This is a genomic window from Candidatus Moraniibacteriota bacterium, from assembly GCA_028688415.1.
Taxonomy (GTDB): domain Bacteria; phylum Patescibacteriota; class Minisyncoccia; order Moranbacterales; family UBA1568; genus UBA1568.
Window position 1 is genome coordinate 1 of record JAQTYF010000001.1, and the last position, 57,671, is coordinate 57,671.

Annotated in this window: 38 protein-coding genes, 6 tRNA genes and 2 rRNA genes (1 of these 46 running past the window's edge); 39 read left to right on the forward strand and 7 right to left on the reverse strand. The window is 42.3% G+C overall.

Annotation, left to right across the window (positions count from 1 at the left end):
* The 13 genes from PHH40_00005 to PHH40_00065 all read left to right on the forward strand — a co-directional run.
* A partial coding sequence (locus PHH40_00005) for an FG-GAP-like repeat-containing protein (GenBank protein MDD2766136.1) occupies positions 1-5,033 on the forward strand: 5,033 nt, incomplete at its 5' end.
* Between the two features lie 133 nt (positions 5,034-5,166).
* Positions 5,167-7,752 (forward strand): hypothetical protein, encoded by a 2,586-nt coding sequence (locus PHH40_00010; GenBank protein MDD2766137.1) that lies wholly within the window; start codon positions 5,167-5,169, stop codon positions 7,750-7,752.
* A 618-nt stretch (positions 7,753-8,370) separates the two neighbouring features.
* Positions 8,371-12,469: ribosomal RNA gene (locus tag PHH40_00015) — 23S ribosomal RNA — on the forward strand.
* Positions 12,470-12,647: 178 nt separating this feature from the next.
* A 5S ribosomal RNA gene (gene rrf, locus PHH40_00020) occupies positions 12,648-12,756 on the forward strand.
* Positions 12,757-13,015: 259 nt separating this feature from the next.
* Entirely contained in the window at positions 13,016-13,549 is a 534-nt protein-coding gene (locus tag PHH40_00025; protein ID MDD2766138.1) for a hypothetical protein, read from the forward strand.
* 250 nt (positions 13,550-13,799) lie between these two features.
* The gene (locus PHH40_00030; GenBank protein MDD2766139.1) at positions 13,800-14,639 is read left to right on the forward strand and encodes a hypothetical protein; all 840 of its coding nucleotides are present in this window, start codon (positions 13,800-13,802) and stop codon (positions 14,637-14,639) included.
* 12 nt (positions 14,640-14,651) lie between these two features.
* Positions 14,652-15,797, forward strand: coding sequence for a rod shape-determining protein RodA (rodA, locus tag PHH40_00035; protein MDD2766140.1), 1,146 nt, complete (start codon positions 14,652-14,654; stop codon positions 15,795-15,797).
* Positions 15,798-15,965: 168 nt separating this feature from the next.
* Complete coding sequence (gene secG / locus PHH40_00040; protein ID MDD2766141.1) at positions 15,966-16,190, forward strand: preprotein translocase subunit SecG; 225 nt, start codon at positions 15,966-15,968, stop codon at positions 16,188-16,190.
* Positions 16,191-16,268: 78 nt separating this feature from the next.
* On the forward strand, positions 16,269-17,906 hold the full coding sequence (locus tag PHH40_00045; GenBank protein MDD2766142.1) for an ABC transporter substrate-binding protein: 1,638 nt from the start codon (positions 16,269-16,271) through the stop codon (positions 17,904-17,906).
* Positions 17,907-18,012: 106 nt separating this feature from the next.
* On the forward strand, positions 18,013-19,050 hold the full coding sequence (locus tag PHH40_00050) for a bifunctional phosphoglucose/phosphomannose isomerase (protein MDD2766143.1): 1,038 nt from the start codon (positions 18,013-18,015) through the stop codon (positions 19,048-19,050).
* Positions 19,051-19,068: 18 nt separating this feature from the next.
* A complete protein-coding gene (locus PHH40_00055; GenBank protein MDD2766144.1) occupies positions 19,069-20,097 on the forward strand; it encodes a mannose-1-phosphate guanylyltransferase in 1,029 nt (342 codons plus the stop codon).
* Positions 20,098-20,509: 412 nt separating this feature from the next.
* Positions 20,510-20,593: transfer RNA gene (locus PHH40_00060), tRNA-Leu, on the forward strand.
* A gap of 172 nt (positions 20,594-20,765) precedes the next feature.
* Positions 20,766-22,877 (forward strand): ribonuclease J, encoded by a 2,112-nt coding sequence (locus tag PHH40_00065; protein ID MDD2766145.1) that lies wholly within the window; start codon positions 20,766-20,768, stop codon positions 22,875-22,877.
* Between the two features lie 76 nt (positions 22,878-22,953).
* Here the strand turns inward: PHH40_00065 and PHH40_00070 are convergent, their stop codons facing one another.
* Positions 22,954-24,537, reverse strand: a complete 1,584-nt coding sequence (locus tag PHH40_00070) for a class I adenylate-forming enzyme family protein (protein ID MDD2766146.1) — start codon at positions 24,535-24,537, stop codon at positions 22,954-22,956.
* A 131-nt stretch (positions 24,538-24,668) separates the two neighbouring features.
* Between PHH40_00070 and PHH40_00075 the strand changes: the two genes are divergently transcribed.
* From PHH40_00075 to PHH40_00120, 10 genes are all read left to right on the forward strand, one after another.
* Complete coding sequence (locus PHH40_00075) at positions 24,669-25,046, forward strand: hypothetical protein (protein ID MDD2766147.1); 378 nt, start codon at positions 24,669-24,671, stop codon at positions 25,044-25,046.
* Positions 25,047-25,133: 87 nt separating this feature from the next.
* Positions 25,134-27,203, forward strand: a complete 2,070-nt coding sequence (locus tag PHH40_00080; GenBank protein MDD2766148.1) for a beta-ketoacyl synthase N-terminal-like domain-containing protein — start codon at positions 25,134-25,136, stop codon at positions 27,201-27,203.
* Positions 27,193-30,636, forward strand: coding sequence for an SDR family NAD(P)-dependent oxidoreductase (locus PHH40_00085; protein MDD2766149.1), 3,444 nt, complete (start codon positions 27,193-27,195; stop codon positions 30,634-30,636). The genes PHH40_00080 and PHH40_00085 overlap by 11 nt, the downstream gene beginning before the upstream one ends.
* A gap of 38 nt (positions 30,637-30,674) precedes the next feature.
* Complete coding sequence (locus tag PHH40_00090; GenBank protein ID MDD2766150.1) at positions 30,675-31,268, forward strand: 4'-phosphopantetheinyl transferase superfamily protein; 594 nt, start codon at positions 30,675-30,677, stop codon at positions 31,266-31,268.
* Complete coding sequence (locus tag PHH40_00095) at positions 31,261-32,289, forward strand: hypothetical protein (protein MDD2766151.1); 1,029 nt, start codon at positions 31,261-31,263, stop codon at positions 32,287-32,289. The genes PHH40_00090 and PHH40_00095 overlap by 8 nt, the downstream gene beginning before the upstream one ends.
* A 55-nt stretch (positions 32,290-32,344) precedes the next feature.
* A complete protein-coding gene (locus PHH40_00100; GenBank protein MDD2766152.1) occupies positions 32,345-33,397 on the forward strand; it encodes a hypothetical protein in 1,053 nt (350 codons plus the stop codon).
* Between the two features lie 46 nt (positions 33,398-33,443).
* Positions 33,444-33,743, forward strand: a complete 300-nt coding sequence (locus PHH40_00105) for a hypothetical protein (GenBank protein ID MDD2766153.1) — start codon at positions 33,444-33,446, stop codon at positions 33,741-33,743.
* 29 nt (positions 33,744-33,772) lie between these two features.
* Positions 33,773-34,414, forward strand: coding sequence for a hypothetical protein (locus PHH40_00110; protein ID MDD2766154.1), 642 nt, complete (start codon positions 33,773-33,775; stop codon positions 34,412-34,414).
* A 112-nt stretch (positions 34,415-34,526) separates the two neighbouring features.
* Entirely contained in the window at positions 34,527-35,513 is a 987-nt protein-coding gene (trpS, locus tag PHH40_00115) for a tryptophan--tRNA ligase (protein ID MDD2766155.1), read from the forward strand.
* Positions 35,514-35,543: 30 nt separating this feature from the next.
* The gene (locus tag PHH40_00120; protein ID MDD2766156.1) at positions 35,544-36,014 is read left to right on the forward strand and encodes a hypothetical protein; all 471 of its coding nucleotides are present in this window, start codon (positions 35,544-35,546) and stop codon (positions 36,012-36,014) included.
* A 70-nt stretch (positions 36,015-36,084) separates the two neighbouring features.
* On the opposite strand, the gene PHH40_00125 is transcribed toward PHH40_00120, so the two are convergent.
* Entirely contained in the window at positions 36,085-36,423 is a 339-nt protein-coding gene (locus PHH40_00125; GenBank protein MDD2766157.1) for a hypothetical protein, read from the reverse strand.
* Positions 36,424-37,284: 861 nt separating this feature from the next.
* The gene (locus tag PHH40_00130; protein MDD2766158.1) at positions 37,285-38,640 is read right to left on the reverse strand and encodes a phosphomannomutase/phosphoglucomutase; all 1,356 of its coding nucleotides are present in this window, start codon (positions 38,638-38,640) and stop codon (positions 37,285-37,287) included.
* Between the two features lie 153 nt (positions 38,641-38,793).
* Between PHH40_00130 and PHH40_00135 the strand changes: the two genes are divergently transcribed.
* The 4 genes from PHH40_00135 to PHH40_00150 all read left to right on the forward strand — a co-directional run bounded on the left by PHH40_00135 (position 38,794) and on the right by PHH40_00150 (position 44,474).
* Positions 38,794-39,534, forward strand: coding sequence for a hypothetical protein (locus PHH40_00135; GenBank protein ID MDD2766159.1), 741 nt, complete (start codon positions 38,794-38,796; stop codon positions 39,532-39,534).
* A 148-nt stretch (positions 39,535-39,682) separates the two neighbouring features.
* Positions 39,683-40,774 (forward strand): redox-regulated ATPase YchF, encoded by a 1,092-nt coding sequence (gene ychF / locus PHH40_00140; protein MDD2766160.1) that lies wholly within the window; start codon positions 39,683-39,685, stop codon positions 40,772-40,774.
* Between the two features lie 180 nt (positions 40,775-40,954).
* Complete coding sequence (gene groL, locus PHH40_00145; protein ID MDD2766161.1) at positions 40,955-42,601, forward strand: chaperonin GroEL; 1,647 nt, start codon at positions 40,955-40,957, stop codon at positions 42,599-42,601.
* A 124-nt stretch (positions 42,602-42,725) separates the two neighbouring features.
* Positions 42,726-44,474, forward strand: a complete 1,749-nt coding sequence (locus tag PHH40_00150; GenBank protein MDD2766162.1) for an ATPase, T2SS/T4P/T4SS family — start codon at positions 42,726-42,728, stop codon at positions 44,472-44,474.
* A 95-nt stretch (positions 44,475-44,569) separates the two neighbouring features.
* On the opposite strand, the gene PHH40_00155 is transcribed toward PHH40_00150, so the two are convergent.
* A complete protein-coding gene (locus tag PHH40_00155) occupies positions 44,570-46,075 on the reverse strand; it encodes a RelA/SpoT family protein (protein MDD2766163.1) in 1,506 nt (501 codons plus the stop codon).
* Between the two features lie 207 nt (positions 46,076-46,282).
* Here PHH40_00155 and PHH40_00160 point away from each other — a divergent pair, with 207 nt between their 5' ends.
* The 5 genes from PHH40_00160 to PHH40_00180 all read left to right on the forward strand — a co-directional run bounded on the left by PHH40_00160 (position 46,283) and on the right by PHH40_00180 (position 49,843).
* Entirely contained in the window at positions 46,283-46,726 is a 444-nt protein-coding gene (locus PHH40_00160; protein ID MDD2766164.1) for a Fur family transcriptional regulator, read from the forward strand.
* 83 nt (positions 46,727-46,809) lie between these two features.
* Positions 46,810-47,751, forward strand: coding sequence for a zinc ABC transporter substrate-binding protein (locus PHH40_00165; protein MDD2766165.1), 942 nt, complete (start codon positions 46,810-46,812; stop codon positions 47,749-47,751).
* A 4-nt stretch (positions 47,752-47,755) separates the two neighbouring features.
* On the forward strand, positions 47,756-48,508 hold the full coding sequence (locus PHH40_00170; GenBank protein ID MDD2766166.1) for a metal ABC transporter ATP-binding protein: 753 nt from the start codon (positions 47,756-47,758) through the stop codon (positions 48,506-48,508).
* A 1-nt stretch (position 48,509) separates the two neighbouring features.
* Entirely contained in the window at positions 48,510-49,316 is an 807-nt protein-coding gene (locus tag PHH40_00175) for a metal ABC transporter permease (GenBank protein MDD2766167.1), read from the forward strand.
* 74 nt (positions 49,317-49,390) lie between these two features.
* Complete coding sequence (locus tag PHH40_00180) at positions 49,391-49,843, forward strand: hypothetical protein (GenBank protein MDD2766168.1); 453 nt, start codon at positions 49,391-49,393, stop codon at positions 49,841-49,843.
* Between the two features lie 59 nt (positions 49,844-49,902).
* Here PHH40_00180 and topA read toward each other — a convergent pair whose 3' ends face one another.
* The 3 genes from topA to PHH40_00195 all read right to left on the reverse strand — a co-directional run bounded on the left by topA (position 49,903) and on the right by PHH40_00195 (position 54,987).
* A complete protein-coding gene (gene topA / locus PHH40_00185; GenBank protein ID MDD2766169.1) occupies positions 49,903-52,065 on the reverse strand; it encodes a type I DNA topoisomerase in 2,163 nt (720 codons plus the stop codon).
* 138 nt (positions 52,066-52,203) lie between these two features.
* Positions 52,204-53,316: a DNA-processing protein DprA gene (gene dprA, locus PHH40_00190; GenBank protein MDD2766170.1), complete on the reverse strand. Its 1,113-nt coding sequence runs from the start codon at positions 53,314-53,316 to the stop codon at positions 52,204-52,206.
* 33 nt (positions 53,317-53,349) lie between these two features.
* Positions 53,350-54,987: an FAD-binding oxidoreductase gene (locus PHH40_00195; GenBank protein MDD2766171.1), complete on the reverse strand. Its 1,638-nt coding sequence runs from the start codon at positions 54,985-54,987 to the stop codon at positions 53,350-53,352.
* Positions 54,988-55,202: 215 nt separating this feature from the next.
* Between PHH40_00195 and PHH40_00200 the strand changes: the two genes are divergently transcribed.
* The 7 genes from PHH40_00200 to PHH40_00230 all read left to right on the forward strand — a co-directional run.
* A complete protein-coding gene (locus PHH40_00200) occupies positions 55,203-55,430 on the forward strand; it encodes a hypothetical protein (protein MDD2766172.1) in 228 nt (75 codons plus the stop codon).
* A 47-nt stretch (positions 55,431-55,477) separates the two neighbouring features.
* The gene (locus PHH40_00205) at positions 55,478-56,629 is read left to right on the forward strand and encodes a GGDEF domain-containing protein (GenBank protein MDD2766173.1); all 1,152 of its coding nucleotides are present in this window, start codon (positions 55,478-55,480) and stop codon (positions 56,627-56,629) included.
* 76 nt (positions 56,630-56,705) lie between these two features.
* Positions 56,706-56,779 (forward strand) — tRNA-Ala (locus tag PHH40_00210).
* A 97-nt stretch (positions 56,780-56,876) separates the two neighbouring features.
* Positions 56,877-56,950: transfer RNA gene (locus PHH40_00215), tRNA-Ile, on the forward strand.
* 126 nt (positions 56,951-57,076) lie between these two features.
* Positions 57,077-57,150, forward strand: a tRNA-Met gene (locus tag PHH40_00220).
* A gap of 422 nt (positions 57,151-57,572) precedes the next feature.
* Positions 57,573-57,646: transfer RNA gene (locus PHH40_00225), tRNA-Met, on the forward strand.
* 21 nt (positions 57,647-57,667) lie between these two features.
* Positions 57,668-57,671 (forward strand) — tRNA-Asp (locus PHH40_00230) (it continues 70 nt past the right edge of the window).

The window sequence follows — 57,671 nt, forward strand, 5'->3', positions numbered from 1 at the left end:
ATGAAGAAAAACAGACTCTTTCTGTAAAATTCACCGCAGACAGAAATGCCTATCCACTCGCTCTCGATCCGACGCTGTCATTCACCGCTCCTGGTCAATCAAACTCAGGAAGTGTGATTACAGGGGAAGTAGGTGTAAGTAGTAGTTTCGGAGCTACTATGACAGCAGGAGACTTCAACTCCGATGGGAAGATGGATTTCGCTGTGGGGGCACATGCTTGGAACAATGGTACCGGTCGAGTGTATCTTTTCTACAATGTCCGTACGAATACTGCTGCCACTGCAGATGTGGTGATTTCCGGTACTGGTTCGTGGGAAAGTTTTGGAACCACTCTTGTAGCAGGAGATATGAATAGTGATGGTCGAACAGACCTTATCGTTGGCACAGATTTATATGCAGCTGCAAATGTTGGTGCGGTGAAAATTTTCTATAATGATGGTTCTTATCCGACGACTTCTGCTACTGCTGATGTGCTTATTACTGGTGAAGGTGCGAGCAATAACTTTGGAAGAAGAATTGCTACTGGTGACTTGAATGCCGATGGTCGTATGGATTTGATCGTGAGTGCTCCTGGTTATGGGAGTTCTACCGGTCGAGCATATATTTTCTACAATGATGGAACGAGTCTGGGAACAGTTGTTTGTACGACAGGATGTCTCGCTACCGACGCTGACGCTATCATTACCGGCGAAACCGCTAATGATAATTTTGGTACTTTGGGTATTGGTGATTTCAATGCTGACGGAAAAACTGATTTGGCTGTTGGCGCATATAAGTATGATACTACTGATGCTGGCCGAGTATATATTTTTTATAGTGGCGCTATTACTACAGAAAATGCCAGTGCTGCCGATGTTATCCTCAGTGGAGGTGAAGGGTTTTTTGGTCTTGCTATCACCTCAGGCGACTTCAATGCTGATGGTACGACCGATATAGCTGTTGGTGGGAGTACAGCATCTTCTGGGAGAGGGCGCGTTTATATCTTTTATGCTGATGGTACGAGCAACTTTGGTACCGCTACGTGTTCAGGTACGCCTGTAATTTGTTCTGCTACAAATGCCGATGTCATCATTACAGGAGCGACTACTACAAACTATTTCGGCACTACGATGGTTGCTGGAGATATGAATGCTGATGGAAGAACAGATATTATAGCTTGCACGGATTATTGGGGAACTCCGAGTGAGCAGGCATATATTTTCTACAACGATGGTTCGTATCCTACCAGCGCTGCCAATGCCGATGTGATCATTACGACAGAGATAGCGAACAATTTCTTTGGAGTATCTCTTTCAGTAGCTGACTGGAATAGCGATGGTAAAATGGATCTCGCTATCGGAGCGTATGCGTATGCTTCGAGCACTGGTCGAGTGTATGTCTTCTATTCGCAGAACGGACAGGTGAATACCAATCAGAATATCTCTGGTACAGTGAGTGGTGATCGATTTGGCAATGCGATGGTCTCAGGGGATTTCAATGCCGATGGCCGTCTCGACCTCGCTGTCAGCGCGTATGGCTATTCGACGAATACTGGTCGTGTCTACGTCTTCTACAACACGGGTATTTATAGAACGACGACATCTGCCAGTGCTGATGTGATTATCACGGGTGAGACAGTGAGTGATCTCTTTGGTTCTGATTTTACGGTAGGAGACCTCAATAATGACGGAAAAGTGGATTTGGTTGTCAGTGCCTATGGCTATTCGACGAATACCGGTCGTGTCTATATTTTCTACAATGGTTCTATCATCACCGAGAATGCCAGCGGAGCCGATGTGATTATCACAGGAGAAGCTGCGAGTAACTATTTCGGAGACGCTCTGACCGCAGGGGATTTCAACGCTGATGGCACGATAGACCTTGCTGTGGGAGCCTATGGTTACAATTCGAATCTCGGCCGCGCCTATATTTTCCACGCTGACGGGACAAACAATTTCGGTACAACGACTTGCTCTGGTACGCCGTCTGTTTGTCTTGCCTCGAATGCCGATATGATTATTAATGGAAGCGCGACAGCGTATATATATTTTGCAGCGAGTTTAGCAGCAGGAGACCTTGATGCTGATGGGACAACCGATCTTGTTGTTGGTTCTCATAATGGTGGGGGTTGGGGGTATATTCATCTTTTTTATAACGATGGATCTATTCCGATTACAGCTGTTACTGCTGATGCTATTATTGCTAACGACATGGCGAGCTCATTTGGGTCTGCATTGGAGGTGGGTGATCTGAATGCTGATGGTCGAAGAGACCTCATTGTGGGAGCGAATGGTTATGGTGGCAGTGCGGGTCGTGTGTATGTTTTCTACAATGACGGTGCTTACCCTACTACAGAAGATACTGCTGATATCACTCTCATAGGTGAAGCCATGAGCAACTTTTTCGGAATATCTCTCGCTATAGGTGACTGGAACAGTGATGGACGGGTCGATCTCGCAGTAGGAGCATTGGGCTATTCGACGAATACCGGCCGTGTCTATTTTTTTTACAACGATGGTACTCTTCCGACGACGGCTGCCACTGCTGATAGTATTATCACGGGTGAAACCACAAACAACTCTTTTGGCACTTCTCTCTCTACAGGGGACTGGAATACTGATGGACGGACCGATCTCGCTGTTGGAGCCTATGGCTATTCGACGAATACCGGCCGTGTCTATTTCTATCAGACAGAGGAGAATTATTCATGGAAGATACACTCCCTCCCACCTGGACAATCTCTCCGTACTAATGTCTCTGGTTCTGGTCAAGAAATGCAGATCAGCGGTGAGTCTAGTAGCTCGTTCGGTTCTGCTTTCGCCTCAGGCGATTTCAATGCCGATGGCAAGATAGATCTCGTTGTTGGAGCTTTTGGGTATAATTCTTATCAGGGTCGTGTTTATCTTTTTTATAATACCGGATCTCTCTCTACTTCTGCTACGAATGCCGATGTCGTGATTACTGGTGCTAATGGTAGTCGTTTTGGGTCTTCATTGGCCGCGGGGGATCTTGATTCTGATGGGAAAACAGACATTATTGTTGGATGTGTTAATAATATATATATATTCTACAATGATGGTTCATATCCAATTACTGCTACTACAGCCGATGTCGCTATCACGGGCGGAACTAACTTTGGTGCGTATGGTCTTATTGTTGGCGACTTCAATGCTGATGGGAAGACAGATATCGCTATTGGGACGTTTAATTCTTGGGTATATATTTTTCACAATGATGGTGCATATCCGGCTACTTATACCACAGCTGACATTACTATTACAGGATCCCCTTTGAGTGGAATGATAGCAGGAGACTTTAATGCCGATGGCCGCACCGATCTAGCTCTTGGTACTGGGTCTGGAAATGGTGCAGTATATATCTTCTATAATGATGGTTCTATTCCTACAACTGTCGGGACAGCCGATGTTATAATTTCTGGTGAAGGAAGCAGTATGCTTGGCTTTGCACTGGTTGCTGGTGATTTCAACAATGATGGTCGCATCGACCTCGTCGCTAGTGCTACAGTTTCTTCTGTGGGGCGTACTTACATTTTCTATAATGATGGATCCATTCCGACGACTGCTGCCACGGCTGATGTCATCCTCACAGGAGAAACAACATCGGATTATTTTGGCTATTCTCTCGTCTCCGGTGATTTCAATAATGATGGGAAAACAGATTTGATAGTTGGGGCATATGGGTATTCTTCGAGTAAAGGTCGTGTCTATTTGTATACCTGGAACGATCAAATCATCACTGGCGAAGCAACGAATAATAGTTTTGGCACTGCGATGACCGCAGGTGATTTCAATGCTGATGGCCGAATTGACCTCGCTGTTGGAGCAAATGGTTACTCGACGAATACTGGTCGAATCTACATATTTTACCAGGATGGTGCTATCCCATCTACTGCCGCCACCGCCGATATCATCATCACTGGCGAAGCAACGAACAACTATTTTGGTGGAGCTCTCACTGCAGCGGATCTAAATAGTGATGGTCGGATCGATCTTGTGACGGGCGCTACAGGGTATAATTCGAACCAAGGCCGTGCCTACATTTTCTACAATGATGGATCTATTTCGACGACTGCCGCGACTGCTGATATTATCATCACTGGTGGTGCTTATTTTGGGAGTAAATTTTCCGCAGGTGATTTCAATGCCGATGGCCGGATCGATATTGCAATTTCAGATTATGATTATAATAACAATAATAAGGCAGTGTATATTTTCTATAACGATGGGAGTATTCCGACGACGAGTGCTACTGCAGATGCTGTTATTACGGGATATTTCGATGGTTTTGGTTTCTCTCTCACATCCGGTGATTTCAATGCCGATGGTCGTACCGATTTGGCTGTCGGTGACCCTCTTTATACTGTAAGCGTGTGGGTAGGGCGTGTCGCTATTTTTTATAACGATGGCGCATATCCCGCTTCAGTCAATTCCGCAGATACGATAATCGTGGGTGAATCAGTGGGAACAGATTCTAGATTTGGTTTTTCTCTTGTCCCCGGTGATTTCAACGCCGATGGTCGTGTTGACCTCGCCGTGGGTGCTCCATATTATTCGAACTCCCTTGGTCGTGCCTACATTCTCTACAACGATGGCTCAATCCCGACCACTGCTGCCACTGCTGATGTCATTATCACCGGTGAAGCGACCAGAACTTTGTTTGGTAATTCTCTCGTTTCAGGTGATTTCAACGTCGATGGACGTACTGATCTTGCTGTTGGTGGTATGTATTATAACAATACTATGGGTACAGGTCGTGTCTATACTTTTTATAACGATGGATCGTACCAGGCAACCGCTGCGACTGCGGATACAATAATCACTGGTGAAGCGAATAGCAATTATTTTGGTTATTCTCTCGCCTCCAGCGACTTCAATAGTGATGGCAAGACTGACCTCGTTGTCGGTGCTACAATGTATGCTACGTATACTGGCCGTGTCTATATGTACACTACCGAAGTTGCTGTCAAAACTTCCTCTGACCCTGCAAAGACGCGTGGCACTGTCAATCTCCGTGGCACCGTCAAGCTCCGCTAAAGAGAGATTATGACGTACTTTGTGTTTTTGAGAGAGTCATCGATGACTAGAAACGGATTTTTTGCTTTTATTTTAGATTTTCTCTATAATAGACATATATTTTTTGTGAGATTATCCTTTAACCAGAGATTCTATGCAATCAGAGAAATCATCGTTCGCGCGTTTTGGGAGCAATACATATTCTGCTCATGAGAAAAATACTGCTTCGTCAGGTGTACCACTCTCATCTGTCGGTACCGGAGGATCGGAACAATCGTCATCACAAAAAGAAATCTGGTTCGACAAAGTGATTTCCGTCGCTCTTGTCGCTCTTTTCTTCGGTCTCCCGCTTTTTTTTACAGGGATGACATTTCAGGGAATCGCTTTTGAGAAACAGATATATTTTTATTTCTGGTTACTGATAGGTATCGTCGCATGGTCATCCAAGGGTGTCGTGACTGGAGAACTCCGCATCAGACGTACACCTCTCGATATTCCGATTTTGTTGTTCTGGCTCTTCTCTGTCGTCACTGCTTTTTTCTCTGTCGATCGTTGGCATAGTTTCTGGGGATTTTTTGGTGATCCATCTCGAGGAGTGATTTCTATCACGGCCCTCATCTTGGCATACTATCTCCTTCTCAGTCATTTTTCAGCGAGACGATTTCTTCTTATGTTTTGGTCGTTCATCCTTTCTGGTGCTCTCCTTGTGATTTGGAGTACGATCGTACTTATGGATTGGTCATTTCTGCCAGTCGCTTGGGAACAGTATGTGCCGATGAGTCTGCTTGGGACAATATCAGGACTCGGAATCATGCTTGCCCTCCTTGTACCGATGTTTCTTACCGCTCTCTTTGTTATCCAACAAAATCAGGGAATAAAAAAGAAACAACGTCGCATTATCACAGGACTCCTCCTTTCTGTTCTCGCGCTCACACTTTTTCTCCTTCTCGCGCTTTACCCGTTTGTTTCGTGGATTGTTGTTCTTGGGGGACTGAGCTTCTTCCTTGTGTACATCCTCGCACAAATCATACGACCGAAAGAGCAATGGGTCTTGCTCCCGATGATTGTGTTTGTTGCTGTTCTGATATTTCTCATGATTGGAGACTATGGTTCTGGACTCGTACGAACGACACTTCCTATCGAAGCGACTCCAAACACAACGCTCTCCTGGCAGATTGCTCGAGATACTTTGAAGGAAAATTTCTTTTTCGGTGTCGGCCCTGCCAACTATGGCCATGCTTTTTCCATGTTTCGTTCTGAGGCATACAATCTCAATTCACTGTACACTCTGCGTTTCTATCAAGGAACAGGGCTGTTCTATGAGGCGTTGGCAACGATCGGCATTATCGGAACGGTATTGTTCTTGATTCTCTGGCTTTCTTTTGTCTCTGTCGGATTCTATCTTTTGTCGTATGAGAAGAATCGTAACAAAATCTATTCTCTCGGACTCTGGTCCGTTGTGACAATGCTCTTTCTCGCGAGTTTTGTTTCTGCAGTGAATGGACCTATTCTCCTCATTGGCGCACTCTTGTCGACGCTCGCTCTCGGGACAGTACTATGGGAGAGCCAGTCTGAAGAACGATACCTCCAGCTCTCTCTCAAAGCATCACCCAAGTTTGCTCTCGCTCTCGCATTCATTTTTATGGTGGTGTCGGCAGGTGTCGCATTTCTCTTCGTCTTTATCGGAAAAGTTTTTGTCGCAGATATGAATGCTGGACAAGCAGTCCGTGCTTCTGTCTCGGCTCCAAGTGATGACTCTGCTCGATCACTCGGAAGTGCGATTCAGATGTATCCACAGGAGGGTCGCTACTATATGCGTCTCGCTCAGGAATATATGGCACTAGCCAACGTAGAAGCTGGCAAAGCTGAGAAAGAGAGAAATATAGATACGATTGCAACGTATGTCAATCAGTCCGTATCGATAGGAGAACAAGGAAAAAAATTGATGCCAAACGATGTTCAACAGATAGAGTCGCTCGGACTCATCTACGAGAATGCCAGTCTCTATGCAACCAATGCACTGACGACGGCAACCGATCTCTATGCTCGTGCACTCGAACTCGAGCCAGAGAATCCTCTCTATTCTGTGAAGCTTGGACAGATCAAAAAACTCCAGGCTGACGGCAAAGAAGAAGGTGCAGAGCGTGAGAACCTCTACAAAGAATCGAGAGACCTCTTTCAGAAAGCAATTAATCAGAAAAAAGATCTCGCACCAGCGTATTACAATCTCGCTCTCGTCTTTTCTCGTCTGAAAAACTTCGATCAAGCAGTGGAGAAGGCACAACAAGCACTCGCCTTTGATAACAAAAATCTCAATTACGGATACAATCTTGGTGTACTCTATCAGGTACGAGATCAGGATGGTGATCAAAAGCGTGCAGAAAAAATGTTCCAGGACATCTTGTCTGTCAATGAAAAATTGATTGATGTTCGTCTCAGTCTCGGACTCCTCTATGAGAGTATGGAACAGAAAAACGACGCCATCGAAGAATACAAAAAAATCCTCGGATTTCTCTCGAAAGATGACTCAGATACTGTCATCAAGACACGAGAACAGGTACAGACACTGATCGACAATGTACGAAGTGGTACAGGAAATATCAAACAAGGATCGACGAGCGCTGTTTCTGAGACGGAGACTGCTCCTGTCTCGACCCCACAGACTCCGACGCTCGAAACACCAGTGACGCCCGAGACATCTCTCCCTGTCGGAGCACCTCTCCCGACACCAGCACCATAGAAAAAACACGAGCCAATTTCCGGGAGAAAAAGTCGTCTGTTCTCCCGGAAAAATGCTTTCAAATGGCTCAGGAAAAACCATTGAAACGTGATGAGGAAAAGAGGTCTTTTTTCGCGAAGACAGGGGACTTGACAAGGTTTGAGATACTCTGTAGTATGAACAGTACGAATAAGAAAAGTGCTACGGAGTACTTTTTTCTTTTCTCCAAGATTTTCTCTCTCGTTTTTTGTCAACCAGTTCTGAAGAAATGTGTGTTTCTCCCATATACTTCTTTGATATATGAAGAGTGATACACATTTCCGCAGAAGTGCCTTAACAATTTATGTCTTTTTCAAAAGGGTCACCGATTACCTGGCAGCGGAAAGTAATCCGATTTTTTTGAGATAGTCTAAATATGTATGTATACTTGTGCATTTTTATCCAAAGTGCCAAGTAAAGGTCAAGCCACGAAAAATTCGTTTTACGAATCTCGTGGCGAAGTCCCGCGACTGCTGTGCAGTTTTGCGGGGCAAGCAATCAATCAAAACAGTGCGTCGAATGCGCAAACATTCTTCACTGTTAACCGATTGTCCGTGAGCGTCTTTAATTTCGATTAGAGCGTTTGCGGACAAGAGAAAAAAGAAGGTTACTTAACGCATGGTGTGGATGCCTTGACTGAAGCAAGCGATGAAGGACGTAGGAGGCTGCGATAAGCCCCGGGGAGCTGTCAACCAAGCTTTGATCCGAGGATTTCCGAATGAGGCAACTCTCTCACTTTTTAGTGAGAAACCGTATCTGAATACATAGGGTACGGTAGCAAACCCTGGGAATTGAAACATCTTAGTACCAGGAGGAAAAGAAATTAATAAAGATTCCGTAAGTAGTGGCGAGCGAACGCGGAACAGCCTAAACCACCGAGCTTGCTCGTGTGGGGTTGCAGGGTCTCTAGACTCGATTGATCGGGGTCGTCGTATTTCTTTTAGTAAAATGTTCTGGAAAGAACAACCAAAGAGGGTAATAGTCCCGTATGTGAAAAGAGAAATACCACGATGTAGAGATACCTAAGTAGGGCGGGGCCGGAGAAACCCCGTTTGAATCTGGGAGCACTAACTTCCAAGGCTAAACATTGCTTCAGATCGATAGTGAACTAGTACCGTGAGGGAAAGGTGAAAAGCATCCCGATAAGGGAGATGAAATAGAACTGAAACTCCATGCTAACGAAGAGTCGGAGCCTTGTTCAATCAGGGTGACGGCGTGCTTTTTGCAGCACGATCCAACGAGTTAGTTTTACGCGGCTGTCTAAGGGATGACGAATTCCGGAGACACAGTGAAAGCGAGCCTGAATAGGGCGAAACGGAGCATACACTAAGAATCTCTTTCGTTGCGAGAGAGAAAAATATCGAGCGAAAATTTTGAAGGGTTTTGAAGCGTAGCAAAAGAATGGCTACGATGAGGAACACTGAAAGATTTGCAGCCGAGATTTTTCTTTCGCAGCAGAAAATGGATTTTTAGTGTATGCTCCAAAGTCGCGTGGACTAGACCCGAAGCCAGACGAGCTACATATGAGCAGGATGAAGCGTCGGTAAAACGACGTGGAGGTCCGCACCCACTTGCTGTGCAACTCAAGGGGATGACTTGTGTGTAGGGGAGAAATTCCAATCGAGTTTGGCAATAGCTGGTTCTCTCTGAAATAGCTTGAGGGCTAGCGTCTTGTAAATTGTACCCGAGGGGTAGAGCTACTGGATGAGAATTCGCCGTTTACGGTAGGATTTTCAACCAAACTCCGAATACTTGTGGTATGTACCAAGGCAGTCAGTACTCCGGGGCTAAGCTCGGAGCACAAAAGGGAAAAAGCCCAGATCGTCAGCTAAGGTCCCAAAATTTGTATTAAGTGGGAAAGGAAGTGAAGACTCTCAGACACTTAGGAGGTTGGCTTAGAAGCAGCAATCCTTTAAAGAGTGCGTAATAGCTCACTAATCTAGAGTCTTCGCGCCGACAATGTAACGGGGCTAAAATACAATACCGAAGCTACGGACTGTATCGCAAGATACAGTGGTAAGAGAGCGTTCCATATGCACTGAAGCAGAAGGGTGACCGACTGTGGAGCGTATGGAAGTGAGAATGTTGGAACGAGTAACCGCAATGAGGGTGAGAGCCCCTCACATCGAAAGTCCGAGGTTTCCTGGGCCATGGTGATCATCCCAGGGTTAGTCGGTCCTAAGGCCAGGCTGAAAAGCGTAGTCGATGGACATCAGGTTAATATTCCTGAACTATGTGTATATTCGAAGGAGAGACGCATCTCTGTACCTTTTGCCCCTTATTGGATTGGGGTTTGGTCTTCGAGGAAGTTATACAGGCAAATCCGTATAACACTATTCCAAGGAGAATGACGAAGTCTTACTACGGTAAGATGAAGAAAAGGGAGCGGGGTGCCAGGAAAATCTTCTAAGGTTCGTATACACGTATCCGTACCGCAAACCGACACAGGTGGACAGGGCGAGTAGCCTAAGATGAACGGGAGAGAATTCGTTAAGGAACTCGGCAAAAAAGCTAGGCGTAAGTTCGCAATATGCCTTGCCAACCGTTAGGTTGGCCGCAGCAAAAGTTTTCCAAGCAACTGTTTATCAAAAACACAGGTCTCTGCAAACCCGCAAGGGGAAGTATAGGGGCTGACACCTGACCAGTGCTGGAACGTTAACGGGAGCGGTGCAAGCCAATCCCCGAAGCGCCAGTGAACGTCGGCGATAACTATAATCGTCCTAAGGTTTCGGAACGCTCGCAAGAGAGTTTCGAAAGGACTGGGACGATTGTAGGAAGTGTGATAAAGAGATAGAAGAGCTGCTTCGTTCTCTAGTAATAGAGAACAGGTCCTAAAAAATACATGGCCATATGCTGGAAATCTGCTTTGCAGACAATCAGCAGGAAAGATTCTTTATTCTTTTATATAAGGATAAAGAAAATCCTCAGAGACTATATGCCATGCTCCTATAGTGAAATATAGGATGAAGATAGAGTCCTTCGCCAAAAAGGAGCGAAAAGCGAAATTCCTTGTCAGGTAAATTGTCAGAATTGCCTGAATATCGTGGTAACATGGTATAAGTAACCCGGCTTATAACGGTGAAGCCTAACATCTGCCAATCGGCTGATTATGGTAATACCGTGGGAAGTCCCCTGAGAAGAATCAAAGGGTGACCCCGTAACGACTGATGCGAAAGCAGAGGCCCCCGCCTATTGCGCGGAGGCAACACGCCGGCTCTTATCTAACCCAAAAGAAACATATGGATCTTGCTTCTTACATTTCCGGTTTTGTAGATGGTGAAGGATGCTTTAGTGTATCTTTTACTCTTCGCGCAAAATTGAAAACAGGAATAGAAGTTCGACCGAGTTTTTCGATCGGACAGAATAAGCGCAGTTTGAAACTGTTACAAGAAATAGAACAGTTTTTCAAATGCGGAAGTATACGCTTTTCATCACGTGATAATTGCTATAAGTATGAAACACGAGATATAAGTGAGCTTATGCGGAAAATTATTCCGCACTTTGAAAAATTCCCTCTTCAATCAGATAAAGCGAAAGATTTCAAAATTTTTCGTGATATATGCAAAGAGATATCTACTGCAAAACATCTCAATCCAGAGCATTTGAAACAGATTATTCATCTGGCCTATCAAATGAATGGATCGGGAAAAAGGAAATATCCAGAAGCAGAACTCCTACGTGTTCTGGATAAGATGAAGATATAGTCTAATGAAGCGTGAAAACGTGAGAAGATAATATAAATGAAGTTCTGACGCGCATGAAAGGTGTAATGACTTGGAAACTGTCTCAACGAACATCCCGGTGAAATTGCAATGACGGTAAAGATGCCGTCGACCTACAGCTAGACGAAAAGACCCCATGGAGCTTTACTATAACTTGGTATTGAATTAAAGTTTTTGTTGCCGAGCATAGGTGGGAGACTATGAAGCACCCCTTCTGGGGGGTGTGGAGTCATCACTGGAATACCACTCTGCAGAGATTTTAATTCTAACCCGCGGCCATTATCTGGTCGGGGGACAGTGCCTGGTGGGTAGTTTGACTGGGGCGGTCGCCTCCTAAAGTGCAACGGAGGCGTTTACAAAGGTTCTCTAGGTCCGGATGGAAATCGGACCGATAGCGCAAAAGCATAAGAGAGCTTTACTGAAAGACCGATCAGTCGATCAGTTACGAAAGTAGAATTTAGTGAACCGACCATTACTCGTAGGAGTGTGGAAGATCATCAGATAAAAGTTACCCTGGGGATAACAGGCTGATCTTGCCCAAGAGTCCATATCGACGGCAAGGTTTGGCACCTCGATGTCGGCTCATCACATCCTGGGGGTGGAGAAGCTCCCAAGGGTTTGGCTGTTCGCCAATTAAAGTGGTACGTGAGCTGGGTTCAAACCGTCGTGAGACAGGTTGGTTTCCTATCTGCTGTAGGCGTGTGTTGCTTGAGAGAACTCTTTCCTAGTACGAGAGGACCGGAAAGAACGAACCTCTGGTGTATCTGCTGTTCCGCCAGGAGCATCGCAGAGTAGCTACGTTCGGGTAGGATAACCGCTGAAAGCATCTAAGCGGGAAGCCAAGCTCAAGATAAGGCAACAGTATCAGTTTACTGATACAAAATTTCCTAGAAGATTACTAGGTTGATAGGCTGCAGATGTAAGTCCCGAGAGGGATTCAGTCAAGCAGTACTAATAAATTTATTCAACTTTCTTTTTTCTAACCTTGTTTTATTCTCGCAAGAGAGTAATATGAGTTACGGTTAGCAGTGAAGAGTGCTTGTTAAATGGGGACACAACATTATATATTAGACAGACAATTTGGAGGCCCGCCTGCAACGCTATGCGTAGCATTGCGGGCAGGGGAATTTCCCATACGTTTTTGAGAGCAGAGTATCCGGTGCTTCTAGCGAAGTGGAAACACCTGATCCCATACCGAACTCAGCAGTTAAGCACTTCAGCACCGATGGTAGCCTTCAGTGGCAAGAGTAGGACAGTGCCGGGTACTCTGAACTCAAAAAATAATGTAAAAATGGTGCAGTTTCCGCCCGAGGCGGACCAGCCTTGGGCTGGAAGCATCAGCACCGATGGTAGCCTTCAGTGGCAAGAGTAGGACAGTGCCGGGAACATTCCTCTTCAAATCTTTCAAAAATTACAAATACAGCCTGAACAAGGTTGTTTTTTTGTTTGTCTTGACTTATTCTAGGGGGGTAAAATAGGGTTATGAACTGCATAGTTTATTATTCTTTTAGTAAAAAATTTTTATGTCATTTGAATTCTTCAATAAGAACGACAAGTCATTGAAAAAAGTAAGTAATACTGAAGATACTCCAGAAGCACAAAAAATGCTTTCAAGAGTATCCGATAAATCTGTTCAAGAAGAAATTATTTCAAACGCAGAGAGTAAGAAGACTGGTGTAAAGGAAAATATTAAGAGTATAAAAAATGAGATTAAGGATACAGAGGCTACATTGTTGTCCTTGAAGACACAGAAGGAAATGTTAGATATAGATATGAAAAACTTATTAAATAAAATAAGACGTATTCGGAATGAAGAGAAAAAAATAGATGATCATTTGGTCTCTATGAAGGCATATCTAAAGGGATCTGCTTTGTATGAAACTCAGAATGGAACTTTGATATCAAGCCTTCCTGATGAACATCCTGTTATTAAGGAAATTGAACGAAAAAACACCGATTCTGATGCAAAGAAATCAGAGAATATGCAATCGATTATCAACAGAGTTCTTAAAGCTACTGATACAGAGGAAATGCTAAAGAAAAAGAGAGAGAAATAATCTAGATTTTTTATAAAATATAGCCTGAACAAGGTTGTTTTTTTGTTTATTTTTGAAATAAAAAACTATTGAATTGTCATTCTCGCGAAGGCGGGAATCTAGGTCTTGTAGTAATAAAGATATTGCCTTTCTAGATTCCCGCCGGATGTTTATCCGCCAACTGGAGGACGGGAATGACAGAGAGAAGTGTGCTATAATAGAGTCAATATTTCACCGATGAAGGTGATATGAATAATCATTTTTTACACTTATGTCTCGAAAGACGAAACAATTTTTTGTAGCCATGATTTATATTTTCCTTTTCTCACTTCTGTTCACTGTTGTCTATTTTGCTTTTATCAAAGCCCCAGAGACCTGTTTTGATGGTAAGAAAAATCAGAACGAACAGGGAATAGACTGTAGCGGAGTCTGCTCTGTCGCATGCAAAGAAATCGTGATTGGGACAGCGCTTCAGATAAAAGAACAATCCTTTATGAAAAGCCGAGAAAATACTTATGATATTCTTGCTAAAGTTTTCAATCCCAATGGAGAGATAGGTGCAGTTTCATTTTCTTATACCGCTTCGCTTCTTGACGCTACAGGAATAGTACTCGCTTCACGTACTGGCACAGCAAATACTTTGCCTCTGGAAAATAAATATCTTTTGGTATTCAATCTGGAAACACGAGGGATACCTGTTGCTGTGTCTCTTGAAATGAATGATATTGTCTGGGAACGATTCTCTGGATATCAAGAAAAACCAGCCGTGAATATCTATCGTAAAGAATACAATGAAGTTTCTTCGAGTGCAGTATTCAGCGAAGCGACGGGACTTGTCTCCAATGAAAGTTCTTATGACTTCCAATCACTGATCGTACAGGTTATTTTGCGTGATGTTTTTGGCAAACCACTTGCCGTCAATTCAACCGAAATGAACACGATGCTTTCTCGAGAGAATCGTGATTTCCGTCTCGTCTGGCCGACTGCTTTCCCAGGACGCGTGGAAGATATCGAGATGGTTGTTGATGTCGATGCTTATCATTCTCTGAATTTCATCAAACAATATCTCCGAGAAGGAGCGTCTCAAGATTTTATCCCATCCAAGAGATAATCACATTTTTTTGTGCTTCGACTATTTTCCAAGTTTGACTTTGTGTTGATTGCGGTGACGCTTCTTCTTGTAGCCGTCAGTTTGCTCACGCTCTATAGTCTTTCCGTGACTTCAGATGCAGATTATTTTACCAAACAGTTGATATTTTCTGTCATAGGATTCTCAGTACTGTCTTTCGTAGCCTTCTTTGATTATCGACATATACAGAAATATAGTACGCTCTTCTATTTCGGAACTCTTTTTGTCTTATCCAGCGTCTTGATACTGGGTACGACGGTTCGCGGAACAGCAGGATGGATTTCTTTCGGTATATTTCAGGTACAGCCGGTTGAGTTTTCCAAAATTACGCTGATCATTTTTCTCGCGAGTTTTATTTCCAAGAAGAAGTCGGAGCTCGGTGAATGGGCGAGAGTGATTGCTTCTCTTGTTTTATCGGCCATTCTTATTTTCCTTGTTTTGAAACAACCGGATCTCGGATCAAGTATTGTACTCGCGAGTATATGGATAGGAATGATTCTTTCATCAGGACTCAGAATGAAACATCTTATCGTACTCTTTGTTCTCGGGATGATGCTTATTGGAGGAAGCTGGTTCGCGCTCGCGGATTATCAGAAGGACCGTATCAACAACTTCATTCATCCAGAATCCGATCCCAAGGGGAGTGGATACAACGTTCTTCAGTCTATCGTTGCTGTTGGTTCGGGAGGATTGTTTGGCAAGGGTATTGGTCATGGGTCGCAGTCTCAGCTCAACTTCCTTCCCGAGAAACACACGGACTTCATTTTCGCTGTTATTGCCGAAGAGCTCGGACTTATTGGTTCATTTTTTGTAATAAGTTTGTATCTTGTACTTTTATACCGTATCAAGCGTATTGGCGATATGGCGAGTGATAATTTTGGTTATTTGATCGCTGTTGGAGTGCTGGTGATGCTCTTTGTGCAGATTGTGATCAATATCGGTATGAATATTGGCTTGCTTCCAGTGACCGGATTACCTGCCCCACTCGTGAGCTATGGCGGAAGCTCTCTTGTTACCACTCTTTTGGCCCTTGGACTGCTTCTTAATATTTATCAGAAACGTCGAGAGAATACCGATCTTCATATTTCTCTCGAGAAGAGTGTGCTCGACGAGCATATGATTGTCGAAAGAGAAGCATAATACCTGTCAGGAGAGTGATAAAGAATCGGAGAAAATCGTATGATGATGTATATATCTGCGCAGAGTGCGTTTGACGAATATCTCCTTTCTTGCTACAATAAAAAGGCTTAAAAAAAGCATTCCCTCTATTCTATCACTGATAGAATATCTTTATTTCTTATCAATCTTATGAGAAGTTTCCTTATCGTGCAGGCCGTGGTCGCCATTTTGCTTACCCTCTCTATCCTTCTTCAGAATCGAGGCTCTGGTCTCGGGAGTACTTTTGGGGGTGATTTTGGTGGATATTATACCAAAAGAGGTATGGAAAAATTCCTTATTTACGCGACAGTCGTTTTGGCGATTATTTTTTTCGCACTTGCCATTCTCAATGTCTGGCTCCCACTTCATTCTTAATATACGCGTATTCGTATCTTTGAATCCATCCTCATCTTAAAGAGACTCAAATGGGCACGTCTGTTCCAGGCTTTGAGAATGAGAGATAAAATTATTATTTCCTTTTTTATTGTAACGAGTGTTACAGCGCTTGTTTTTTGGCTTGGTGCACTGTATGTCGTGTCGACAGTTACTGTCCCGCAAGCAGGCGGTGAATACACTGAGGGGATTGTGGCTCAACCACGTTATATCAATCCTATCCTTTCTCAGACGAGTGATGCTGATGCTGATCTCGTAGAATTGATCTATAGCGGACTGTTTTCATACGATGCTGATGGGAATCTGATCAATCGTTTGGCGGAAGATTATTCCGTTTCTTCTGATGGAAAAGTATACACGATACATATCCGTCAGGGTGTCAAATGGCATGACGGCGAAGAGCTCACAGCCGATGATGTTGTCTATACTATTCGATCGATTCAGAATCCAGCTTACAAAAGTCCTCTCCGATCAAATTGGTTGTCTGTAGAGACCGATGCTCCTGAGAAATACACTGTAACGTTTACTCTTCAAAAATCGTATTCTCGATTCTTGAATAACTTGACCGTAGGTATATTGCCGAAGCATATCTGGAAAAACATTGCACAAGAAAGCTTCTTTCTCGCAGATTATAATCTTGCTCCTGTTGGTAGTGGTCCATACATTTTTTTTAATTCCGAAAAAGATTCAAGTGGAAATATTCTTTCGTACGAACTTCGTGCATGGAAGGAATATTTCGATGGCGCACCGTATATTTCGAAAATTGTTTTCCATTTCTATCCTGACGAACAGACACTGATCGACGCATACAATAAGAAAGAAGTGCTTGGTATCAATTCGCTTGTCCCTGAAAATATTTCCAAACTCAAGGCACGCAAGAGTACTCGCATCTATGATATCAATACACCTCGAGTTTTTTCTGTCTTCTTCAATCCGACAACGAGTGTTCCTCTTGCAAATGATGAAGTGCGCGAAGCTTTGAGTTATGCTATTGATCGGGAAACCATTGTACGTGAAGTGCTCTCGGGCAAGGGTCAGCCTGCCTTCGGTCCACTCCTTTCTTTTATGAGTGGATATACTCCTGATTTTGCATTGCCGTCTTTTGATCAGGAGAGAGCCAATGCTCTTTTTGATGAGCATGGCTGGACACGTGGTACGGATGGTATTCGTTCCAAGGGTGGTGTGGCTCTCGAATTCAGTCTCGCTGTACCAGAGTGGCCAGAACTTGTGAAAACAGCAGATATTCTCAAATCAGGATGGGAACAAATAGGAGCACGAGTGACGGTGAATATTGTGAACACTGCTGATTTGCAACAAAATATCATTCGTCCTCGTCAGTATGACGCCCTTCTTTTCGGTGAAGCATCATCGGTTGCTTCTGATCCTTATCCTTTCTGGCATTCCAGTCAAAAACGTGACCCAGGACTCAATCTCGCGTTGCTTGATAACAAAGATGTAGATGATGTTCTTGTCTCGCTTCGCGAAGAATTAGATGGAGAGAAACAAAAAGAACAATACAGAAAGTTTCAAGAGCTTCTTCTTCGGGAAAAGCCAGCCATTTTCTTGTATTCGCCGACCTATCTCTATCTCGTGAGTAGTGTCGTGCAGGGTATCGATATACACACGATGGATACATCTCATTTTCGTTTGAGTAATGTCAAAAATTGGTACATCAAAACCGATCGGGTGAAAAAGTAATTTTCAATTTTCAAACAATGATTGAATTTTAAAATTTCGAAATTGGTTCATTGGAAATTGTTTAGAAATTAGAAATTGAAAATTAAAAACATTAAAAAATATTCTTATGTTAAATCCTCTCGACACCTATAATTTTCGTCAGATGATCATTGATAGTCCTCTCCAGTTTCGGACAGGATTTGATCTCGCCAAGGATATAAAAATACCAGGAACATTTACTTCTATTATGATTTCTGGTATGGGGGGCTCGGCACTTCCGGGTAATATTTTCCGTACCTATCTCGACAATGCGTTCATTCAAGAAAAAAAAGATCCGACCAAGGAATCTCCCATTGCCGTGTATCAGAATCGTTCATACAGTCTTCCTCGAGAAGCTTTCAAAGATTGTCTCAATTTTATTTGTTCGTATTCTGGTAATACCGAAGAGACGATTGCTTCTTTTGAAGAAGCTCTCAAGAATAATTTGCCTTGCATCGGACTTTCGAGTGGAGGAAAGATAGAAGAGATGTGTAAAGCAAATGATGTCCCTCATATCAAACTTCCTATTCCTTTTCCAGGATTTCAGCCTCGTGTCGGCACTGGATATTTTTTCAGTACGATGCTTCAGGTACTCGTGAATCAGAGAATGACTCGTGATACGACTACAGAGCTTTTGCAGGAGGTAGAGCTCATGCAGACGAGAATCACCGATATCGAAGAACAAGGAAAGAATTTTGCCAAACAGGTCATCGGGAAAACGCCCGTGATATATACTACACCAGAATATCAGTCCGTAGCGATGGTGTGGAAAATCAAGTTCAATGAGAATGCCAAGACACCAGCTTTTTGGAATTTTTTTCCAGAACTGAATCACAACGAAATGGTAGGATGGACTCTTCCTCAGGGAAAGTTTATTGTCTTTATGCTTCGTGATACACTTGCACATCCACGCATTCTGAAACGTTTTGAAATAACCGCAGGACTGCTCCGTGAGAAGGGTGTCGAAGTGGTGACAGTCGATATGGTAGGAGAAACTGTTTTTGACAAGATATTTTCGAGTATTCTCTTGGCTGATTTCACTTCATATTTTCTCGCTCTGGAATACGGAGAGAATCCGACGCCTGTCGATATGGTGGAATCGCTCAAAGAACTTTTGGTAGCGTAACAATTTGAATGATATTCTATGTATAGTGTTATTCTCTGTGGTGGATCTGGGACGCGTCTGTGGCCGATGAGTCGAAAAAATCTCCCGAAACAATTTTTGAAACTCTATGGAGACAAGTCGCTCCTTCAGGAAACGTTTGATCGTATCCATAAACTCCTCCCTGTCGAACACATATTTTTTGTAACCAACAAAGACAACGCTTCATATGTGCTCAGTCAGATACGAAAAAGGGATCGGAAATTTTCAGAAAAAAATATTATCATAGAACCATCTGCTCGCAATACTGCACCAGCGATCGCTCTTGCGATGAAATACTTGACTGAGAAAATGAAAATGAATGTTTCAGAGAATGTCCTCTTCCTCCCATCAGACCATTACATTGGTCAGGAAACCGCTTATATGGATATCGTGCGAAAGATAGCTGATTTGAAAGATGATATCATCGGGACCATCGGTATCGTCCCGACCAAACCAGAAACAGGGTATGGGTATATTCGTCGAGGCAAAGAATCCCGAGGCATCTTTCCTGTTCTCGAATTCAAAGAAAAACCGGATCTAAAAACAGCTAAGAAATATCTCGCATCCGGGAAATATCTCTGGAACTCGGGTATGTATTTTTTCAACGCACGCACGTTCTTCTCAGAACTCTCGCTCTGTGCTCCTGAAATAGCAGGTTTTTTCACGGGGACATATAGAGAGATTTTGAAAAAATACAAAACTATTCCATCTGTCTCTATCGATTATGCATTATCAGAGAAGTCAGAAAAAGTAGGCGTCATCGCAGGGAATTTTGGGTGGAGTGATATTGGATCTTTCGATAGTTTGGCGGATGTCTTGGGACACAATTCTGCGATGCGACATATCGGTATTGATTCCAAGAATGTATTTACCTACAGTACTGAAAATCGGTTGATAACGACGATTGGGGTAGAGGATCTCATCATTGTCGAAACCAAAGGAAGCATTCTCGTATGTAAGAGGGGACGAGCAGAAGATGTAAAAAAAATCGTCGAAAAATTGAAAGAAATCGAGCCTACAGAGCTGTAAAATAGTTCCTCATATTGTTTTGAAGCTAATCACTACCCAAAAGAATTTTTTCAGCATCCTTTCCACACTGACTGAGCAAGAGCTCTCAGATCGAAAAAAGAAGTTGTGATTGTGTAGATTGGGGACTGCTTTTTTCGTAATACTGAGAGCTCTTGTGAGAGGTGGAACGATGATGAAAAATTGGCTTTTGGGCGGTGAATAGAGACTTTCTCTTGTGGAGATTTGCACTTTAAAAGATGGTTTAAGTGCGCTTTATTGACAAGAAGAAAAAGTTGTGCTACAATAGAGAACTGAGAAATTCGAACAAAGTGATCGAATTCTATCTTTCTTTTTGTTGTGTATAGGGGATTTTCCCGTATATGAGACCTTTTTGTCTTTGGAAGAAAAAAGAACAGAAGAAAAAAGAATAGAGGCCCTGGTGGCGGAATTGGTAGACGCACTAGCTTCAGGTGCTAGCGTGAGCAATCACATGGGAGTTCGAGTCTCCCCTAGGGCACAACGTAAAAAGAGAACTTCTCCTCGTGAGAAGAGCATCTTTCGTAATAATTCATTCTTGTTGATGGCTAAAAAATACCTCAACAAGAAATAATCAATCTCAAAGATATTTTCTTTTTGGCATCTTTTTCAAAGGTGGACAAAAACAGGGTATCAGAGAAAAAGTAAACAGTATGCAGACGAATAATTCGTTTCAAAAAAACAGAGACACTGGTATATCAGCTCACACGAGCCATACCAATGGTGTTCTCGGAGGAGGAGAAAAACCTCCTGTCGCAGGTGCGTTCGAGGGTATCGTCGCACATGCCCAGGCGCCACGTGCGACACAGAATAAATCATACGGACATGTCGCGTCCAAGCAGACTTCATTCGTGAAGCCTCTTTCGTTGTCGACACAAAAGTCAGGTACCTCTGTCTCTAAAGGACAGTCAGCCTCAAATAAGTCGAGCCTAGGCGGTCCAGCTTCGAATAAACCAAGTCTGAACAGGCAACCGATGAAAAAATCTGGAGTGCCAGGGAAAAAGAGTGGTCAGAAAAACAATCGTCGTTTTCCGATGCCAATGAAGAGTCGACTCGAATCGACGCACAACGGTGTCTCGGTTCCTGTACTCGGTGAAAAACGTCTCCGTATCATCCCTCTTGGTGGTCAGGAAGAAGTTGGTCGCAATATGACTGTGTTCGAATACGGCAACGATATTGTGATTGTTGATATGGGACTTCAGTTTCCAGAAGAAGATATGCCAGGTATTGACTATATCATTCCGAATGCCAATTATCTGAAGGGGAAAGAAAAAAATATCCGTGGTGTCGTATTTACCCATGGTCACCTCGATCATATTGGTGCTGCGCCACTCCTCTTGAAACAACTTGGATATCCGCCAGTCGTGTCTCGTGACTTGACTTTGGCGCTTATCAAACACAAGGTTGACGATCAAGAAAAAGGTGCTGCGAGCCGTCTCAAGATGGTACGTATCAAAACCGTTGAAGACCGTATCAAACTCGGCGCATTCGAAGCACGTTTCTTCGATGTCGAGCATTCTATTATGGACGCTATCGGAATTGTACTTCTGACACCAGTCGGATCAGTTATTCATATGGGTGACTGGACAATTGCCAATGATCCTCTCGAAGAAAAAGAAATTTCCTACAAACATCTCGCCAATCTGCCACGACCGACGATACTCATGCTTGAAAGTTTGGGAGCACTGAAGAAAGGACTTCCACCGTCAGAACAGGAAGTGCATCAGAATTTGAAGAACCTCATTCGTACGGTTCCTGGACGTTTGATTATTGGTACGTTTGCTTCACAGATTCGTCGTATCAGCTACCTCATCGAATATGCAGAACAGTTGGGGAAGAAAGTGGCACTTGAGGGGTACAGTATGAAAATGAACATCGAAGTCGCCAAGGAACTCGGGTATATCAAAGTGAGAAAAGATACACTCATCACCGTCAATGATATTCATAAATACGCCGATAACCAAGTTGTCGTCATTTGTACAGGTGCGCAAGGTGAGCTCAATGCGGCTCTCTCTCGTATCGTCACTGACAATCATCGATTCATCAAACTCCAGAAGAATGACACAATCGTGTTTTCCTCCTCAGTTATTCCAGGCAACGAACGAACGATCCAACGTCTGAAAGACAACCTCTATCGCAAGTGTGATAACATCATCCACAGTGATATTATGGAAATTCACATCGGTGGTCACTCGACTGCACAGGGGATGGAGGAGATGCTCCGTCAGGTACAGCCGACGTATTTCTTGCCGGTGTATGCCAATCATTATTTCTTGAAAGAAGCTGCCAAGATCGCCTTCCGAATGGGCTTTCCAGAGAAAAATGTTTTTGTGCTCGACAACGGTGGAGTATTCGAAGTCGGTGAGAACAATTTTTCAGCTGTTTTGAAAGAAAAAGCAGATACGAGTTACGTCTTCATCGACGGTCTCGGTGTTGGAGATATCGGACATGTTGTGCTTCGCGATCGCCAGGTGCTTGCTCAGGATGGTATGGTAGTGATTACTGCTATTATCGATTCCAAGACCAAAACTGCTGTCGGAAATATCCAGATCACTTCACGCGGATTCATCCATGTGAAAGAAAACTTTGATCTCGTCAATGAGACGAAACGCAAAGTAGAAAAAATCATTCGAGAAAATACTTCGAAAGACGTGTCTCTTGATGCTGATCTCATCCGAAATCAAATCCGTGATATTATCGGTCAGTTCCTCTTTACCAAGACGGAACGTCGCCCGATGGTCCTCCCAGTGGTCATCGAAGTCTAATAGAGACAATAGGTATCAAAAAAAACTCTCCTGCCATCTGGTTGGAGAGTTTTTTTGTTTTTTCAGGCTTTCTGCTCTACTGTATATATTCAAACTTCTCTCGAGAAAATTGTTTTTTGAGAATCATTCTTTGTACTTTGCCTGTCGATGTCCTCGGTAATTTTTCAGGAGAGAGCGAGAGAAGGTATTTTGGTGCCTCGTATGCTCCGATGAGGGGTGTATGAGAGAGAATGTTTTTTTTGAGCTTCTTGAATGCCTGATCGGTATCGACATGTTTTTTCCAACAAATGATGGCAGCTACTTCTTCCCCGTATCGATCATCGACGACACCTATGACATAGACCTGATCGATATCTACCGATACCTTCTTTAGTCTATTTTCTACAGCAGTAGGAGAGATGTTCACGCCTCCCTTGATGATGATTTCTTTTTTCCTTCCTTTCAAAAAGAAGAACTTTTTTTTATCGATAATTTTGAAATATCCGATATCGCCCGTCAAGAAATATCCGTTTTGAAAAGCAGGTTCCTTACCTACGTATCCTCGCATAACAGCATCACCTCTTACGATCAATTCTCCCTCTTCATTTTCACCGAGATGTTCTCCTGTATTGCTAGCAATCTGGACATCTGCCCACGGCATCGATATACCGATAGAGTTTTCTTCCACAATCTTTTTGTGGAGAGCGGAAGAGAGTGAGAGAGGGACGCCAGTCACCCGTAGCGCTGTTTCTGTCTGTCCATAACCTTGGTAAAGGGGAATATGGTATGTATCTTCGAATTCGAGGGCACTGTGCGCTATGACTGGGGCGGAACCGATCTGAATTCTATTGAGCAGGATATCGTTTTTTACGTGCATAAACTCTGATTCACGTACCAATTGATCATATACGATTGATTGAACGATTGATGTGATGGTGGATTGTGTTTTACTTACTTGATTCCAGAAGTTTGAGCTGGAATATGTCGGAGGAATAGCAATAGATCCTCCAGAAAGGAGTATAGAGAGACAAAATGTTGTCGAATTGATGTGATGAAGAGGAAGATTGACGAGGAAGCGATCAGTATCTCTGATATCGAACCATCGCCGAATACCATCAGCATTGACAATCAAATTTTGTAGAGAAAGTTGCGCTCCCTTAGGATGTCCAGTCGTTCCAGAAGTAAAGAGAATGAGAGCAATGTGATCTGGATTCTTCTGTAATATTGGCAGTTCTTTCTCTGACCGATAAAGAAATCCAGAAAAGATTTCGATACGCACTCCTTCAATCGATGCCTGATCGATTGATTTTTGTATTTTTTCTTGAACGATGAGATATTTTGATTGAGTGATGCGTATTTTGTAGGCATAGAGTTCGCCAATGTCATTTTTCGTATCGAGAGGAATGGTGATGATACCCATACTCCATGCCGACCAACTGAGTATGAGGAGATCGATCGAATTGGTAAAAGCGAGAGCAATACAATCTTTTTCTTTGAGACCAAGGGTCTGTAGATAATGGAGAGCACGCTCCATTTTTTCGAGCAGTGCTTCATACGAGAGAGTTTCGAGAAGAGACCCGTCTGATGAACAGGACATGAGGGCAATGTTGCGCGGTGATTTTTTAGCTACTTCAGAAACGAAAAGGTAGATATTGCTGATTGGATGGAGAGGAATGTTCATACTGAAGAAAAAAGATAGATGTGTATGAGAACAATGACATATTAAGCCTAGTATATCACAAAAAACGATCAAAGTATTTGGTGATATTTCAGTACTTTGCTATACTGAAATCGTATAATTTATGAAAAAGTATGAAACAAAAAATTCTTCTTGAGATTTCGACAGCGTATTTTGTTGTTCTCGCTCTTTCAGTTTCTTTTGTTCCTGAAATTTTTGGATTAGATGTCTCTGGGGATATGCTCAAAAGATCTCTTATAGCAATTCTCTTTTTTGTAGCAGGAATTGCAACATTTTTTGTTTCAAGACGAAATGAATCATCTTCTTCAATTCACTTACTCATCTCTTTTTTTATCTTTCTTTTTACTTCTCTTTCTCTTTTTGGTCTTATAGGTATAGTGTCTGGTTATAACATTGCTCACCCGTTACTCTTTTCTGTGGACGGACTTTTTCTTGTTATTCATACATCTTTTGCTACAGCTTTTTTCTTTGTTCGTAAGCAATTGCAATAATAATATTTTTCTTCTTTTTTGATACAATGACTTGATACTCGTGTATTTATGGTACAAGACATGGTGATATAATCAGAATGATCCGATATGAAAGAGAGACCGATGTACCAACCAAATGACATCTGTATTGTGGGGAGAGGTTGTGTCTTGCCAGAAGCATCTCGTCCAGAGGAATTCTGGACAAATATCATCTCAGGTACGTGTTCTATCAGGCAGATGCCAGAGGAAAGGTTTGATAAGCGTCTTTATTTCAGTCGAGAGAGATTGGCAAAAGATAAGTCGTATTCTTCGTACGCTGGTTTCGTCGATGATGAGGACCTGAAGAAAATCAGTAAACGTCTTGGTCTCGTATTCTCTCGGAATAGGAGATTGGAGATTATGTCTCTTGAGGCCACAAGACAGGCATTCGCTTGTCTGAAGCAGAAAAGAAAAAAAATATTAGAGAATACAACTCTCTTTATTGGCTGTATGGAAGCGAGCGATGGATTTTCGCTTGAGAATTTCTTTGCATTCAATAAAAAATTCTTGAAGCAGTATATACAAAAAAGTAATATAAAAAGCAAGAAAAAAGCCTTTGATGCGATAGAGCAATATTTCAATCATGAAGTGGATGATGCTTTACAAATCGATGCTGTATTAACGACATCTGTTATTGATGTCTTGAAGAAAAAATTTCATTTGAAAGGGGAGGGGGTGCTTGTTGATGCGGCTTGTGCTTCATCTCTGGCAGCAATCGAGAGTGCTGTGGACGCTCTGAAGAATTATGAGACGGATATGGCCGTAACTGGAGGTATAGAAAGTAATTTACGACCCGATTCATTTGTTTTATTCAGTAAAGTCGGAGCTCTCTCTGAAAAAAGATGTCTTCCTTTTGATGAACAAACTGACGGATTGTCTCAGGGTGAAGGCGCAGTCATTTTTGTTCTTCAAAGGATGGAAGATGCTTTGCGAGATGGGAATACCATTTATGGCATCATACGATCAGTAGGAAGTGCGAGCGATGGGAATAGTTCGAGCCTCTTTTCCCCGTCTATAGAAGGGCAACTCTTGTCGTATGATCGAGCCTATCAAAGTATAGACCCACAGAGTATTGATTATATAGAGTGTCATGGTACGGGTACGAAACTTGGAGATAAGACAGAAATCAATTCCCTAAACGCTTTTTTCAAAAAGAAAATACCTATTGGATCAGTGAAATCTCTTGTCGGTCATACCAAAGGATCTGCTGGAGCTGTTGGTCTTCTCAAATGTTTATTATTGATGGAACAAAAGATTATTCCACCTACTCGATACATTACATCATCGATGGCTCCTCAGAATGGAAATGTGTATGTAAACAAAAGACCTCTTTCTTTACGTAAAAAATCTAAACATAAGGCCTTGCGTTGTGGAGTGTCTGCTTTTGGATTTGGTAATATCAACTATCATGTTGTTGTTGAAGAATGGAAAAAGGAAGGAAAAATAAAGTCTCAATTGATGTTGCAGGAACCAGAAACAATAGTGGTTATAGGGGAGGGAATTGCCGTATACAAAGATATCGATTCGGATGTATTGGTCAGACAATTCAATATTCCTCCAAAGAGTATTGCCTCTATAGATAAAATTCAATTACTCGCGCTTTCTGCTGTACAGGATGCTTTCGAAAAATCTCATATAGCTATTGATTCACTCAAGAAAGAATCGGTTTCTGTTCTCTCTGCTTCTATCATCGGTTTGGAGTCTGCTCTTCATTTCTCTTACCGTATTATAACGGCTGAGTTTGAGAAAGTATTCGATCCATCCGATGAAAATATGAAAAAGATGTTTGCAAAGTATAAAGACAGATTCCCTGAAGTCACTGAGGATACTGGTCCAGGTATTTTAAACAACGTGATCGCAGGAAGAATATGTAACACTTTCGATTTCAAGGGAAAAAATTTCAATGTTGATGCTGATTTCAATTCTTTTGCATCAGCACTCAAGCTTGCCAAGAGGGAACTTCAGAAAAATGATGGAATAGTAATACTTGTTTTTTGTCGAGAGAAACTTGATACGGAGAGAAAATATATACTAAGAAAAGACGAGGTGTCATGTCTTTTATTGACGACGCTTCGTCGGGCAAAAGAAGAAAGCTATCCGATCCAAAAATTGATACAATCAATCCGATATGATGAATAAAAGTCAGGGGTATTATTACGGTACATATACTGTTTCGATGAAGCCATACTCCGGAGTGGATTTTTCGAGACGATGTTTTATTTTTGCTGGTCAAGGATCTACTTTTCCAGGTATGTTTCGTGATGAATATCTCAAATCAATCCTTATCCGTGAGAAGTTCGCGCTTGCAGATAGATTGATGAGACGATTTCATTTACCCAAGATTTCGGACTATATTATGCATCCCGAGAATTTACAGGAAAAGACATTACCAGTAGTATCCAATATTGCTTTGTTTACATTAGAAATGGCTCTTTTTGATATGTTACGAGCATCTCAAATCATTCCAGAAAAAGTAACGGGGCATAGTTTTGGCGAATACTCAGCCCTCGTGGCTTCGGGTGTCGTATCTTTTGAGGAGATGCTTATGATTATTTATCACCGAGATATCTTTTGTCCGAAAGCGCATACGGCAGGCTTCTTGATAGCAGTGAATGCAGATGTACGATACATCAAGGCTGTTTTGAAACATCAAAAATATTTCATTAGCAATATCAATAGTCCGAATCAGACGGTTATTGCCGTCGTTCCTGAATGCGTCGATGAAATTGTGGATATTTTTCGAGAAAATGAAACGAAATGCAAAGTTCTGTACGGCGTACCACAGCCATATCATTCCCCGTATCTTCTGAGTTCACAGAAGAAAATTGAGGCATTTCTTCGGAAGAAGCAATTTACTTTTCGAAAACCGACTATACCATTTTTTTCTTCGGTATTGAAAAAGGAAATCAATCAGCAAAATTTTCGAAAAAGTGATATTGAGAAGATTCTCTGCACCCAGATTACAACTCAAGTGAACTTTATCTATCAGGTACGATCAATGTATAATTTAGGATGTTTTTCTTTTTTGGAAATCGGTCCGAAAAAAATATTCTCTGTCTTTGTCGAAGATATTTTGGCAGAGAAAAAACAGTCAGTAAAAACAGAATGTATACAATCTTTTTTTCAAAAAGAACAGAAAGCGAATACGGCAGGAAAAAATGTGAAAAATGCAAAATTATTCACAATTATATGTAAAACTATTAGAGAGATAACGGGATATGAGATAAAAAGTATTCATCCCAATGGAAGATTCCAGGAAGATTTTGGGATAGATTCTATCAAGAGAACGGACATTCTTCTGACTATTTTTCGGAGATTAAAAATATCTCTCGGTGATGATTTTAATACGTCTCATTTCAAGAGTATTGATGATGTTATCTTATACATTGAAACAATACAAAAAAAATCTTTGTCATCGATACAAGATACCGAGACAAAGAAGGTGCATAAAAAAAGAAAAACAGAATTCCAAAGATATGCTTTTCTTCCAGTAACAGAAGAGCTTTCTATTGCTTCTTCTCAATGTTCGAGAGACGATCGAGCTAACCTGTTTGTTTTAGACATCGAGAATATTTTTGAATCTGATAGTGTTGTTTTGAAACGATGGTTTTCTTTCGTAAGGAGGGTAGTTGATAAAAATCAGACATTTACTCTCGTGATACGAGCACAAGATATACAGTGGGAGTATAAAAAAATGTTGTCCCTCTTTCAATTCTTCCGAGGTTTTTTACAGCCAATCAAACAGAGTACATTTTGTTGTTTGTGCCTTTCATTTGGATCGGAACAGAGTATTGCCGTTTCCAGTCTTGCATCTTTCCTGAAATCTCTCAAAAGAGAATTTTCAGGAATGTTCTTTCGATATGTTCATAGTGATGCAGTGAAAGATTTTAAGGAGTTTCTTCCCGAGAAAGAGGGAATGAATGGAGATGACATTGTATATACACGAGGGAAGAGATATCGCATGCAACCAGTTTTGATACAAAATAATCCAATTATCCCTTTCAAAAAAGATGCTGTCATAATAGTGATCGGAGGAGCGAGCGGAATTACTTTTTCTCTCATAAAGCATATCGCAAAAGAGGAAAAGCCGATTTTCTACGTGATCGGTCGTAGGAATGAACAAGAAAAGATCATACGCGAACATATACGTATACTCAAAAAATATACGCCACATGTTTTTTATGTTTCATTGGACGCTCGTGACAAAGTTGCTCTGGAGAAGGTGTGGAAACGTGTTATGCGAGAACAGAAACGAATTGATTATGTAATCAATGGTGCAGGTACAGTCGATATTGATTTTTTTGACCAGAAAACAGAGCTTTCAATAGAGTCCGAATTTTGTAATAAAGTGGTACCGACATTGAATGTTTTGCAATTGGCTCTGAAATATCATCCAAAAAGAGTTATCAATTTTGCATCAATCATCTCGCGGTATGGGAGTGCTGGTCAAAGTATCTATACCGCAGCCAATGCATGGGTGAGTGAGATGACTCAGAAATACGGTAAAGAATTAGAGAAATATGGTTCGGTGGCAACGGCTATTCATTGGCCAGCTTGGGAGAATACGGGTATGACAGCAGAAAAAAGCGTTTCTCAGAAATTGGATGAATACGAAGTGTCATTGCTTGATCCAGATGATGCGAATCGATTGTTTGCCCTTGATCTCTCATTGCAGAAGAGTGGACCAGTCTATTATTTGGATGCATCGGATGATAGCGCCTTATCCTTTCCTTCTAATAATTTCATAAAATACGCACCGATTCTTGGCTCACCCTCTGACTTGTCTTCACTGACTTTTTCTCAGAATATTTTCAGGAAAAGTTTTCATACGACGAGCGATAAGTGGCTCAGAGATCATAAAATACAGGGAGCAATGTATGTTCCTTTGGCAATTGGCATAGGAATGTTTCTGTGTTTGGGAAAAATGTATTGGAAGAAAGTTCCTCTATTGAAAAATATTTCTGCACAGAATCCTCTTATAGTAAGAAAGGCTGTGGTGGAATGTACACTCGAACGGAAGAATGTTGATAATAAGAATACTCTTTCTTTGAAATCAGATGTATCTTATTTTTCCGCCGAAGAAATCAAGGAGGAAAAAGAAGAACAAAAGTTATTTTGTATAATCAAAAAAAATGGTACAAAAATATCAAAAAAGGATATTTACGATTTCTTTGAAAAAGAAACAAGAATATCATTTGGACCCACCTTTCAGACATTGCAGGCAGTGTGGAAAAATGAAGACGGTTCTTCTTGTGCTGTCATTGATACTGCCAAGCTTCTTCCGATATTTGGAATAGAAACTTTCGACAGACTGATTCAGTGGATCGATGCTTCTTTTCAGATGCTCGGGCTACAATCTGCGGATCAACAAAGAACTTTTGTGCTTCCGATTAGTATTGATTGGATGAAATATTATGAAGAGATCGAAAAAACACGCTTTGTATACCCGGTACTTTTGTCTTTTACTCCTACCGAAACAGGTGTGCGTGGTGATGTCTCTGTCGTAAACGAAAAAGGAGAAGTTATCCTTGAAATGAAGGGCATTTTTCTTCGCAAAGGAAGTTTTTCTTGAAAAAAGATATGAGAAACCTCTTTTCATCACGAGGAAATATGAATCTACTGCGTTGTCTCGCTCAGCCAACGAGAATATTTCGTCATCAGGGATGGGATATAGAGAAGCAACGTTCGATAGCTGATTTTTTGGTATACATTCTTTCGGGAGAAGAACTCAAGCATTCGGAGACCGGAAGACCGATAATCAACGACTTCACCGATGTGTCGATTTCACATAAACCGCACTATATCGTTGTCGCTACGATCCAGTCTCCGTATAAGATTGGAATTGATATTGAATACCTCTTGACGGATATACAAACAGTGTTCTTTATCGGTCCAGTAATCAAAAAGAACGAACAGTTTGTACTGGATTGTTTCTGCAGAGAAAATAACCTTTCCTATTCTTCTGGAGTAATCGCTTTTTGGTCTCTCAAAGAATCTTTCTTCAAATGTCTTGATGTTGATATGAAACCTGCTCAGATTTTTGTATCGCGGATTTATAATGAGAAAGTATTTTTTTCTTTTTCAAACTCTATCAAAGAATGTATGAAGGAAAGAAAAATACAGTTTGAATATGCTACAATAGAAATTCGAGGGGAATATGTCCTGACACAGACGATTATGTGTGAGATGAAAAAATATGAATAAAAATATGCCGTCACAATATCGTTGGCAAACACTCGATATTATCAAAACTATCGGATGTCTTGGAGCTATTTTTAGCCATATATTGATATGGCAATTTGGCACCACTCATCGTGGTGTAGGTATAGATCTGTATGATATGAATGCTGTTTCTTGGCCGATACTTACTTTTTGTTTCGTGATAGTGCACATTCTCTTTCTTTCAGCAGGAGCGTCTTTTTATTTTTATATTGAGAAATATCACCCTTCAATGCGTCAAGTTGGTACTCGATTGATACCTATTATCCTTCTGGGATTTCTTTTTGGTCTCAATTATCACCCGTTTATTCTGTATTGGAATGTTTTTTTCTTTTATACTCTTTCTATCCTCACTCTTTTTTTCTTACAGCGTTTTTTCGGATATACGATTATTTTTCTTGTCACTTCACTGACGCTTTTTCTCACACCATTGCTCCGCATGTTTTTCGATGATGGATTTTTGGAAAATTATTTTATCACCTTTTTCTTTACTGATGCACAGAATACTATCAATTTCTATCCATTTTTCCCGTTCTTTTCTCTGATCGGATTTGGATTTCTCACGAGTCATATCTATTACACGTATCAGAAAAAGAAGTTATTCATACGAAGCCTCGCCTCCGGGACGTTGGCATTATTCTTCCTCACCCTAATCCTAGAACGAGTGGATGTCTCTGATATCTTTGGCGTAACAGCCCATCTCCCTATACGTTTTCTTCTCCTAACCATTGCTTTTTTTGTTGTAATTCTCTCTCTCATCGAGCTGATTGCTCATGGCAGAATGATAACGAAAAAATACCACCCATTGGTGATTATCGGACGACATATTCTCCCCGTGTATGTCTTGACCCTTTTGAGCTCACTAGTTTTCTTGAATTTTTTCCAACGACTGAGTTTTTATAACAAAGAGAGTATAGGAGTTTTTCTTTTTTCTCTTTTCATAACATTTGATATTGCGTATGCGATAGCGGTGATACTCACATATCGGAACAGGCAGAATGCCTAGTGCACATTTTCTTTGTTTGGTATATACTATACATGTATTCGTAACAGCAATCTTTATGAAAAAAAGTTTCTTTGCCATTTTCTTTGTATTGGTTTTTGCAGTAAGCATAGGTATGCCTCAGCCAGTGCATGCTGGTGGTGTCGTCGATGCAATCGTGGATGCGGTGACGAATGTTGTTGCGATAGCCGCTGGTGTCGTACAGGGCTCATTGTCACTTATTAGTGGGGGGAGTTTCTCTGATGGATATGCTCAGGGATTCTGCAGTGTATCGAGTAATGGGAATGGGATATTCAGTCCTGGAGGGTGTCAGAATGCGGGAGGGCAAATTGTTTCGTCTACAGGAGTTCCATGTGTAGCGAATTACAATGTTGCATGTATTGCCACTAATGCTTGTGGAACAACTAATAGCGGTACATATGATTGTGTAGGTACGTGTACTGCTGTCGCCCCACCAATGCCCCCTAATCAAGGAGCTTCTTGTGATTCTGCTCAAAATAATTGTGGATCGAAAAATGTAGGCACTATGAACTGTGGAGTATGTTCTGCTGTTGCTCCTGCTGATGCGTGGTTTTATCCTGGAGTTGCTTGTCTCTCCGCTCCGAACCAATGTGGTATGCAAAATGCCAATGGAACGTATAATTGCTTGGGACAATGTGCTGGGTCAACCTCTCCTTCACCAGCTCTCTGCTCCTCATACAATACCAATAAACCAACAGTATCACTGACAGCAAATCCGCTCGTACGTACATCGGCAGGATCGACCACTCTCACATGGACCGTAGGCAATGCAACGAGTTGTCGTCATTCAAGTAGTGATACCTCTATCTGGTCTGATGCACCAATAACCCCCGCTAACGATTCAGCTAACGTCTCTGTTACAGCTCCTACTACCTCTTTCACCATCTCCTGTTCGAATGCCTCAGGAGTAACCAACAGAACGGTATATGTCAAAGTTCAGAATGATTGTTCTCCTCTCGATTGTGGAGGCACAGCAAAATCTGATCAAGTGTGTGTAGGGAAACGATACAATGACATAAAAGGTTGTGGCGTGAATAACTGTACCGGTACCCGTTATTGTGACTTCAATTGGAAAGAGACGGCGTTGTAAGAAATAAACAAGAGACATGTCAGAAAAGATAGTACAAATAATGATAATGATTTTATTGTTAAGTATCACGCTCTTTGTCATGACACTTGTTTTTGTTGTTCTAATGAGACCGACGACAATGATTGAAACAGTCTCTCCTTTGCCTGTTTCTGATCTGCCTATGATACAGATTTCTCCAGAAATCGATCAGCAGACGTCTCCGAATCCAGCATTGTATTCTGATGATGCAGATTTACGAATCATTGACGAGCAGGTGCGACGAGGAGTATTGACACCTGAAGAGGCGAAACAACGATTACAGGAAATTGTCAAGCAAAAAAGTAATACCGTTTCCACAACGCCATAGAGGTAAAAGATTTTCTGACTGAGCATCCAATGATATACAAGATACTTATTGCCGTTCTCGTGATACTTCTGCTTGTTGGGGGATTTTTTTCGTATCAGCGTTTTTCACAGAGAGATGTTCCGACGGAGACTCTGGCTCCAGTAGTGATCGAGAAAACTCCTTCTATAAAGAAGGTAGTCCCACCAAAAAAAGATCCAGAAGACACGCTCGCACTCTTTGGAGTTGCCAATTATGAAAGTGAAAATTTCCGTGTCGGAGATATCGCTATCGGAGGGGAATCAGAGTTCCTCCTTTCTGAAGATACTCCTGATCCGCTCACGATTACTGAGATTCGTGGTGAGGCATTTACGGAGAAGAATAAACCAGAAGTGAAACTCGTCATCACATGGAAAACAAACAAGCTTGCCAAATCAAATATTGCTTATTCGAAGGGTGTTGGTCAACCCAAGAAAACAGTCAATGAGGTAGACTATACGACCAATCATAGTCTGATTCTTCCTGGTCTTGATCAATCTTCGACATACCTCTACACTATCGTCTCTGATGATCGATTTGGCAATACAGCAACAAGCGATCAGCATGCTATCTATACGGGATCAAAGTCCGTCTCTCTCTTTGATTTGATAGCTGGAGCGGTAGGTGACGTCTTTGGTTGGGCTGCTCCCAAATAGTGGAGTATTATACCAGAATAAAGCCTCTATTTGACTTTATGGTATACTAGAGGAGTGATGTTTGAAGGAATATTTTTATAAGGAAGCATAATTTGAATTTCTCGTACTCTGTATGAAACAAAGAATATTTTCAGGAATACAGCCATCAGGAAACCTGCATCTTGGGAATTATCTCGGTGCTATCGCGCAGTGGCTCACGCTTCAGGATGAATATGATACGCTTTTTTGTATTGTCGATCTTCATGCTATCACCGTCCCGCAAGACCCTGAAGCGCTCCGCAAAAAAACGCTCGAGATTGCCAAAATTTATCTCGCTTCTGGTATCGATCCGAGTAAATCAACGCTTTTCGTCCAATCACATGTGAAAGAACATACCGAGCTTGGCTGGATACTTAATACTATTGCACGTTTTGGTGATTTGGAAAAAATGACACAGTTTAAGGACAAGTCAGTCAAAAGCGACAAAGAAACTGTTGGTATTGGATTGTTTGATTACCCAGTGTTGATGGCTTCTGATATTTTGCTCTATGATACCCATGTTGTACCGGTAGGCAAGGATCAGATGCAACACGTTGAACTTACCCGTACACTTGCCAAGCGTTTCAATGAAAGATTTGGTGAAACGTTTGTAGTGCCCGAAGGCAGAGTATCGAAAGAAGGTCAGCTCATTATGGCGCTTGATGATGAGACGAAGAAGATGTCCAAATCTGCTGTCAGTGAGTATAATTTCATTGCCCTTACCGATGATGCAGATACGGTGAGGCGGAAAATCCGCAAGGCTGTCACTGATGGTGAATCAGAGGTTGTTTATTCCGATGAGAAACCAGCACTGAAGAATCTCATCAATATCTATACTCTTCTTTCGCAGAAAACTTCAGAGGAAATAGAAATATTGTACAGAGGAAAGGGATATGGTGATTTCAAAACTGATCTCGCAGAAGTAATAGTAAATTTCCTCACACCATTTCAAGAACGTCTCGCCCATATTTCTGATGAAGAAGTCTTGAGTATTCTTCACGCTGGTGCAGAGAAGGCGCGAGGGCTTGCACAGAAAAAAATGCAATCTGTTCGCAAGAACATTGGTTTTTTGGTAGAATAAAAGGAAGGTATAATTATTATTGATACAGTTATGTTCGAATCCATGCCAGAGCCAAAGAAAGAAGCAGTAGTGATAAAGCCCTTTCGTGAGAAGACGCCTGTATGGAAAAGTATTGTCGAAGAAGGTGTGGAATCCGTACTTATCGATGACATTATCGATCGAGTCACCGCCTCCCCAAATGAGTTGTATAGTTTCAGTCTCGAATCGAAATTTCGCGAGAAACTGGTCTTACTCGCGACAGAGGCTATCAATGAATTGTTGCAGAATGATCAGAAGAATTTTGCTGATCCAATCGACCGACAGACGAGCGGATGGGATCGTGAGATAGCGCACAGCAGCGAAGATCCCGATAAAGAGATCGCAAATCGAGGAAATGTTCTGATGAAGAGTCTTGTGACACTCTCTGGCGGGAAGGCGAATTTTGTTGAGAAAGTGGTTGCTTTGATGCAAGAAAAAGAGAGACAAAAAAAATCTCTTGATCATCAAAAGAATATGCAGTAAGAAAAAAAGAAGACGTATCCGAGGTTCCGGTACGTCTTTTTGATTGCGAGTTTCCGCTTGTTTATGGACACTAGAGACGACAGCTCCAGTGAATCTCCAGCATAATGAAGAAGAGAAGGCTTCGTCGCGGTTCAGGTGTATTTGCGAGAAAGACCTGTAGCGACGCGAGTGTCTCTTGGGACCATGAAGGGAGAACATCGAGCGACCTCGTTTTATGAGATTTATCGTTCGAGAAGTGAGCAATTTTTTCTAAAAGAGAATATATTTCTTCTTCTGGCCAAAGTATCTCATACCCTGGATCTGGTACGTAATTCTCGAGAAGACATCGATCAGCATGACTGATAATCTCATCTTGTTCGAGAATTTGGAGCAAGGCACTTATTTGCGCCAGAGCGTTTACTGTTCCCATCTTCTTTCTCCAGTTGTTAAGGAAAGATAATCATCACACAAGAATGTAGAAAAGTCAAGAAAAAAGACAGGACTATGAGTAGTGGTCCTGTCTCATTCTATTCCACGTTGGGAGGGGATTAGGCATTGCAATAAATGAGTCTCCTGGTGCTTCTTTGAACAGGAGGATCTATTTCTTTCTTCGCTTCGATAGGAAATGCTTTCAGAGGAAAACATTGTGAAGAATCGCAACACGTCGACTTTATTTCGAGCAGTTTTGCTCTTGTCTTTGGTATATTGCAGGAACGCAACTCATCTCTGTATGATTCTCCCATGAGAGGGCAGATCACCTTTGGCACTAAAAAGAACAATGTGGTATTCATAGGGATCCTTTCTCTATCAGTTGAGGCTTGTTGTTAAGGAACGATTTTTGAATATGAAAAAACCACCCTAGAAGGTGGTTTTGAAAAAAATATGAATCCAAGAGAGGGGAGTGAATATTCTCTTTTGGAGTATTTCTTTTTTCATATGTTGATAGTAGTATACTCCCACACCAACCTTTTCGCAAGTATAAAAATTTGTATGTCAAAAGTTTGTTTGTTCTCGGTAGTTGAAGGTTGGTGTGGGAGTATACTCCTAAAAAACAAATTGGCAATATTCTGTCAAGAGGAGTCTTTTGAAGAAGAGTCGTTGTGACCTATTAAAAGCCAATTTTTCATCATCGTTCCACCTCTCACAAGAGCTCTCAGTAAAACGAAAAAAGAAGCCTCCAATCAACACACTCTTAGCTTCTTTTTTCGATCTGAGAGCTCTTGCTCAGTCAGAGTGGAAAGGATGCTGAGAAAATTCTTTTGATAGGTCTGCAAGTTTTTTTGAAAAGAGTTTATGATCGTATGAGAGCGAGGAGTTCGGCTTGTTTTTCTTCCATCATCTCCAGTGTTTTTGCTTCGAGGTTAAGACGAAGAAGGGGTTCGGTGTTCGATGGACGGACATTGAACCACCAATCATCATAATCAACTTTCAGTCCGTCGAGTTCGCTTATTGTGCCATCGCTGTATGTTTCTTTGAGTTTAGTGAGGATAGCATCTTTGCCTGTCTCGCCGGTAGGTAGGTCGGCAACTTCACTATTGATCTCCACAGAATGAGAATAGCGTTTGAGGTCTTGTACTAATTCGGAAATAGTTTTTCCTGTCTCGGTCATCAAATTGAGGAGCAAAATAGCAACTAAAGTACTGGCTTCAGCAAAAGAGTTTTCTTCGAAATAGTAGTGTCCAGACAGTTCGCCGGCGAATATCGCTCCGTCAGCACGCATCTGTCGCTTGATAAAGGCATGTCCGACACGGCATTCTTTGGCAATACCTCCATTTTCCTCGATGACTTCTCGTACAGCACGAGAGGATCTGAGATCATAGAGAATTGTCGCTCCTGGTTTTTTGGTGAGAATGATTTTTGCGATGAGCCCAGTGATGAGGTCCATTGGAATGATGGTTCCTGTTTCGTCGGTAAATCCGACACGATCAGCATCGCCGTCGTAAGCGATACCAAGATCGGCGTGTGTTTCCTTGACCTTGGCACAGAGTTCATCGAGAGTCTCGGTCTTGAGAGGATTGGCTTCATGACACTGGAACGGATGATCGAGGTCGTTCCAGAGATTCACGACTTTGATGTTGTCAGAGAATCGTTCGTACATTGGCAATTCGAGTACTCCCATCGAGTTGGCAGTATCAATGACTACTGTGAATTTTTTGTCCCTGAATGATGCAAAAGAAGAAAAATAGTCATAGTACACCGGGCGAATATCTTGATTCGTCATTGTTCCTTGTCGTGGTGATGTTTCCCATTGACTCGCCAGTGCGAGATCACGAATTTCACGGAGACCAGAATCTTCTCCGACAGGGAGTGCTCCACGGAGAGCGATTTTCACACCATTGTATTGAATAGGATTGTGTGAAGCAGTGAGAGAAATAGCTGCATCGACATCGAGCCGACCAGCGGCGAAATACACCATCGGCGTTGTGATGACTCCGAGATCGATGACATCGCAACCGCCTTCCATCACGCCACGAGCAAAATGCATAAAGAGAGCGGGGCTCGATGGTCGAATATCTCGTCCGATAGCGAGACATTTTGGTTTCAGATATGCCACGACGGCTCGTCCGATGTTGTAGGCGTCATCTTCATTGATATCGTCTGGATAGACTCCTCGGATATCATAAGCCTTGAAAATTGTTGATTTCATAGCAAGAGTATAAAAAATAATACTTCCAGTATATCACAATAATTTCCTCTTGGTTTCCAAATATGAAAAAATGAGCACATTTTATTTCTTGACGAAAAAGCAAAAAAGATGTATAATATAAGTTCAGTTCTTTTACTTTTTTGGAGGTTTCAAATGGAAAAAGCACTTGTTATTCCAGGGTTCAAAACGAACCTCGTTCGAGTACTCGATGACGATACCGCGTCATTCGATCAGTTGGCGAAATTACTCGTTTTTCAGCCATCGATCATTGCGTTGCTCTTTGGTGCGGCAGTAAAAATCTGTAACGAGATGCACTGTGCGATTTTGCACCGACCACAGTCCGTACATGGCATAATAAACGTCCTTGGTTTCAATGGTGTCATCAGGCAAATCGACAATATTGAAGAAGTATCGTACGAGAAGCGGGATGATATCGTCCAGAACGCTATCGTCCAGAATGCACGCGATACCTATGAATCGTCGCGGGTATTGGCGAGGTTTGCTGAGATAGAGTTTGGGTGGGTCGTCCAGAATCGGGTCCAGGCACAAAACTTTTTCCTCTACGGGTGTCTTGCCGGAACAGGGGATCAAGAGCTCATAGATTCTTTCAATGAGTCACAAGAGTTTTCTCGCCATCTGTCTTCCAGTAAAGATGCGAATATTCCATCACCGGCAATAGCGACTGCTCTTGTGAAACAATTCCGTAAACATGGACGGACACATGTTGACGGTTTCTTCACAGAAGGTTTCTGCGGATACAAAGAAGAATCTTTCAAGAAACGAACCTGGAGTAGTCTTTATGACGAATGGGAATCGGCGGATCATGATATTAGTTTCATGTTCAGACGTATCGCAGAAGAATCTAAGAGCGACCGTCCTCTCTACGCTCCATGAGAGTTCATGCCGCAGGCACTTGTTGTTTAGTAAACAGCAGGTGCCTTTTTTTTGACTTTACTGTTTCTTTCTGTAAGAATAGAGTATGCTTTTGATTTTTCTTTGAGCTAAAAAGCTAACAAAGTTAATAAACTACAAGCTTTTCCTTATGGCATTACAAGTAGGTATTGTGGGACTCCCGAACGTCGGAAAATCAACATTGTTCAAAGCGCTCACTCGGAAAGCAGTGGATATTAACAATTATCCGTTTTGTACGATTGAGCCGAACGTCGGTATTGTCGAAGTGCCTGATGAACGTCTCGCGCAACTTGCCAAAATCTCAGGAACGAAAAAAATCATCCCAGCGGTGATTGAGTTTGTCGATATTGCTGGTCTGGTGAAAGGTGCGAGTGAGGGAGAAGGACTCGGGAACAAGTTTCTTGCGAACATCCGAGAAGTGGATGCTATCGTCGAAGTCGTCAGAGTATTCCCCGCTCAAAGCGGGTCCGCCTCGGGCGGAGAGATTATTCATGTCTATCAGACAATCGACCCAGAGCGAGATATCGATATCATCAATACTGAGCTTATCTTGGCTGATATGGAAACCGTCGAAAAAAGAAAATTGAAATCAGGAAAAGATGCTCGTGCCGGGAAGAAAGAGGCTGTGATAGAAATGGCGGTACTCGAAAAACTGGAAGCGGAATTCCAGGCTGGCCGTCTGCCTCATGCCATCATGGAAACATTCTCTACCGAAGAAAAAAAAGTCGTGAAGGGTCTCCAGCTCCTCACAACCAAACCGTTTCTCTATGTCTACAATGTTTCAGATATCGATCGTGCGCTCAGTGGAGAACTCGAAGCGAGACCGCACGTGAAAATCGATATTAAAATTGAGGAAGAATTGATCGAGATGTCTCCCGAAGAAATTACCGAAATGGGACTCGTTTCGCATATCGGAGACCTCGCCAAGCAAGCGTATACGCTTCTCGGACTCATGACGTATTTCACGACTGGCGTGGAAGAAACCCGTGCCTGGACTATTCCTCTCGGCTCGACTGCACCACAGGCAGGCAGTGCTATTCACAATGATTTTGAAGAGAAATTTATCAGAGCTGAAGTAATCCATGAGACGTTACTCCTCGAAGTTGCCAGTCTTTCAGTGGGTAAAGATCCATGGAGCGCTTCACGTGACACTGGAGCCCTCCGCCTCGAAGGCAAAAACTACATCGTGCAGGACGGCGATGTGATGGTGTTCAAGGTATAGCACTCTCGTCGAATGATCTTTTAGAAAAGTAATGAGCATGCTGAAAGCAAAGGTCTTGACACTCATTTTCTGGCAGTCTATAATAGAGAGTGCTAATAGATAAATTGTTTCATACATTTTATTCTTTCGTTTTTTGTTTCTTGTTGAACAATAAAAAAGAAAGAATAAAATACAACATATATGGCCAAACAAATTGCGTATGGTGCTGATGCACGAAAAAAGATCAAAATTGGTATCGACAAGGTAGCTGATGCAGTAAGGGTAACTCTCGGACCGAAGGGGCGTAATGTCATCCTCGCACGCCCGTATGGTGGACCGACCATCACCAATGACGGTGTGACGATCGCCAAAGAAATAGAACTGAAAGACAAATTCGAAAATCTCGGAGCAGAACTTATCAAGCAAGTGGCAGAGAAGACGAATGATGTGGCTGGTGATGGTACGACGACATCGACTGTTATTATGCAGGCTCTTGTGCGTGAAGGTCTGAAACTCGTCGAAACCGGTATCAATCCTGTAGGCATTCGTCGTGGAATGGAATCTGCCAAAGATGATATTGTTGAAATTTTGAAAAAAAATTCCAAGAAAATTTCTTCGAAAAATGAGATTACTCAGGTGGCTACTATATCTGCCGAAAGCCGTGAGATGGGAGAAATGATCGCTGATGTGATGGATACCGTCGGTAAAGATGGTGTCGTGACAACAGAACAGTCTCAGACACTTGGTCTTTCTAAAGAAATTGTGAAGGGAATGAATTTTGATAAAGGATTCATCTCTCCATATATGATGACGGATGCGGAAGCGCAAACAGCGGAACTTTCGAACCCAAGTATTCTCATCACAGACAAGAAGATTTCTGTCATTGCAGACATCGTGCCACTCTTGAATGAATTGGCGAAAACAGGCAAGAAAGATATTGTGATCCTTGCGGAAGATGTCGATGGAGAGGCGCTCGCCACGCTCGTTGTGAACAAAATTCGTGGCGTGATAAATATCATCGCGATCAAAGCACCAGAATTCGGAGAGAATAAGAAAGCGATGCTCGAAGATATCGCCATCCTCACTGGTGCAACCGTCATTTCAGGAGATACAGGGATGAAACTCGAGACGGCGACGCTTAATATGCTCGGTACAGCACAGAAAGTGATCGCTACCAAAGACGACACGACAATTGTTGGAGGCAAGGGCAAGAAGCGAGATATCGATGCACGTGTCGCTACAATCAAGGCTCTGATCGAAAAATCGAAAAGTGAATATGAGGCAGAAAAATTGAAGAAGCGTATGGCAAAACTCTCTGGAGGTGTTGCTGTGATTCGTGTCGGAGCATCGACCGAGACGGAACTCAAATATATGAAAGATAAAATGGAGGATGCAGTCTCTGCGACTAAAGCCGCTATCGAAGAAGGTATCGTAGCAGGAGGTGGAACGGCTCTCGTCAAAGCCTCGAGTGTCGTCGCATCGTCCAAGAAAATATCTTCTCTTGATCATGAATTCAAAGCAGGATATGAAATCGTTCTCAAGGCACTTGCAGAACCATTCCGTCAAATTGCCTTGAACGCTGGCGAACAAGATCCAGCAGTGGTGCTCAATACTGTTCTCGAGAGTAAACTCGTGAATTTCGGATACAATGCCAAAGAGAATGTGTATGAAAACGATATGGTGAAAGCTGGTATCATCGATCCTCTCAAGGTAACTCGTACCGCACTCGAAAACGCAGTGTCGGTAGCATCGCTCCTCCTCACAACGGAAGCATCTGTTGTTGATGAAGAGAAAGAAGAATCAGCGAGTACACCTAACCCGATGGCAGGCATAGGAGGAATGATGTAATTTTGAAGCAATTTCCTAAATATCAATTGCAGGACAGTGAGCATGAATGAAAAAAAGAGACTCTCGAAACAGAGTCTCTTTTTGTATGGTATAATAAAAACAAATAAAAATAATTTCGAGTTCTATGCGTATAGAAAATAAAGACCTGGAAAAATTCTTAATTGATTCGAATATTCTTTCGAAAGAAGTTGTCGAAGAGAATGTGCTCGAGGCACAAAAAGAGAAGAAAAATCTCGGGATATTGCTTCTTGAAAAAAAATTAGTCGAGGAGGCAGAACTTCAGAAAATGTACGCGTATATTCTCGGAATCCCGTTTGTAGATCTGACCAAGGAAACTATTTCGATGGAAGTATTGCAGATCGTTCCAGAACTTATTGCCAAAAAATACAATATCGTTTCTTTTGAGAAAAATGGTGCCAATCTGAAAATTGCGATGCTCAATCCTGAAGATCTGCAAACGATTGATTTTATTCGCAAAAAAACAGGACTCAAAATAGTGCCATGCCTGACAACCCGAGAGAGTATTCAAGGAGTGCTTCGTCAGTATGAGAAGAGTCTCAAGGCAGAATTTGGTGACATGTTGACGGGAGATATCACGGCTGAGGGTGAGAGTAGAGAGGATGAGAATCTCGAACAAGTCGCTGCAGGGTTACCTATTATTCGTATTGTCGACACGCTTCTCAAACATGCTATTCTCGAATCTGCCAGTGATATCCATATCGAACCAGATGAGAAGGAAGTTCACGTGCGCTATCGTATTGATGGAGTGCTCCATGATGCTATGACACTTCCGAAGGATGTTGCTGGAGGTATCGTCGCTCGTATCAAGGTGCTCGCGAACCTGAAACTCGATGAACATAGATTGCCACAAGATGGTCGTTTCAAGATTCAGAATGATGAATATAAGATATCGTTTCGTGTGAGTATGCTCCCGGTGTTTGATGGTGAGAAAATCGTAATGCGTCTCTTAGATGAATCTTCCAAGGGTCTTACGCTTGAGAAAATGGGACTTGCAGGAACGGCACTTGAGGCAGTTCATCGCGAAATCGGCAAGCCAAACGGTATGATTCTTGTGACAGGACCGACGGGTTCAGGGAAAACGACGACACTCTATACGGTGATGGACATTCTGAACAGACCGGAAGTAAACATCAGTACCGTGGAAGATCCAGTAGAGTATCGTATGCCGAGAGTGAATCAGACTCAGATCAATCCGAAGGTCGGTATGACTTTTGCAGCAGCTCTTCGTTCGCTTCTCCGTCAGGATCCAGATATCATTATGGTGGGTGAAATCCGTGATCAAGAGACGCTCGAGATTGCGATGCATGCAGCTATGACAGGACATCTTGTACTTTCGACCCTTCATACCAACAGTGCTGCTGCGACACTTCCTCGTATGATTGATATGGGTGCTGAGCCATTCCTCATTGCATCGACTGTCAATGTCATTATTGCTCAACGTCTCATCCGTCGTCTCTGCGTCGAATGTCGCAAACCGTATACACTTGATCCAAAAGAAATTGATTCTCTTTCCAAATCATACAATATCGAAAATATTTTCACATTTCTCAAGAATGATCCTGTAGGAAAGAAATTTGTTGAGAAGGCAAAAAATTGGAACGAGATCACTTTTTATAAAGCTACTGGTTGTGAGCAATGTGGTGGTGAAGGTTATCATGGACGAAATGGTGTCTATGAAGTGCTTGCAATGGATACAACGATCCGTAAACTCATCACACAATCTGCAACGACCGAAGAACTCGAAGCGGAAGCAAAAAAAGCTGGTATGACGACGATGGTAGAGGACGGCTTTCTCAAAATGGTGCAGGGGATTACATCACTCGAAGAAGTGATGCTCGCAACAAAGGAATAGAGAGAAGAGACAGATACAGGATAAGTGGTAAAAGATAGAGAAGAATGAAAGAGTAAAAAAACCGCGGATGCGCGGTTTTTATTTTTCATCAATTATCACTTCTCGGGCTTGAATTCGTTATTATGATGTTCTTGACGAATACGTGATTTGGCAGTGGATGTCTTTACAAAGTTGAGCCAGTCGCGACTTGGCTTTTTCTTTTCTTTGGTAGTGAGGATTTCTATCACTTGACCATTCTGGATATGATAATCGAGAGGAACCATTTTCCTGTCTGCTTTGGCACCGATAGTTCTGTTTCCTATCTCACTATGGATAGCATAAGCAAAATCAATGGGCGTAGCTTCTTCGGGAAGCTCGATAATATCCCCTTGTGGAGTGAACGCAAAAATGTGATTTTTGAAAAATTCGATACGGAGTCCCTCAGCAAATTCTTTGTCATCACGTCCGATTTCTTTCTGCCATTCTTTGAGCTGTTTGACCCATGTGAGCTCTCGAGGAAGGGTTGCTGGATCTGTTTTCTTGGGAAAAAAGAGATCCTTCCAATGAGTTTTTGCTTTTTCAGTATACATCCAGTGAGCAGCGATACCATATTCGGATTCATCGTGCATTTTTTGTGTACGAATTTGGATCTCGAGGATTCGCCCATCCGGACCAAAGACAGTCGTGTGGAGTGATTGGTAGCCATTGGGTTTTGGAAGAGAGATATAGTCTTTGATACGACCGACCATCGGACGATACTCACGATGGATGATACCGAGCACTTCATAGCAATCAGCAATCGTCTGAACGACTATTCGGATAGCGATGAAATCATAGATATGAGTGACGTCCATATCATGACGCTTGAGTTTCTGATAGAGCCTGTATGGGTGTTTTGTACGCCCGCTTATGTTGAGTGTCTGTATCTTTTCCTTCTCGAGTACTTCACCAAAAAGTTTGAGTACACGATTCATATATTCTGTACCTTTGTTGAGATAGGTCTCTTCTATTTTTTTTGTTTCGGCATAATGTTCTGGCTCGAGGTGTTTGAAACAGAGGTCTTCGAGTTCACCTTTTATTTCTCCGATACCAAGACGGTTGGCGATAGGGGCGTAGACTTCCATTGTCTCTCGTGCGATACGTTCTTGTTTCTCTGGAGGGAGATATTCAAGTGTTCGCATATTATGGAGACGGTCTGCGAGTTTGATAATGACGACACGAATATCCTGAGCCATGGCAAGAAACATCTTTCGGAGGTTCTCGAGATGATATTCTTCTTTTGTTCCACGAAGCTTTATTTTTCCGAGCTTGGTGATGCCATCGATGAGATAAGTCACTTCCTTTCCGAATTTTTTTTCGATTTCTGACAAAGTTATCGGAGTATCTTCTGGGACATCATGGAGGAGAGATGCGATGATCGTCGTCGTATCCATACCAATTTCAGTGAGTGTCTTGGCAACATGGAGACAATGGACGATATAGTCAGCTCCTGATTTCCTCTTCTGTCCTCGGTGGGCATTTTCTGCAAATTGGTATGCTTCAGTGATAGCTTTCTGGTCAGTACTCGAGAGAGGGCGAGCAGCAGATCGGAATATATCGTTGAGAGTGATGGGAGTGGGCATATTGTTGAAAGAATAAGGATAATATCAATATATCCAGTATAGACCAAACTGAAAGGAGAGCAACCCCGCCCGCATCGCTTCGCCAGCCCGCAGTAGATACAGCGTTTCTGGCGGGCGTAGCGATGCGGGCGGGCCTATTCACTCATTATTTTTTTAGAACACTGTTTCAGCTTGACAAATGCAACTGAGTTGCGTTAATATGAACACATGGGAAAATATACAGAAGAAATATATCGAATACTTGAGGAGAATCATCTCCGCCTGACTCAGACGAGGAAGGTGTTGCTTGATATTCTTTTTTTAGAGGAAGATCCTCTTTCTGCTACTCATATTCTCGGAAAAATGTCAGAGCGAGAGTGTGATGTGAACAAAACGACCGTCTATCGAGCGCTCGAACAATTTGAAGAGAGAGGTATAGTGAGGGGAGTGCAACTCGGAGATCGTACAAAATACTACGAACTTGCTTCTCGTGATCATCATCACCATCTCGTCTGTGTGCAGTGTGAGTGTGTCGAGGATATCGATATGGACGAGACGACACTTTCGGAGGAAGAGAAGAAAGTGGGTCAGGAGAGGGGATTCGCTATTCTGAGGCATTCTCTCGAATTCTTTGGAATATGCAGAAACTGTCATACATCACCAAGTAAGTAATTTTATATCAAAATCCCACGGCCGTGGAATTATGATAGGATTTGAATAAGGAGGCTATTTTGTAAGACTAACTATAAGAAAGTATGAATATGCAGAAAAAAATATTTTTCATTATCTTGATTATAACTCTTATTGGCGGTGGAATTTTTGGTCTCACACGAATGAAATCGAAAATAGAAACAAGTGAGAAAAAAATACAGGTAGTAACAACACTTTTCCCTCTGTATGACTTTGTCAGAGTGATAGGGCAAGAGAGAGTAGATGTGTCGCTCCTCCTTCCTCCAGGAGTGGAAGCTCATTCTTTCGAACCTAGACCAAGTGATATTGTGAAGATCAATACATCTGACCTTTTTGTGTACACTGGAAAATTTATGGAACCGTGGGCAGAAGACATCATCAATGGTGTCACAAATAAAAAGGTACAATTCGTCAATACTGGGAATGGTATAGAGCTTCTCAAACTTACCGAGGGTATGCCCGATGAGGCTCATGGAATCGATCCTCATATCTGGCTTGATTTTGATAACAACAAAATGATGATTGACAGTATAGTACAGGCACTCGTAGCAAGAGATCCTGCGAATGTGTCGTTCTATGAAAAAAATGCTACCGACTACAAAAAGAAATTAGAAGAGTTGGATAGCCAATACAAAACATCATCGACAACATGTGAAAACAGAATGATTGTATACGGAGGACACTATGCTTTTGGATATTTGGCCAAGAGATATCATCTGGAATACCTCGCCGCCCAGGGTCTCGCACCAGATGCTGAACCTACTGCGAATGATCTGGTGAAATTGGTCAAACAGGTCAAACAAAATAATATCAAGTATGTTTTCTATGAAGAGATGACCACTCCAGAAATTGCTGAAACCATTGCCAATGAGACAGACGCGAAAATGCTTCTTCTGAATGCCGCGCATAATGTGAGTAGAGAAGACATTGAAAACAATATTTCTTTCCTTTCAATGATGACAGAAAATTTAACCAATCTAAAAACTGGTCTTGGTTGTAGTGAATAAAATTATGGAAACAATCATTGAAACAAAAAACCTTTCCGTGAATTACGGACAGACAGAAGTATTGAAAGATATTTCTTTTGCCGTTGAACAAGGTGATTTTATAGGGCTTGCCGGACCCAATGGCGCAGGGAAAACAACGCTTGTAAAAGCTCTCCTCGGGTTGTTGCCCATTTCCAAAGGAGAAATTGAACTCTTCGGAAAGACAAAAGAAAACTTTGATGAGTGGGGGAAAATTGGGTATCTCCCTCAGAAATTCTCTACCATGAATGCACTTTTTCCTGCCACCGTTGCTGAGGTAGTGATGCTTGGTCTTCTATCACAAAAGAAATTTCCCAAAAAGATAACGACAAAGGATCACGAAAAAGTTGATAAGATTTTGCAAGAACTCGGCGTGAGCAATCTGAAAAAAAGAATGCTTTCAGAACTTTCTGGTGGACAACAGCAAAAAGTGTTTTTGGCGCGTGCTTTGGTTCCAGATCCGAAAGTTCTTATTTTTGATGAGCCGTCGACCGCTCTCGATCCCGAATCCAGGGAATCATTTTTTCAACTGATACAAAAACTCAATAAACAAAATGGTATTACTATTATTCTCATCACCCACGACACGGGTTATATCGGGCAATACACCAATAAACTCCTTTATATTGATAAAAGCGTTATTTATTTTGGTAAATTTTCCGATTTTTGTATTTCCGAAAAAATGAATTCTTATTTTGGAAAATATGAACAACATATAATTTGCCATCAGCACGACTAATATGGAAATACTCACTTTTTTACAGTACACGTTCATTCAAAAAGCATTTTTCGCTGGCTCATTCGTGGCGATTGTTTGTTCAGCGCTTGGTCTGTTTCTTGTGTTGCGAAAAATGTCACTCATTGGCGACGGACTTTCTCATGTCAGTTTTGGTGCTATTGCACTCGGTTTATTCCTGGGAATATATCCTTTCTATATTGCTGTTCCGATCGTGATGATTGCGTCTCTCTTTATCTTGAAAATTAGCGAAAAAGCTAGAGTATATGGCGACGCTGCAATTGGTATTGTTTCAGCTGTTGGGATTGCTTCGGGTGTTATTCTTGCGAGTGTTTCCAAGGGATTCAGTGTTGATCTTTTCAGTTATCTTTTCGGAAACATCTTAGCTATTAGCACTATCGAAGTTGTTTTGTCGGTTATGCTTTCCTTTGTGGTTTTAGCAGTGATATATTTTTTCTATTGGGACTTGTTCTCCGCAACTTTTGATGAAGAATACGCCAAGACGACTGGTATAAAAACGAACTTTATTCATACACTTTTGACATTACTCACCGCTGTGACAGTAGTTCTGTCTGTCAAAATGGTTGGAATTATGCTTGTCTCCGCACTTCTTATTCTCCCTGCTGTTACATCTCTGCAGTGTGCCAAAGGTTTCAAGGGAGCGATGATCATTGCTGGTTTTGTTTCACTTTTTTCGGTGCTATTTGGGATAACCTTTTCTTTTTTCCTTGATTTTCCGACGGGAGCGACAATCGTGATGATGAATGTTTTCTTTTTCGTGCTTGCACTGATATACAAACGTTTGGAATAAGAATACTTTTCTCTTTTTGTCTTCTCGTTTGACAAGTGGTATACTGAGAATACTAATTCTTTTGTCGTGATGTTATGAAACTTCGAGGATCTGCGCTCGTATTCTCTCTTGTGGTACTTTCTTTTCTTTTGATGAGTGCTCTGTCTGTCGCCACTATTTCTGTAACGAACAAGCGTTCTATTCTCGCAAGTAAGAATTCGACAATCTCTTTTCAATTTGCTGACACGGTAGCAGAAAATATATTAACAAAAATTTATAAAATACATGATTCTGTCGCTGGACCACACTATGCTGATTTAGATGCATTGGCTGGTGCGTTGACGGGAGCGGCTTGTGATAACAGTGTTATCACCGGGACAGGATATGCAGTAACATTCTATAGTTGTGCAGATGCCGATACGTGTTCTGATATTACTTGTTCGAGTAATACTTGGCGCGCCGATGTTTCAAAGATGAAAATCTTGGGTACATTCGGTGGAGTGACGAGAGCTATCGAAGTAGGGATTACTCCTGCCACAACACCATAAACATTTTCTTTTTATACAGTAAAAAACAGAGAACAATTGCTCTCTGTTTTTTTATTGTATTATTCCTTTTTCAACTTGTCTGGTCGATTATTCGGGCACTCTTTTTTGCTACACCGTTCGGGGATAGTTTTGGTCCCTTGCATCATAAGGGAACCACAGAGGGAACAGAGAGTACCGGTTGGTTTGGCTTTGATAGCATTTTTGCAATCAGGATAATTGGAACAACTATAGAAAATACCAAATCGTCCTTTGCGTTCTGTCATTTTTCCTTTCTTGCAAACAGGACAATCGACGTCGGTCGAGGGGAGAGCATTCTCATCTTTCTTGATGAATTTGCATTTGGGATAGTTAGAGCAGGCGATGAATGTCCCAAATCGTCCTGTACGTTCCATAAGTTTTCCGTCTTTGCATTTCGGACAATCTTCTCCTGTTTCTTTGGGTGGTTCAATTTCTTTGCCTTCGAAAGTGAGTGCTCCGGTACACTCAGGGAACCGTGAACAACTGAAGAACTTACCATTGCGCGCGAGCTTGATCACCATTGTTGCATTACATTTCGGGCAGAGAGTCCCTTCTGGTGCATCGCCCATGTTGGTGACTTTTTCTATATCATCTTTACTCTTCACTTCTTTCTGAAAAGGGAGATAGAAATCCTTGAGTGTTTTCTCATACTCACGAGTCCCTGCTGCTATATCATCGAGCTTGTTTTCCATATCGGCCGTGAACACTTCTGAGACAATGTTCTCAAAATGTTTGAAGAGAAAATCATCGACGACCATTCCAGTATCAGTGACACTGAGGGCTTTACCTGTTTTTTCGACGTAGCCTCGGTCTTGGATGGTTTTGATAATCGAGGCGTAGGTACTCGGACGACCGATACCTCTTTTTTCGAGTTCTTTCACGAGTCCAGCTTCAGAATATCTTTGTGGTGGTTCGGTTTGTTTTTCTTCGGAAGCAATGGTGTCTAGCGTGAGAGGATCGGATGTCGCGATTCTCGGTACCTCGACATTATCTCCTCGTGCGGCGGTATCGAGAGCGAGCCATCCATCGAACAGGAGATGTGAACCACTGACGGAGAAATTTGGCAATGCTCGATCAATTGTATTGGCGATGATTTTGGTGCGGAGTATTTCTGCGTCACTCATCTGTGAAGCGAGTGTTCGTATGCGAATCAGTGCATAGAGTTTCTTTTCGTCCTCGGTAAATCCAGCTGTTTTCTTGGACGGATCAGTCGGACGTATCGCTTCGTGGGCTTCTTGGGCATTTTTACTCTTGGTTTTGTAGTGCCTGACAGAGAGATATTTTTCACCGAACTCTTTCGTCACTGCCTGAATGATTTCAGGTAAAATAGTTTCAGAAAGAGAAATGCTATCCGTACGCATATACGTGATATATCCTTTTTCGTAGAGTTTCTGAGCAGTACTCATCGTGCGAGATGGAGACATGCCGAGACGAGAGCTGCTGGCTTGTTGGAGTGTCGACGTGGTAAACGGTGCGTACGGTCGACGGAGTGCTTCGGTTGTTTTTACTTCGACGACTTCCCATTTTTTTTCTTTGGCGAGACGAAGAATGTTCTCTGCCGTTTCCTTGTCTTTGGGTTGTTCAGAACAGGTAAAAAGTATCTTTTCTTTTTTTTCTGTCGAACACTCTGCTGTAATGACGAAATATGTCTCGGGAATGAATTCTCTGATTTCTTTCTCTCTTTCTGCGAGAATGTGGAGTGCTGGGGATTGGACGCGTCCAGCAGAGAGTCCATAACGAACCTTCTTCCAGATGAGACCGGAGAGATCATAGCCGACGAGACGATCAAGGACACGACGAGCCTCCTGTGCTTTTCGGAGATTGGTATCGAGAATGCCTGGATGAGCGACTGCTTCCTTCACTGCTTTTTCAGTAATTTCATAGAAGAGGACACGCTTTGGATTTTTGATACCACAGGTCTCAGCGACATGCCACGCGATAGCCTCACCTTCGCGGTCGGGATCGCTTGCAAGGAGTACTGCTTCACTTTTTTTGACGAGGGATTTGATATCTCGCACAACAGACTCTTTGCCAGGAGAGACGATGTATCGAGGAATGAAACCACCAGGGATATCGATAGCGTCTTTGTTGGATTTCGGGAGATCGCGGACATGTCCGACGGAAGCGACGACACGATACTCACCACCGAGATATTTCTCGATGGTTTTGGCTTTGGACGGTGATTCGACAATGAGAAGTTTCATAGACAATAAAATGTTTGGAAATTTGTACTTTTTTTAAAAATAGGAAAAAAACTTTTTTAGAAAACCATTGGGCGAAACTGCTTCGGACGGGTTTATCTAAAAAGTTTTTTTCCTATTTTTAAAAAACCATTGCTCTCTCTATTTTCTGATATAATTCATCCCTCCGATATTACGTATGAGACCTTTGATCTCGAGGAGACCGAGAGTGGAGTTGAGAGACGATGTTTCTAGTCTAACTGCTTTGACAATCTTGTCAACGTGGAGTGGTTCATGAGAGAGAATGGAAAGTATCGTATTCTCTTCTTTTGAGAGAGAACTTTGTTCTTGGAAAAGAGTCTCTTGTGATGAGAGAATATTTTTTTCTGGAAGAGGAAATTCTTCGAGAATGTCTGAAACAGAAGTCACTATTTTCGCGCCAGACTTGATGAGGTGATTGGTGCCGACAGAGAAAGGAGAAAAGATGGATCCTGGTACAGCAAATACTTCACGATTATAATCAAGGGCGAGATGAGCTGTGATGAGTGCCCCGCTCCTCTCCGGTGCTTCGATGACGATGGTGCCGAGACACATTCCAGCAACGATACGATTACGAGCGGGGAATGTTCCGACATTGACTTCGGTCCCAGGAGCGTATTCGGAAATGATTGCTCCAGTACGGATGATATTCCGAGCAAGAGGGAGATGTGTCTGAGGAGCGATAGAAAAATCATCGACACCACCAGCGAGCACCGCTATTGTCTCGGCACCGGCTTCGAGTGTGGCTTTGTGAGCAATAGAGTCGATGCCAAATGCCAATCCAGAAACAATGACGTATCCTGCCTGAGCCAGATCGCAAGCAAGTTGGTGGGCCACTTGTTTTCCGTAATCAGTACATTTACGTGAGCCGACGATTGCAATGAGTGATTTTTCTTTCCAATCATAATTCCCACGCACAAAAAGAATCATGGGCGCGTCTGGAATTTCTTTGAGTAATCGAGGGTATTTTTTATCGGTAAACGCGAGAGTGTCGATACCTTGATCGCTGATTTTTTGCCATTCCTTATCAGGATCAAAAGTATTTCTCCCGTGAAGGATGTCGGCTACCGTTTTTGGTCCGAGGCCTTTGATGTTGAGGAGGGTTTCTTGAGAGGCTTCCCAGAGTGCTTCGACACTGCCAAAATGTTCGAGGAGTTCTCGGAGAGTTCTGTTTCCGAGACCAGGTACGAGACTGAGTGTATAGAGGAGAGCTGATGAACGTTGTGTTATATCCATTTGTAGAATGAAGAAATATTTCTTAGAAAAAAATTATTCTTTGTCTGGAAAAACATATCGTCCTGGTGCAATCAATCGTTTTGGATCAATTGATGTCTTGAGTATACTGGCGAGATGTGTAGAGCTAGGAGCGAGATCTTTGAGAAGATGCATTGATGAAAGACTGAGTCTATAGGGGATGTACCCCATTTTTTGCCCTGCTTGAAAAAGTTCTTCGTAACAACGCTTGGCACGCTCTGCATCCTCTGTGTCATTGAGTCGGAAGAGGATAGGAACAGTCACGTCAAAGCAACGCGAGGAGAGACTAGTAAATGTCATAAGTGGCTCGATACCATTTTTTTCACAGATGTCCTGAATCATGCGAGCACAAGCGCGGACATCAGAGGATTTGAAAGGGACCAGAGGAGAATACCAGTACAAACCGCAACCGTCACGAGCGGGATCGAGTGGTTTGCCTGTAGGCATATCAACACCCGATTTCCAGTAGGCGAGAGGGAGAGCGACCTCATTTGGTTTCCCGTGAAGTATTTCAAAAAGAGAAAGGAGAGAATCAATAGTACCAGAGAGATGTCTTCCAAAATGTCCTGGAACAAGTTTGGCAAAAGAAGATGCTTGACGTATGAGGGCAGGTGAGAGAAATGTGAGATGTGAGACATGAGGACTGAGTGTTTCTTTGAGTATAGTCTTGGCTCCTTTGACGAGAGCCTTGTGTCCATAGATAGCACCGATACCAGTCCATGCAGTCACCTGATCAGCGTGCGCCATCATATCGATAATTTTTTGAGGAACAATAGATCCTATCATCGTACTCGTTTCCGGATAGGCTTCTTGCATAGAGAGTACTCGTCTCGCATTCATAATATTGAATGATCCAGTGACTGTTCCTGTCAGACTGAGAGATTTCTGAAGAGCCTCGATGGCTTTTTCGAGGTCTGCTTCCTCATTCACACGGAAAAAAACGAGCTCGACTTTCTCAGGAACAGGAGCGAGGACAAGCGTCATAGATGTAACAATGCCAAAATTTCCTTGTGAGAAGAGTCCATCGAGATACGGACCGATACCCCATTTGTGAAGACGATTGACTTCTACACCACCCATTTCATCGAGTGCTCGACGATAGAGTGATCCGTCTGGCAGTACTGCCTCGAGTGAAGTGATAGCAGAGAAATGGTCTGCATAAGGAGTGATACCGAAACCTCTTTCGAGTGCATTGCCGACGATACTGCACGTAGGACCTCCTCCGTGTACTGGTACAAGAAACTGAGTTTTCTTTTTTCGAAGAAAATTATAGAGGTCTTTTTGTGTAACGCCTGGTTCGAGAGTGATGATACCAAGTACTGGATCGAAATTCGAGATTTCTTTCATGAGAGAGAGGTCTATGACAACGGCTTGTTCTGGAGGAAGACTGTTTCCGTAGCCCCAATTTTTCCCTCCACTCACAGGATAAACTGGAATGTTAAATTTTTGAGCAATCTCGACCACTCGAATTATATCGGCTGTTTTTTTACAGACGAGTGCCCCGAGGACAGTATAAGTTGTCGTAAAGGTTGTTTTCCCATATTTTTCTCTACTTTGTTCTTGATCGAGAACATTTCTTTTCCCAAGAATTTTCTGCCAATCAATGAAGGCTCTGTGCAATTCTTTTTCAAAAGATGTGAGATGAAACCCCATATGTTTATTGAAAGTATTAAAAAGTATAGAGTACTTCTTTCTCTCTCATAGTATCATATATCGATAGAGAAGGAGAAACAAGTTTACTGTGTTATCGGGCAAGTGTCTTGTTTTGAAATGAGTTTAGTTTTAGAAATAAGGAAAACTTGCTTTATAAGAGGTTTTATCATACTCTATAAGAGTAAAAAACGAACATAAATGAAGAAAGGAAGTCTATGGAAAAGTTGTTCTTTACCTTGCAAGAAAGGTTTCCTGAAACGAAAGAAGAAGTTCTTCGTTTTGCTCTGAATGTTTTTTTGTATCAACAAGAAAAGCAAACAGGAAACAAAGCCTCAGTCGACGATGCAACCGCTTTTTTTCGTCGATTCAATTCGAGCAATGACATTGCGTTATGGCTTCTCGATATTGATGTTGCCGTTCTCAGGGAAATAACCAAAAAATAAGAGCGCTTCTGTTTTACACAACAGGAACGCTCTTTTTTCGAAAAAATATGAGTAACGAATGGAAGCAAGGAGGGGAATATCCAATCGAAAGAATATCGAATGAACAAGAAGTTTCTCAAGATTCTCTTTCGAGTCTCATCGCACGACAATCAAATCCTGAGCTTCTCAAAAAATACGAGGAGAGTTTACGTGATGTACAAAAAGTTCTTGAGGAAAATAATCGATTGCGACGTGAAGGAGAGGAACAGAAGAGAACTATTCATGAACTCTCCTACGACAGTATTACAGACTTGAAGATTCGTTCATTATTTTATAAGCAGTTGAATACCCTCGTATCAGAGGAAATTGCTACTCTGTTCGGCGAAGATATCGCCATGTGGGAGACGCTTCCTCTTGATCAGCTCACTGAAAGAATTTTTAATATTGATATCTCAAACAGTGAAAACACATCCCTTGCCTTGCTCATGGGTGATGTCGCTTATCTTTCGCTCGCCAATACGAGTAATCATGCTCTCGGTGATGAGTTGTTGAAGAATATCGGGAAAGCTGGCAAGACAACAAGCGAACTCTTTCCGGAATCAGCAGAGTTTTTTCGGTATGGTGGAGATGAAATAGTAGGTGTTCTCCGTGCAGAGAGTGAATCGGGTGTCAAAAATATCGCTGACTCTTTTGAATCTGAGGTTTCTCAAACTCCATTTGCACATTTAGAAACACTTGGTATCACTCCCCATCTTCATATTGATATTGGAACATCTCGTTTTTTTGAGGGATTCTCTGCTTTCCGGAATCTCTTAGTGACCATACAAGAAGAAAATAAGAAACGTCAGTTAGCAGGAGAAGATCCTCTCGATATTCCTTGTGATGATCGCAGGAAAGTGCTCATCGATATGTGGCTCGGTATTGCTGATGAGAAATCTATCCTGCGAAAAGCGGAGAGACGTCTGCCAACACTCAAATTTTATAAAGAAAACACGCCTGATGTCTACACGGGTATTATCGGTTCTATGAGAAAAGGGGCTCTCAATGTCACTGATGAAGAACTTGATGTCTTGAGCAATGATCTTGCCTCCATCAGGCAATTTATTGTAGAAAAGAGGCTCCTCACAAAAACAGAAAGTGAGAAAACCTTATCGAGACGCAATGCTCTTGTGAACGGAATTATCTATCGTATTGCAACAGACGAATTTCTTTCTGAGTAATTTCTGAAGAAGGAAAAATGTTATCCTCTGTCTGGACAAAAAATGATTCTTTCGTTACAATAACTTCATTCGTTATGGGCCGTTAGCTCAGTTGGTTAGAGCACCGCATTTGCAATGCGGGGGTCGTCGGTTCGAATCCGACACGGTCCACTCTGTTTTCCTCTTGATTTTTTTTTCATTTGTGATATCATTTGAAATACCATTCTATGAATAGGAGGTGTTTTGGATTGAGAACAAGGGAAAATATGGGTGATTAGCTCAGTTGGTTAGAGCGCTACACTGATAATGTAGAGGTCCCAAGTTCGAATCTTGGATCACCCACCCACGAAAAATGTGAAACACATATCGTGGCAAGACGGGGATTGCTCGGCTTGTCGAAGAGTATGCTGTATGATGATTGAGTAAGGTTTATAGTTTGCTACGTGGCGAACAGAGTGAGTTTTACGTAGCGGGGTAGAGCAGTCTGGCAGCTCGTCTGGCTCATAACCAGAAGGTCGGTGGTTCGAATCCACCCCCCGCAACACACGAAAGAATTGAGTGAGTAAGGAGGAAGACACAAACGATTTTGTGTCTGTGTGGATGAGAAGGGATGTTTTCTTGAAAAGAAAAATCCCAGGCTCCTCGAACGAATCCACCCCCCGCAACACACGAAAGAATTGAGTGAGTAAGGAGGAAGACACAAACGATTTTGTATCTGTGTGGATGAGAAGGGATGTTTTCTTGAAAAGAAAAATCCCAGGCTCCTCGAACGAATCCACCCCCCGCAACAAACGGAACAAAGTGAAGTGCAGAGAGGAGGGAATGAGCGAACTGCTTCGCTCATGTGTGGATGAGAAGGGTCGAAGTTCCGCGACGACCCAGGCTTCTCGAACGAATCCACTTGAGTAGTGAAGAAAAATATAATGAAGAGCGAGTGTTCATCGTTTTGTTATGAACTATCTCTGGCAGGGTAGCTCAGTTGGTTAGAGCATAGCCTTCATAAGGCTGGGGTCGCGAGTTCGAATCTCGCCCCTGCTACACAGAAACAAGAAAATACACGGGG

Bases quoted from the DNA above. Each gene is read 5' to 3' on its own strand.
- PHH40_00165 (MDD2766165.1), top strand. From the start codon at position 46,810: ATGAATATGCAGAAAAAAATATTTTTCATTATCTTGATTATAACTCTT.
- PHH40_00010 (MDD2766137.1), top strand. From the start codon at position 5,167: ATGCAATCAGAGAAATCATCGTTCGCGCGTTTTGGGAGCAATACATAT.
- PHH40_00120 (MDD2766156.1), top strand. From the start codon at position 35,544: ATGTTCGAATCCATGCCAGAGCCAAAGAAAGAAGCAGTAGTGATAAAG.
- PHH40_00075 (MDD2766147.1), top strand. From the start codon at position 24,669: ATGAAACAAAAAATTCTTCTTGAGATTTCGACAGCGTATTTTGTTGTT.
- PHH40_00100 (MDD2766152.1), top strand. From the start codon at position 32,345: ATGAAAAAAAGTTTCTTTGCCATTTTCTTTGTATTGGTTTTTGCAGTA.
- PHH40_00155 (MDD2766163.1), bottom strand. From the start codon at position 46,075: ATGCCCACTCCCATCACTCTCAACGATATATTCCGATCTGCTGCTCGC.
- PHH40_00205 (MDD2766173.1), top strand. From the start codon at position 55,478: ATGAGTAACGAATGGAAGCAAGGAGGGGAATATCCAATCGAAAGAATA.
- PHH40_00200 (MDD2766172.1), top strand. From the start codon at position 55,203: ATGGAAAAGTTGTTCTTTACCTTGCAAGAAAGGTTTCCTGAAACGAAA.
- PHH40_00055 (MDD2766144.1), top strand. From the start codon at position 19,069: ATGTATAGTGTTATTCTCTGTGGTGGATCTGGGACGCGTCTGTGGCCG.
- PHH40_00105 (MDD2766153.1), top strand. From the start codon at position 33,444: ATGATTTTATTGTTAAGTATCACGCTCTTTGTCATGACACTTGTTTTT.
- PHH40_00030 (MDD2766139.1), top strand. From the start codon at position 13,800: ATGTCTCGAAAGACGAAACAATTTTTTGTAGCCATGATTTATATTTTC.
- PHH40_00045 (MDD2766142.1), top strand. From the start codon at position 16,269: ATGAGAGATAAAATTATTATTTCCTTTTTTATTGTAACGAGTGTTACA.
- PHH40_00170 (MDD2766166.1), top strand. From the start codon at position 47,756: ATGGAAACAATCATTGAAACAAAAAACCTTTCCGTGAATTACGGACAG.
- ychF (MDD2766160.1), top strand. From the start codon at position 39,683: ATGGCATTACAAGTAGGTATTGTGGGACTCCCGAACGTCGGAAAATCA.
- PHH40_00150 (MDD2766162.1), top strand. From the start codon at position 42,726: ATGCGTATAGAAAATAAAGACCTGGAAAAATTCTTAATTGATTCGAAT.
- PHH40_00135 (MDD2766159.1), top strand. From the start codon at position 38,794: ATGGAAAAAGCACTTGTTATTCCAGGGTTCAAAACGAACCTCGTTCGA.
- PHH40_00180 (MDD2766168.1), top strand. From the start codon at position 49,391: ATGAAACTTCGAGGATCTGCGCTCGTATTCTCTCTTGTGGTACTTTCT.
- PHH40_00160 (MDD2766164.1), top strand. From the start codon at position 46,283: ATGGGAAAATATACAGAAGAAATATATCGAATACTTGAGGAGAATCAT.
- PHH40_00080 (MDD2766148.1), top strand. From the start codon at position 25,134: ATGAAAGAGAGACCGATGTACCAACCAAATGACATCTGTATTGTGGGG.
- PHH40_00130 (MDD2766158.1), bottom strand. From the start codon at position 38,640: ATGAAATCAACAATTTTCAAGGCTTATGATATCCGAGGAGTCTATCCA.
- PHH40_00050 (MDD2766143.1), top strand. From the start codon at position 18,013: ATGTTAAATCCTCTCGACACCTATAATTTTCGTCAGATGATCATTGAT.
- groL (MDD2766161.1), top strand. From the start codon at position 40,955: ATGGCCAAACAAATTGCGTATGGTGCTGATGCACGAAAAAAGATCAAA.
- secG (MDD2766141.1), top strand. From the start codon at position 15,966: ATGAGAAGTTTCCTTATCGTGCAGGCCGTGGTCGCCATTTTGCTTACC.
- PHH40_00025 (MDD2766138.1), top strand. From the start codon at position 13,016: ATGTCATTTGAATTCTTCAATAAGAACGACAAGTCATTGAAAAAAGTA.
- PHH40_00090 (MDD2766150.1), top strand. From the start codon at position 30,675: ATGAATCTACTGCGTTGTCTCGCTCAGCCAACGAGAATATTTCGTCAT.
- PHH40_00175 (MDD2766167.1), top strand. From the start codon at position 48,510: ATGGAAATACTCACTTTTTTACAGTACACGTTCATTCAAAAAGCATTT.
- PHH40_00195 (MDD2766171.1), bottom strand. From the start codon at position 54,987: ATGGGGTTTCATCTCACATCTTTTGAAAAAGAATTGCACAGAGCCTTC.
- PHH40_00065 (MDD2766145.1), top strand. From the start codon at position 20,766: ATGCAGACGAATAATTCGTTTCAAAAAAACAGAGACACTGGTATATCA.
- PHH40_00125 (MDD2766157.1), bottom strand. From the start codon at position 36,423: ATGGGAACAGTAAACGCTCTGGCGCAAATAAGTGCCTTGCTCCAAATT.
- trpS (MDD2766155.1), top strand. From the start codon at position 34,527: ATGAAACAAAGAATATTTTCAGGAATACAGCCATCAGGAAACCTGCAT.
- PHH40_00085 (MDD2766149.1), top strand. From the start codon at position 27,193: ATGATGAATAAAAGTCAGGGGTATTATTACGGTACATATACTGTTTCG.
- dprA (MDD2766170.1), bottom strand. From the start codon at position 53,316: ATGGATATAACACAACGTTCATCAGCTCTCCTCTATACACTCAGTCTC.
- topA (MDD2766169.1), bottom strand. From the start codon at position 52,065: ATGAAACTTCTCATTGTCGAATCACCGTCCAAAGCCAAAACCATCGAG.
- PHH40_00070 (MDD2766146.1), bottom strand. From the start codon at position 24,537: ATGAACATTCCTCTCCATCCAATCAGCAATATCTACCTTTTCGTTTCT.
- PHH40_00095 (MDD2766151.1), top strand. From the start codon at position 31,261: ATGAATAAAAATATGCCGTCACAATATCGTTGGCAAACACTCGATATT.
- PHH40_00110 (MDD2766154.1), top strand. From the start codon at position 33,773: ATGATATACAAGATACTTATTGCCGTTCTCGTGATACTTCTGCTTGTT.